35 protein-coding genes are annotated in these 45,033 nt (G+C 68.0%); 18 read left to right on the forward strand and 17 right to left on the reverse strand.

What is annotated here, in order from left to right; genetic code table 11:
• From X946_RS19885 to hpnI, 8 genes are all read right to left on the reverse strand, one after another.
• Positions 1 to 390: ATP-binding cassette domain-containing protein (locus X946_RS19885; RefSeq protein WP_038751076.1), on the reverse strand; the 390-nt coding region annotated here is incomplete at its 3' end.
• A 21-nt stretch (positions 391 to 411) separates the two neighbouring features.
• Positions 412 to 1,125 carry an ABC transporter permease gene (locus tag X946_RS19890; RefSeq protein WP_038751077.1) on the reverse strand — a complete coding sequence of 238 codons (714 nt, stop codon included), beginning with the start codon at positions 1,123 to 1,125 and terminating at the stop codon, positions 412 to 414.
• Positions 1,122 to 1,811: an ABC transporter permease gene (locus X946_RS19895; RefSeq protein ID WP_038751079.1), complete on the reverse strand. Its 690-nt coding sequence runs from the start codon at positions 1,809 to 1,811 to the stop codon at positions 1,122 to 1,124. The genes X946_RS19890 and X946_RS19895 overlap by 4 nt, the downstream gene beginning before the upstream one ends.
• Positions 1,812 to 2,679: 868 nt before the next feature.
• Positions 2,680 to 3,240, reverse strand: coding sequence for an outer membrane protein assembly factor BamE domain-containing protein (gene bamE, locus X946_RS19900; RefSeq protein ID WP_038751139.1), 561 nt, complete (start codon positions 3,238 to 3,240; stop codon positions 2,680 to 2,682).
• A gap of 496 nt (positions 3,241 to 3,736) precedes the next feature.
• Positions 3,737 to 4,783, reverse strand: a complete 1,047-nt coding sequence (locus tag X946_RS19905) for a lysylphosphatidylglycerol synthase domain-containing protein (RefSeq protein WP_038751081.1) — start codon at positions 4,781 to 4,783, stop codon at positions 3,737 to 3,739.
• Complete coding sequence (gene hpnK, locus X946_RS19910; protein WP_038751083.1) at positions 4,780 to 5,667, reverse strand: hopanoid biosynthesis-associated protein HpnK; 888 nt, start codon at positions 5,665 to 5,667, stop codon at positions 4,780 to 4,782. The genes X946_RS19905 and hpnK overlap by 4 nt, the downstream gene beginning before the upstream one ends.
• Positions 5,668 to 5,670: 3 nt before the next feature.
• Entirely contained in the window at positions 5,671 to 7,092 is a 1,422-nt protein-coding gene (gene hpnJ / locus X946_RS19915) for a hopanoid biosynthesis associated radical SAM protein HpnJ (RefSeq protein WP_038751085.1), read from the reverse strand.
• Between the two features lie 122 nt (positions 7,093 to 7,214).
• Entirely contained in the window at positions 7,215 to 8,393 is a 1,179-nt protein-coding gene (gene hpnI / locus X946_RS19920; RefSeq protein ID WP_038751087.1) for a bacteriohopanetetrol glucosamine biosynthesis glycosyltransferase HpnI, read from the reverse strand.
• 673 nt (positions 8,394 to 9,066) lie between these two features.
• Between hpnI and X946_RS19925 the strand changes: the two genes are divergently transcribed.
• A complete protein-coding gene (locus tag X946_RS19925) occupies positions 9,067 to 10,077 on the forward strand; it encodes an LLM class flavin-dependent oxidoreductase (RefSeq protein ID WP_038751089.1) in 1,011 nt (336 codons plus the stop codon).
• Positions 10,078 to 10,500: 423 nt separating this feature from the next.
• Here the strand turns inward: X946_RS19925 and X946_RS19930 are convergent, their stop codons facing one another.
• Complete coding sequence (locus X946_RS19930; protein WP_394335870.1) at positions 10,501 to 11,727, reverse strand: alpha/beta fold hydrolase; 1,227 nt, start codon at positions 11,725 to 11,727, stop codon at positions 10,501 to 10,503.
• A gap of 227 nt (positions 11,728 to 11,954) precedes the next feature.
• Between X946_RS19930 and pdxY the strand changes: the two genes are divergently transcribed.
• The 4 genes from pdxY (at position 11,955) to X946_RS19955 (ending at position 18,912) form a co-directional block, all read left to right on the forward strand.
• Positions 11,955 to 12,818, forward strand: coding sequence for a pyridoxal kinase PdxY (gene pdxY, locus X946_RS19935; RefSeq protein ID WP_038751093.1), 864 nt, complete (start codon positions 11,955 to 11,957; stop codon positions 12,816 to 12,818).
• A 657-nt stretch (positions 12,819 to 13,475) separates the two neighbouring features.
• Positions 13,476 to 15,578, forward strand: coding sequence for a phosphocholine-specific phospholipase C (locus X946_RS19945; RefSeq protein ID WP_038751097.1), 2,103 nt, complete (start codon positions 13,476 to 13,478; stop codon positions 15,576 to 15,578).
• Positions 15,579 to 16,492: 914 nt separating this feature from the next.
• Complete coding sequence (locus tag X946_RS19950) at positions 16,493 to 17,641, forward strand: branched-chain amino acid ABC transporter substrate-binding protein (RefSeq protein WP_038751099.1); 1,149 nt, start codon at positions 16,493 to 16,495, stop codon at positions 17,639 to 17,641.
• A 98-nt stretch (positions 17,642 to 17,739) separates the two neighbouring features.
• Positions 17,740 to 18,912 carry an NAD(P)/FAD-dependent oxidoreductase gene (locus tag X946_RS19955; protein WP_038751101.1) on the forward strand — a complete coding sequence of 391 codons (1,173 nt, stop codon included), beginning with the start codon at positions 17,740 to 17,742 and terminating at the stop codon, positions 18,910 to 18,912.
• A 144-nt stretch (positions 18,913 to 19,056) separates the two neighbouring features.
• Here X946_RS19955 and X946_RS19960 read toward each other — a convergent pair whose 3' ends face one another.
• The 3 genes from X946_RS19960 to X946_RS19970 all read right to left on the reverse strand — a co-directional run bounded on the left by X946_RS19960 (position 19,057) and on the right by X946_RS19970 (position 21,912).
• Complete coding sequence (locus X946_RS19960; protein WP_081989859.1) at positions 19,057 to 19,518, reverse strand: DUF2214 family protein; 462 nt, start codon at positions 19,516 to 19,518, stop codon at positions 19,057 to 19,059.
• A 55-nt stretch (positions 19,519 to 19,573) separates the two neighbouring features.
• Positions 19,574 to 20,548, reverse strand: a complete 975-nt coding sequence (locus tag X946_RS19965) for a hypothetical protein (protein ID WP_038751102.1) — start codon at positions 20,546 to 20,548, stop codon at positions 19,574 to 19,576.
• Between the two features lie 299 nt (positions 20,549 to 20,847).
• Positions 20,848 to 21,912 carry a glycosyltransferase family 4 protein gene (locus X946_RS19970; RefSeq protein WP_038751104.1) on the reverse strand — a complete coding sequence of 355 codons (1,065 nt, stop codon included), beginning with the start codon at positions 21,910 to 21,912 and terminating at the stop codon, positions 20,848 to 20,850.
• 561 nt (positions 21,913 to 22,473) lie between these two features.
• Between X946_RS19970 and X946_RS19975 the strand changes: the two genes are divergently transcribed.
• Positions 22,474 to 24,342: an ABC transporter ATP-binding protein gene (locus tag X946_RS19975; RefSeq protein WP_038751106.1), complete on the forward strand. Its 1,869-nt coding sequence runs from the start codon at positions 22,474 to 22,476 to the stop codon at positions 24,340 to 24,342.
• Between the two features lie 450 nt (positions 24,343 to 24,792).
• On the opposite strand, the gene otsA is transcribed toward X946_RS19975, so the two are convergent.
• Positions 24,793 to 26,169, reverse strand: a complete 1,377-nt coding sequence (gene otsA, locus X946_RS19980; protein ID WP_038751108.1) for an alpha,alpha-trehalose-phosphate synthase (UDP-forming) — start codon at positions 26,167 to 26,169, stop codon at positions 24,793 to 24,795.
• Complete coding sequence (gene otsB / locus X946_RS19985) at positions 26,166 to 26,975, reverse strand: trehalose-phosphatase (protein ID WP_081989861.1); 810 nt, start codon at positions 26,973 to 26,975, stop codon at positions 26,166 to 26,168. Before otsB ends, otsA begins: the two co-directional genes overlap by 4 nt.
• A gap of 402 nt (positions 26,976 to 27,377) precedes the next feature.
• Between otsB and X946_RS19990 the strand changes: the two genes are divergently transcribed.
• From X946_RS19990 to X946_RS20000, 3 genes are read left to right on the forward strand one after another with little or no spacing between them, the layout of a single operon-like run.
• Positions 27,378 to 28,034, forward strand: a complete 657-nt coding sequence (locus X946_RS19990; protein WP_038751110.1) for an SCO family protein — start codon at positions 27,378 to 27,380, stop codon at positions 28,032 to 28,034.
• Between the two features lie 26 nt (positions 28,035 to 28,060).
• Positions 28,061 to 28,504: a copper chaperone PCu(A)C gene (locus X946_RS19995; protein WP_038751112.1), complete on the forward strand. Its 444-nt coding sequence runs from the start codon at positions 28,061 to 28,063 to the stop codon at positions 28,502 to 28,504.
• Positions 28,505 to 28,514: 10 nt separating this feature from the next.
• Positions 28,515 to 29,387 (forward strand): cytochrome c oxidase assembly protein, encoded by an 873-nt coding sequence (locus tag X946_RS20000; protein WP_038751114.1) that lies wholly within the window; start codon positions 28,515 to 28,517, stop codon positions 29,385 to 29,387.
• A 144-nt stretch (positions 29,388 to 29,531) separates the two neighbouring features.
• Here the strand turns inward: X946_RS20000 and X946_RS20005 are convergent, their stop codons facing one another.
• Both X946_RS20005 and X946_RS20015 read right to left on the reverse strand, forming a co-directional pair.
• Entirely contained in the window at positions 29,532 to 30,035 is a 504-nt protein-coding gene (locus X946_RS20005; RefSeq protein WP_038751145.1) for a GNAT family N-acetyltransferase, read from the reverse strand.
• 227 nt (positions 30,036 to 30,262) lie between these two features.
• Positions 30,263 to 31,129 carry a pirin family protein gene (locus X946_RS20015; RefSeq protein ID WP_038751118.1) on the reverse strand — a complete coding sequence of 289 codons (867 nt, stop codon included), beginning with the start codon at positions 31,127 to 31,129 and terminating at the stop codon, positions 30,263 to 30,265.
• A gap of 126 nt (positions 31,130 to 31,255) precedes the next feature.
• Here X946_RS20015 and X946_RS20020 point away from each other — a divergent pair, with 126 nt between their 5' ends.
• Positions 31,256 to 32,161, forward strand: coding sequence for a LysR family transcriptional regulator (locus X946_RS20020; RefSeq protein ID WP_038751120.1), 906 nt, complete (start codon positions 31,256 to 31,258; stop codon positions 32,159 to 32,161).
• Positions 32,162 to 32,348: 187 nt separating this feature from the next.
• Positions 32,349 to 32,861, forward strand: a complete 513-nt coding sequence (locus X946_RS20025) for a GAF domain-containing protein (protein ID WP_038751122.1) — start codon at positions 32,349 to 32,351, stop codon at positions 32,859 to 32,861.
• Positions 32,862 to 33,408: 547 nt separating this feature from the next.
• Here X946_RS20025 and X946_RS20030 read toward each other — a convergent pair.
• Complete coding sequence (locus X946_RS20030; RefSeq protein ID WP_038751124.1) at positions 33,409 to 34,407, reverse strand: CPBP family intramembrane glutamic endopeptidase; 999 nt, start codon at positions 34,405 to 34,407, stop codon at positions 33,409 to 33,411.
• Positions 34,408 to 36,329: 1,922 nt separating this feature from the next.
• Here X946_RS20030 and X946_RS20035 point away from each other — a divergent pair.
• The 7 genes from X946_RS20035 (at position 36,330) to X946_RS20065 (ending at position 44,661) form a co-directional block, all read left to right on the forward strand.
• Positions 36,330 to 36,653, forward strand: a complete 324-nt coding sequence (locus X946_RS20035) for a DUF2946 domain-containing protein (RefSeq protein WP_231752101.1) — start codon at positions 36,330 to 36,332, stop codon at positions 36,651 to 36,653.
• Positions 36,654 to 36,760: 107 nt separating this feature from the next.
• A complete protein-coding gene (locus X946_RS20040) occupies positions 36,761 to 37,693 on the forward strand; it encodes a hypothetical protein (RefSeq protein ID WP_038751128.1) in 933 nt (310 codons plus the stop codon).
• 11 nt (positions 37,694 to 37,704) lie between these two features.
• A complete protein-coding gene (locus X946_RS20045) occupies positions 37,705 to 38,070 on the forward strand; it encodes a copper resistance protein CopC (RefSeq protein ID WP_442854592.1) in 366 nt (121 codons plus the stop codon).
• A gap of 605 nt (positions 38,071 to 38,675) precedes the next feature.
• Entirely contained in the window at positions 38,676 to 40,805 is a 2,130-nt protein-coding gene (locus X946_RS20050; protein WP_038751131.1) for a polysaccharide deacetylase family protein, read from the forward strand.
• Positions 40,806 to 40,901: 96 nt separating this feature from the next.
• Positions 40,902 to 42,155, forward strand: coding sequence for a S53 family peptidase (locus X946_RS20055; RefSeq protein ID WP_038751133.1), 1,254 nt, complete (start codon positions 40,902 to 40,904; stop codon positions 42,153 to 42,155).
• A gap of 97 nt (positions 42,156 to 42,252) precedes the next feature.
• Positions 42,253 to 43,920, forward strand: a complete 1,668-nt coding sequence (locus X946_RS20060; RefSeq protein WP_081989866.1) for a c-type cytochrome — start codon at positions 42,253 to 42,255, stop codon at positions 43,918 to 43,920.
• Between the two features lie 114 nt (positions 43,921 to 44,034).
• Positions 44,035 to 44,661 (forward strand): SCO family protein, encoded by a 627-nt coding sequence (locus tag X946_RS20065; RefSeq protein WP_038751135.1) that lies wholly within the window; start codon positions 44,035 to 44,037, stop codon positions 44,659 to 44,661.
• The last annotated feature ends 372 nt before the right edge of the window (positions 44,662 to 45,033 follow it).

The raw sequence follows: 45,033 nt of genomic DNA on the forward strand, positions 1-45,033 counted from the left end.
AAGGCCGAGCACGTGCACCGGCGCCTCCATCACGTTCTCGAGCACGTTCATGTGCGCCCACAGGTTGAAGTGCTGGAACACCATCGCGAGCTTCGTGCGAATCCGCTGCAGCTGCTTGTGATCGGCGACTTCGAGGCTGCCCGCGCGATCGGCCTTCGTGCGCACCGTCTCGCCGTCGACGACGATCTGACCCGCGTTCGGCCGCTCAAGAAAATTGATGCAGCGCAGGAACGTGCTCTTGCCGGAGCCGCTCGCGCCGATGATGCTGATGACGTCGCCCGCCTTCGCGTTCAGCGACACGCCCTTGAGCACCTCGTTGTCGCCGTAGCGCTTGTGGATGTCCCGCGCCTCGAGCTTGCACGCGGCGGTCGTGGTCGTGGTCTCTGCCAACTGGCTCTCCCTGGAGTGAAATCAATGACGGCCGGCCGCGAGATACGCGAGCCAGTGGCGCTCGGCCCGACGAAAGGCCGCGACGAGTGCGAACGATACCGCAAGATAGATCAGCGCGGCGATTCCGAACGACTGGAACGCCATGTACGTCGCCGAATTCGCGTCGCGCGCGACCTTCAGGATATCGGGCACGGTCGCCGTGAACGCAACCGTCGTCGCATGCAGCATCAGGATCACTTCGTTGCTGTAAAGCGGCAGCGCGCGGCGCAGCGACGACGGCAGGATCACCCGGCGGTACATCGTGAGCGGGCTCATCCCGTACGCGCGCGCCGCCTCGACCTCGCCGTGCGGGATCGCGCGGATCGCGCCCGCGAAGATCTCGGTCGTGTACGCACAGGTGTTGAGCGCGAACGCGAGGATCGCGCAGTTGAAGCCGCTTCTGAAGAACGCGTCGAGGAACGCATGATCGCGAACGAACGCGAGGCTGTACATCCCGGTGTAGATGAGGAGCAATTGCACGTAGAGCGGCGTGCCGCGAAACACGTACGTGTAGAAGCGCACGGGCGTCGACAGCCAGCGGTTCTTCGACACCCGCGCGACCGCGAGCGGCACCGCGCAGGCAAAGCCGATCGCGAGCGACGCGACGAGCAGCCACAGCGTGACGGCAAGCCCCGACATGCGCTGGCCGTCCCAGTAGAAGAACGCGCGCCCGAATTCCTGGAGAATCTCGATCATAGTTCCGCGTGCCTCACGCCGATGGAATAACGCTTCTCGAGCTGCCGGAGCACGAGATTGGAGACCGTCGTGATCGCGAGATACACGAGCGCCGCGACGAGGATGAAGAAGAACATGTTGAACGTGCTCTTGCCCGCGTCCTGCGCGGCTTTCACGACGTCGGCCAGGCCGATGATCGACACGAGCGCGGTCGCCTTCACGAGCACCTGCCAGTTGTTGCCGATGCCGGGCAGCGCGAAGCGCATCATCTGCGGAAACATGATCCTCACGAACACGCGCATGCCGCTCATCCCGTACGCGCTGCCCGCCTCGAGCTGGCCGCGCGGCACCGAGAGGAACGCGCCGCGAAACGTCTCGGTGAAGTACGCGCCGTAGATGAAGCCGAGCGTCAGCACGCCCGCGACGAACGGATCGATGTCGATCTGATCCCAGTTCATCAGATCGGTGAACTGGTTCAGCCAGATCTGAATGCTGTAGAACAGCAGCAGCATCAGCACGAGATCGGGCACCGAGCGGATGAGCGTCGTGTAGCCCGTCGCCATCGCGCGCAGCGCGCGATTGTGCGAGAGCTTCGCCACCGCGCCGACGAGGCCGAGCACGATTGCGGCTGCGAGCGACAGCACCGACAGCTCGATCGTCTGCACGGTGCCGGCCCAGATGAGCGGGCCAAAGCCGTATAGAAACACGCTTGTCTCCGTGATCGTGATGGGAGCGGCGCACGGACGGCTGCGCCGGTTTGACGCGGATAGTCGCAAGCGAAAAAAATCGGCTCAAATGGCGGTGGCGCGCAATGCTGCGCCGCAATATCACGGCGACGCCGGCGCGCGGCACGCGCACAGCACTGTTTTAGCGGGGTAAACGTCGGCGGCGGGCATTGCCGGCCGCGCGTCGTGCGCAGCTTTTTTGTAAGTTTCGAGTCGCTTTTGCGATAGGGACGACGGGCGCGGACGAGCGGCCGCAGCGGACGATTCGCGGCGACGCACGATGATCGGCAGCGGGTTCGCGGGCGTTCGAGCCGCTCGCAACCAGTCGGGCACTGTCGGCAGCGCCTCGAAGCGCGTCTGAGCGCCTGGAACGGCTCCGGATGGCCTCGAAAGGCGTGAATGACGCGCGCCGACAGCGCCAGTGGTCGTCGGCCGCGCTGCGCGGCATTGACCGGCACGCGCGGCGAAAGCCGCGAGATGACGAGATGGCTCGAGGAAGCGACGACGAAGCGAGGACGAAGCGACGACGAAGCGAGGACGCCGTGAGAAGCCGGCGTCAGCGAGTGCCTGCCGGCGCCGAGGAGAAATCCGACGGCCTGCGAGTCACCCCGAGCGCCGACAGATTTTGCGAGCGCGCTCGCGAGCGTCCGCGATCGGCCAAGCCGCTCATGACGACGAACCGGCCATTGCGCCGCAAAGAGCCGGCAAGGCGCGGCAGGCGCTCGGGCGCACGCGGCGCACATGCCTGCGTTCGCGTACGCGCAGGCGCGACGGACGAATACGAACCGATTTGGCCACGCGCCGACGCCCCACGGGGCCGGCCGCCCTCGACGCAGCCCCGCCTCGACGCTCAGTGCCCCTTCAGGATGTCCGAGCGCGACGTCGTATAGACGAGCCCGTCCGGCCCGAAATGAGCGTTGAAGAACGCATCCTGATTGACGCCGTCCTCGAGCCAGCGCCAGCTCCACACCGTCTCCGGCTTGAGCGGATAGCGCGCGACCTCGGTCGGCTTGCCGAGCAGCCGCCGCACCTCGTCCTCCGACATGCCCGGGCGAACCTTCGCGAAGTTCGCGGCCGTCAGCACCTGCGTCGCGGCGACGAAGCGGCCGTTCGCGTCGATGTCGACCATGTAGGTCTCGTTGCCCATCGGGCCGCGCGGATATTCGAGACGCTTCGAGCCGTCGGTATAGACGCGCTCGGTTTCGGGCCGGCCCATCTGGCCGCGGATCTCGGCCTCCGTCGTCACGCCGGGCGTGAGGCCCTTGAGGAACAGCGGCGCGGGCTTGACCGCGTTGAAGAAATCCTTGAATCGCTGCACGGTCTGCTCGCTTTGCTGGTCGTCGCAGCCGGCGAGCACGAGCGCCGCGCCGAGCATTGCCACGGGAAGGACACGGAATCGGAACATCGTCATCGGGAAATGGCGCGACTTGCGCGTGACATCGAACACGCGCGCAAGCATACCGCACCGCGATCATCGTGCGCGGAAAGCGCGACTCGATGAAGCGCTCGAAGTGTGGTCCGTTTCACCGCGACGCGTCGCTTCTCGCGGCTGCTCACGGCTTCTCGTGGCTTCTCATCGTGTCGCGCCGTGTCGAGACGGCACTCGGCGGCGAGCCGCGGTTGGCAATCGCCCCGGCTTCGCGACGCGAAAGGAGGAGAATCGCAACGCCCCTAGCCGCACGGCCGGACGATCGCCGGCGGAACCGCCGAGCGTGCGCGCGGTCGGCTCCCCTTTGAGCCTTTGAGCCTTTGAGCCTTTGAGCCTTTGAGCCTTTGAGCCTTTGAGCCTTTGAGCCTTTGAGCCTTTGAGCCTTCGTGCCTTCGTGCCTTCGTGCCTTCGGACGATCGATTCGGCAGCCCGGCGAGTCAACAGCCGAAAGGAAGCGCCGCGTCGCCCGACCACGCGCTCACAGCAGCGTCTCGACCTCGCGCTCGCGCCGCGCCTCGGCGGCCGCGACGCGGGCCGCGCGCCGCGCGTGGCTGCGAATCCGCCGTCGCGTGCGCGACAGCTCGACGAGCTGCCACGACCCGAGCGCCAGCGCGCCGAACAGCAGCTCGCGCACGCGCTTGACGAGCGCGAGCGACAGCGCCGCCTCGCGATCGACGCCGAACATCTGCGCGAGCAGCACGACGGTCGCCTCCTGGACGCCCAGCCCGCCCGGCACCATGAACGCCGCGTGGCGCACGGCCTGCGTCATCGCCTCGATCGCGATCGCGCCGCCGATCGACACCGGATGGCCGAGCAGCGCGAGCGCCCAGTAAATTTCGAGCGCGCCGACCACGTAGCCGGCGAGCTGCCAGAAGAATGCGCGAAACAAGAGGCCCGCGCGCGACATCAGCGCGTCGATGTCGGCGTCGAGGCGCTTGCCGTCGACGCCTTGCAGCAGCCTGTGCGAATCGCCGAGCAGCCGGCTCGCGAAGCGCTCGATCGCATGGAAGACACCGCCGCGCCGCATCAGCGCGAACGCGAGCACCGGCATCGGCAGCGACAGCACGAGCGCGACGCCGATCGTCTTCGCGCCGACGCTCTGCTGCGTCGCGGCGAGCAGCAGCACGAGGCCGAGCGCGGCGAACGCGTACTGAACGGCGATCGTCACCAGCACCTCGACGATCACCGACGCCGTCACGCGGCTCGCATCGGGCACGCGCCAGCGCGCGAGCCGGATGCCGACGATCTCGCCGCCGACGCCGACGACGGGCAGCAGGCGATTCACCGCCTCGCGCACGGTCGCGATCCACCAGAGGAACGGCAGCGACGCGCGCTTGTCGAGCAGCAAACGCCAGGCGTGCGCGTCGAGCAGCAGCGGCAGGCCGTGAAACGGCACGAGCCACAGCAGCGCGAAGCCGGCCTGGCCGATCACGCGGACGGCGTCGCCGACGCCCTCGTGCACGACGAGCGCGAGCAGGATCGCGATCCCGATCGGCCAGCCGAGCCATTTGATCCAGCGGATCATGACGGCTGCGCCCCGGTGATCCGCGCGCCGCGCGGCAGGCGCGCACGCGCGCGATCGCCGAACACGTCGGCGAAGCCGCCGCACGCGACGCCCGCCGCCTGCACCGCGGCCGCGACGCGCGGCGACAGGAGCGCGGCGAGCTCGTCGGCCGGCCGGTAATCGCGCATCGACGGCGTGATCGGGCCGTCGCCCGCCTCCGCCGGATGCGAGTAGATCTCGCCGACGCCCGGCGGCAGCTTCGCGAGCGCGTCGAGCAGCACGGCCTCGTCCATCGCGCCCGTGTGCTCGATGCCGACCACGTAGTCGTTGTGCGCGATGCCCGCGCGGTCGAGCCGCGCGCGCACGAGCCCGATCCACGGCTTCAGCCAGAACGGCGTCGACGGCTCGTACGGCAGCCGCATCGCGGAAAGCCCGAATTCGCGGCCGATCTCGACGAGCATCGACAGCACGGTCGGATGCAGATGGAAATGCTTGTGCGTGTTCACGTGATCGAGCGCGAGCCCGGTCGCCGCGAACGCCTCGAACTGCGCGCGGATCTCGCGGCGCAGTTGCGCTCGCACGTGCGGCAGGAAGAAAAAGCGGCAGCCGTCCTTCGCCATCGCGTCGCCGAAACGGCCGTCGGGGCCGACGAGCGCGGGAATCTCGCTTGCGGGCAGCGTCGCCGGCCCGTCGGCGAGCACGACGTGCAGGCCGACCGCGAGCGACGGCAGGCGCTTCGCGCGCTCGATCGCGTCGCGCGCGGCCGGCGCGCCGACCATCAGGCTCGCGGCCGCGAGCACGCCGTCGCGGTGCGCACGCTCGACGGCGGCATTGACCCGCTCATGCAGGCCGAAATCGTCCGCCGTGAAGATCAGCGCGCGCCGCGCCGCGTCGGAGGCAGCCACCGATTACGCCTCGTGCGCGCGCAGGAAGCGGAAGAATTCGACGCCCTCGCGCAGACGGCGCTTCATCATGTCCCAGCTCGTCAGCATTTCGCGCAGGATCTCCCAGATCTTCGACGGGCGGAAGTAGAACTCGCGGTAGAAATGCTCGAGCTCGTGGTAGATGTCTTCCTTCGACAGGTGCGGATAGCCGATCGCCGCGAGCTGCACGCCTTCCTTGCTGACGAGGTTGATCGTCTTGTTCTCCTCCATCCAGCCGTTCTCGATCGCCTGGTTGTACAGGCGCGTGCCCGGATACGGCGCGGCGAGCGACACCTGGATCGTGTGCGGATTGATTTCCTTCGCGTACTCGATCGTCTTCTTGATCGTTTCCTTCGTCTCGCCCGGCAGGCCGAGGATGAAGGTGCCGTGGATCTTGATGCCGAGCTTCTTGCAATCCTCGTTGAAGCGGCGCGCGATGTCGGTGCGCAAGCCCTTCTTGATGTTCAAGAGGATCTGGTCGTCGCCCGACTCGTAGCCGACGAGCAGCAGGCGCAGCCCGTTTTCCTTCATGATCTTCAGCGTCGAATACGGCACGTTCGCCTTCGCGTTGCACGACCACGTGACGCCGAGCTTGCCGAGCCCGCGCGCGATCTCCTCGACGCGCGGCTTGAAGTCGGTGAAGGTGTCGTCGTCGAACATGATTTCCTTCACTTCCGGCATGTTGTCGCGAATCCACTTCACTTCCGCGAGCACGCTCTCGACCGAGCGCACGCGGTAGCGGTGGCCGCCCACCGTCTGCGGCCACAGGCAGAACGTGCACTTCGAGCGGCAGCCGCGGCCCGTGTAGATCGACACGTACGGGTAGTTCAGATAGCCGATGAAATAGTTGTCGATCTTCAGGTCGCGCTTGTAGACGGGCGCGACGAACGGCAGCTCGTCCATGTTCTCGATCATCGGACGCGCTCCGTTGTGCTCGATCGAGCCGTCCTTCGCGCGGTAGCTCATGCCGAGAATCTCGGCGAAGGGCTTGCCTTCGGCGATATCCTTGCAGGTGTAGTCGAACTCCTCGCGGCACACGAAATCGATCGCTTCCGTCGCGGTGAGCGAGTTGTGCGGATCGACCGCGACCTTCGCGCCGACCATGCCGACGAGCATCGACGGCTTCATCTTCTTCAGGTCTTCCGCGAACATCGCGTCGGTCGGGAACGACGGCGTGCTCGTGTGGATGATCACGAGATCGTAGTCCTTCGCGATCTTGAGCGTGTCTTCGACCGACAGGCTGTCGGCCGGCGCGTCGAGCACGCGGCTGCCCGGCACGAGCGCGGCCGGCTGCGCGAGCCACGTCGGATACCAGAAGGACCGGATCTCGCGCTTTGCCTGATAGCGGGAGCCCGCGCCGCCGTCGAAGCCGTCGTACGACGGTGCCTGCAAGAACAGCGTTTTCATGAATGCTCCGGTAGCCTGCTGCATAGATATCAATTCGTTCCAGTACAAATGTTTCGAAAACCGCGGGCGGCCCGTGGCCGCCCGCGCATCCCGTATATGTGTCGCGCCGTGTCGCGCGCCCTTCAGCGCCCGTCGCCCGCTTCGACGACGGTCGCGCGCGCGTCGCCGCCGACGACCGTCATCCTGGCGCCCCGCCACACGACCTGCGTGCCGAACGCGGCGACGAGCCACTCGAGCGCGAGCAGCGCGTCGCGCACCGGCACGAGCGGCAAATCGTGCCAGAACGCACGCCAGCCGGCCGAGCCGCGCGCATGCAGCGCGAGCCGCGCGAGCGTGCCGATCGCGGCGGCCGCGCCGGCCGTGGCACCCGCCGCCGACGCCGGGCCGAGCCACGCCGCGAGCGCCGCGCCGGCCGCGAGCCACGGCGCGGTGAACGTGATGAACAGGAAAGCGAAACCCGCCGGATTCAGCGAGCGGATCGTGCGCAGCCAGCGCGTCTCGCGCAGCCAGAGCGGCGCGAACGACGGCTCCGCGACGTCGGTCGCCACGTTCACCTCGGAGAGCACCGTGCGCAGCCCGAGCCGACGCGGCAGCTCGGCGAGCCAGTAGTCGTCCGCGAGTTCGTCCTTCAGCGCCTTGAAGCCGCCGATCGCATCGAGCGTCGCGCGCGTCAACGCGAGCGTCGCGCCGAATCCGAAGCGGCTCGACCCGCCGAGGTGGGTGATCCGCACCGACGGCGCGAACCACGCATCGACGAATTGCGCGCCGATCCGCGTCCAGAAGCCGCCGACGCTGCGCGCATGATACAGGCAAGTGACGACGCCCACCGACGCATCGGCGAGCGGCGCGGTCACGCGCGTCAGATAATCGGGTTCGACCGCGATGTCGCTGTCGGCGATCACGATGCGGCCGTGGCGCGCGCGCTCGGCGAGATTGACGAGGTTGCTGACCTTCAGGTTCGAGCCGTACACGCGCGCGTCGATCACGAGCTCGATGTCGCAGTCGGGATAATCGGCCTGCAGCCGCCGCACGACGGCGATGGCCGGATCGGCCGCCGACGCGACGCCGAACAGCAACTGGTAGCGCGGATGCCGCTGCTCGCAGAAGGTCGCGAGATTTTCGTACAGATGCGGCTCCGCCCCGCACAGCGGCTTCAGCACGCTGACGGGCTCGAAGCCGTCGCGCACGGCCGTGCGCGGCGTGCGCGGTGCCGGCGCGAACGCCGCGAGCACCGCATAGCCGCACGATGCGCAGGTGAGCGCGAGCAGCACCCACCCGACGATGGAAAGCGATTCCGTCATGCCGCTCGCCTCCGAACGATCGGACGGCGGGCGAAACGGGGACACGATGCTTCGGCGGGGACGAATTCGAACACGATCCCAACTCCTCTTACTTGCACTTTCAACGACGCGCAACGCACCGGAACCGGCCGTACGGCCGCAATCCCGAGGCTCCTCGTGCGGCTTTTCGCGGCAAGCGCAGGGAGAATTGAACGGAATCCGTGAGCGCGATTGGTGTGTAGGCCGCGAATTTTAGCAGCGACGCGCGGGCAGCGCTTGCCGCGCGTACCGAAAAGCACTGTTTCTGAACGGCAAATCCACGCAGATGCAATCAATTTCCGCGCAATTGCCCTCCTCTTAGCGTAAGCGCTTTGCAGGAAGCACGCTGTCCAAAACGTAAGGGTTTCTGTGGATTTTTGTACCAGATGAAATATTCGAGCCAAATCGTCCCGGATTTCATCAAATTTCTTGCGATTACAGTCTATTACAGAACAATCTTTCGCGCCGCTCCGCGTCAAGTTGACGCCGCGGCTCGCCCCTGACGACGGCAGGGATATCTTTCGGCCGCCGACGCGATCCGGAGCGCTTTGGCACAATCAGCGGCAACTGTTGTGTGCACGCATCACCGGTGGGCCGCGCCGCACGCGCGTCGGCCCATGTTCCGTCCCCCTACGCCATCGGTTCCGCCGTCGCCATGATCCCGTTCTCCGTTCTCGACCTCGCGCCGATTCCCGCCGGCGCCGACGCCGCACAGGCGTTTCGCCATTCCGTCGACCTCGCCCGCCACGCCGAGCGCCTCGGCTATCGCCGCTACTGGCTCGCCGAGCACCACAACATGCCCGGCATCGCGAGCGCCGCGACCGCGGTCGTGATCGGCCACGTCGCGGGCGCGACGCAGACGATCCGCGTCGGCTCGGGCGGCGTGATGCTGCCGAACCACGCGCCGCTCGTGATCGCCGAGCAGTTCGGCACCCTCGCGTCGCTGTACCCCGGGCGCATCGATCTCGGCCTCGGGCGCGCGCCCGGCACCGATCAGACGACGGCCCGCGCGCTGCGGCGCGACCTCATCGGCAGCGCGGATGCGTTCCCGGACGACGTCGTCGAGCTGCAGCGCTACTTCGCCGCGCCCGCCCCGGGCCAGCGCGTGCGCGCAGTGCCGGGCGCCGGCCTGAACGTGCCGATCTGGCTGCTCGGCTCGAGCCTCTTCAGCGCGCAGCTCGCCGCGATGCTCGGCTTGCCGTTCGCGTTCGCGTCGCACTTCGCGCCCGACTACCTGATGCGCGCGCTCGACGTGTACCGCGCGCAGTTCCGGCCGTCCGCGGCGCTCGCGAAGCCGTATGCGATGGTCGGCGTGAACGTGTTCGCCGCCGACACCGACGACGACGCGCGGCGCCTGTTCACGTCTCTGCAGCAGCAGTTCCTGAAGCTGCGGCGCGGCACGCCCGGGCAGTTGCCGCCGCCCGTCGAGTCGCTCGATGCGCTCGGCGCGACCGAGCAGGAGCTCGCGAGCGTCGCGCAGGCGCTGTCGTTCGCGGCGGTCGGCTCGCGCGATACGGTGCGCGAGCGGCTGCGCCGGCTGATCGCGCAGACGGGCGCGGACGAGTTGATCGTCGCCGCGCAGATCTACGATCACGGCGCGCGGGTGCGCTCGTACGAGATCGCCGCGCAGGTGCGCGACGCGCTTCGCGACGAGGTCGCGGGTTGATGGGGAGGCGCGGCGGCGCGATGTCGATGTCGATGTCGATGTCGATGTCGATGTCGATGTCGATGGCGATGTCGATGGCGATGGCAGCGGTGGCGGTGGCGGTGGCGGTGGCGGTATAGATCTAGATGCGATATCAGCGCCGGCGTCGGCGTCGTCATCGGTAACGTCGCCGCTGACGCAGATGCCGCTATTGCTGCGGATCTTGCTCCGGCTACGCCCACGGATGCGGATGCGGATGCGGATGCGGATGCGGCAACGACGATACATCTGTCGGCAACGCGCGTATCTTCGTGCACGAAAGTGCCAACAAAGCGGCCGACGAACGACCGCCGAATCCGCCGCGAACGCGAACAGGACGAGCCACGCGCGCCCCCCGGTCCGCCGTCCGCCCCGCCCTGCCACGCCGCCTTCCGGCGGTCGCGCCTATTCGCTTGGCGCGCGCGCCGCGTGCGCGGGCCTCGCGTCCGCGAGCCCGTCGAGCAGCGCCTTGTGGAAAGTCGCCGGGTCCTGGATCTGCGGCGCGTGGCCGAGCGCCGGAAATTCGTAGAGCACCGCGCCCGGAATCGCCGCCTGCGCGCGCTTCGCGAGCGCCGGATAATGGCCGAGCCTCGCGTGCACGTCGGGCGGCGCGACGTCCTTGCCGATCGCGGTCGTGTCCTTGTCGCCGATGAGGAGCAGCGTCGGCACCGTGATCGCGCCGAATTCGTAGACGACCGGCTGCGTGAGGATCATGTCGTAGACGAGCGCCGAGTTCCACGCGACGGCGTCGCGCCCCGGCCCGCGATACATGCCAGCAAGCATCTGTACCCAGCGCTCGTAGGCGGGCGACCACCCGCCCGCGTAGTACGTGCGCTGCTCGTAGCGGCGAATGCCGTCCGCGGTCGTTTTCAGCTCGCGCGCGTACCAGTAGTCGACTGACAGCGGCGGCACGCCGAGCGCCTTCCAGTCCTCGAGGCCGATCGGGTTGACGAGCACGAGCTGCTGCGTGTCCTTCGGGTACATCAGCGCGTAGCGCACCGCGAGCATGCCGCCCGTCGAGTGACCGACGATCGTCGCCTCCTTCACGCCGATCGATTCGAGCAACGCGTGCGTGTTGTGCGCGAGCTGCTGGAAGCTGTACTGATAGCGCGCGGGTTTCGTCGACTTGCAAAAGCCGATCTGGTCGGGCGCGACGACGCGGTAGCCCGCCTTCGCGAGCACGTCGATCGTCTGCTCCCAGGTGCCCGCGCAGAAGTTCTTCCCGTGCAGCAGCACGACGGTGCGGCCGTTCGGGCGCCTGGGGAGCACGTCGAGGTACGCCATCTGCAGCGTTTCGCGCTGCGACGTGAACGCGTAGCGATGCACCGGATACGCATACGCGAAGCCCTCGAGCTCCGCGCCGTACGCCGGGCCGTCGCCCTTCGCGCGCGCGGCGGCGCTCGCCGGCGCGGCGACGGCGGACGCCGCGCCGGCTTGCGGCGTAGCCGAGGTCGCGGCCGAGGTCGTGGCCGATGCGGCGCCCGAAGCCGTGGCCAAAGCAGCGCCCGGGACGACGCCCGCAACGGCCGCCGACGGCGCGGATGCGCGTGCCGACGGCGCGCCCGCGACGACCGGCGTGCTTGCGCACGCCGGCGCTTGCGGCATCGCCGTCACCGCGGCGGCCGCGGACATCGCGGCGAGCCGCGCGAACCGCATTATGCGAATCTGGAACATCATCGAAGCCGAGAAGAGAGAAGGAAACGGCCGGCCGGACATTCGCGCGGGCCGCACGCAATTTTACTTTCGACGGGTTGACGACACCCTCGTTACTGTATTACCAGATGTTTCCGCGAATGCGGAAAAGTCATGTATCGTTCGACGTAGTCCGACGAGCCCGCCGCGCGCAGGCACACTCGATCATGAAAAACGTCCTCAGCATTCAGTCGCACGTCATCTACGGCCATGCGGGCAACAGCGCCGCGGTGTTTCCGATGCAACGGCTCGGCGTCAACGTCTGGCCGCTCAACACCGTGCAGTTGTCGAACCACATGCAGTACGGTCATTGGGCGGGCAGCGCGATCGACGCGGCGAAGATGGAGCAGCTCGTCGACGGCATCGCGGCGATCGGCGCGCTCAAGCGCTGCGACGCGGTCCTCTCGGGCTTCCTCGGCTCGCCCGCGCAGGCGCGCGCGGCCGTCGAGATCGTGCGCACCGTGAAGGCGACGAACCCGAATGCGTGGTACTTCTGCGATCCCGCGATGGGCCAGACGGGCGGCATCCGCCCGGAGCCCGGCGTCGAGGAGTTCATCGTCGCCGAGTTGCCCGAGCTCGCGGACGGCATGGCGCCCAATCACGGCGAACTGCAGAAGCTCGCCGGAAAGCGCGTCGAGACGGTCGCGGAGGCGGTCGACGCGTGCCGCTCGATCATTCGCCGCGGCCCGCAGGTGATCCTCGTCAAGCATCTGCACGACCGCAACAGCCCTGCCGACCGTTTCAACATGCTCGTCGTCACCGAAACCGAAGCGTGGATCGGCCAGCGCCCGCTGTATGCGTTTCCGCGGCATCCGGTCGGCGTCGGCGACCTGACGAGCGCGGTCTTCGTCGCGCGGCGGCTGCGCGGCGACAGCGTGCGCGCCGCGTTCGAGCACACGCTCGCCGCCGTGCATGCGGTCGTGAAGGCGACCTACGACGCGCGGCGCTACGAGCTCGAGCTCGTCGCCGCGCAGGACGAAATCGCGCAGCCGAGCGAGTGGTTCGGCGCCTGGGTCACGGGCGCGGATTGATGCGGCGCGCGCACCCGTCCGCGTGTTGACCCGCACGCTCCGTCGCGCGCTTTTGCACCGGACGCCGCCGCGTGGGGGGTTCTCGCCGCTCTCGCCGCTCTCGCCGCTCTCTCCGCTCTCGCTGTCCTCGCTGTCCTCGCTGTCCTCGCTGTCCTCGCTGTCCTCGCTGTCTCTGCCGTCTCCGCCGTCTCCGCTGTCTCCGCTGTCTCCGCTGTTTCCGCTGTTTCCGCTGTTTCCGCTGTTTCCGCTGTTTCCGCTGTTTCCGCTGTTTCCGCTGTCGCAGTTGCCGTCGCCTTCACCCTCAACCTCACCGCAACCACCTTCCTCGCGGCCACCGCTGCAATCGGCGCGCGCGCCTTCGTCGAGACGTCGGCCGCGCGCGTCGCGGGCCCGCTCGCGCCACACGACGAAATCTCGCCGGCCCCCCTGCGCCCGTCTCGCCGCGCCGGCGAGCGCCGTCGCGCTCGCGCGCGCGACACGGCATCCGCATGCGCACCGGCGCACGTTCATCCGGATGACACCGTTTCCCCGATATCCTCCCGGCGGCGTTGCGCGGCGGCGCTGCCGCGCAAGACGGCATCACGCATCGCGACCAACTCCCCTTCGGCCGCTGCCGCTCCGGCGGTCTCGCCCCACTCCAGACAAGGAAGCGACAACATGACCAATCAGAATCGCCGCGACTTTCTGCGCCTCGCCGCCGGCACGGCGGGCGCCGCCGCCTTGCAGCTCTTTCCGCCCGTGATCCGCGAAGCGCTCGCGATTCCCGCGAACCGCCGCACCGGCACGATCCGCGACATCGAGCACATCGTGATCCTGATGCAGGAAAACCGCTCGTTCGACCATTACTTCGGCAAGCTGCGCGGCGTGCGCGGCTTCGGCGATCCGCGCCCGCTCGTGATGCAGAACGGCAAGTCGGTGTTCCATCAACCGATGCTCCTCGGCCCGGCCGAGCTGCCGCCGTTCCATCCGGACGCGTCGAATCTCGGCATGCAGTTCCTGCAGGATCTGCCGCACGGCTGGCAGGACATGCACGGCGCCTGGAACAAGGGCCGCTACGACCGCTGGATCGCGAACAAGGGGACGACGACGATGGCGTACCTCGAGCGCGACGACATTCCGTTCCACTACCAGCTCGCCGACGCGTTCACGATCTGCGACGCGTACCACTGCTCGATCCCGAGCTCGACCGATCCGAACCGCTACTACATGTGGACCGGCTACGTCGGCAACGACGGCGCGGGCGGCGGCCCCGTGCTCGGCAACGAGGAGAAAGGCTACGGCTGGAGCACGTATCCGGAGACGCTCGAGCAGGCGGGCGTGTCGTGGAAAATCTATCAGGACGTCGGCACGGGCCTCGACGCGGCGGGCTCGTGGGGCTGGACGCAGAATCCGTACATCGGCAACTACGGCGACAACTCGCTCCTCTACTTCAACCAGTACCGCAACGCGCAGCCGGGCACGCCGCTGTACGACAAGGCCCGCACGGGCACCAACGTCAGCGCGGGCGGCACCCTCTTCGACGTGCTGCAGCAGGACGTGAAGAACGGCACGCTGCCGCAGGTGTCGTGGATCTGCGCGCCGGAAGCGTATTCCGAACACCCGAACTGGCCGGCGAACTACGGCGCATGGTACGTCGAGCAGGTGCTGAAGGCGCTGACGTCGAATCCGGACGTGTGGAGCAAGACCGCGCTCTTCATCACGTACGACGAAAACGACGGCTTCTTCGATCACGTCGCGCCGCCGTTCGCGCCGCAATCGCGCGACAACGGGCTGTCGACGGTGTCGGCGGCGGGCGAGATCTTCCCGGGCGACGCGACGCACATGGCCGGGCCGTACGGGCTCGGGCCGCGCGTGCCGATGCTCGTCGTGTCGCCGTGGACGAAGGGCGGCTGGGTCTGCTCGCAGACGTTCGATCACACGTCGCTGCTGCAATTCGTCGAGGCGCGCTTCAACGATCGCTATTCGGTGCGCGCGCCGAACGTGACGCCGTGGCGCCGCACGGTGTGCGGCGACCTCACGTCCGCGTTCAACTTCGCGAGCCCCGACGACAGCTGGCCGCAGTTGCCCGACACGAGCGCCTACGCGCCGCCCGATCGCAATCGCCATCCGAGCTACGTGCCGGTGCCGCCCGTCGCGCAATCGATGCCGAAACAGGAAGCGGGCCTGCGCGCCGCGCGCGCGCTGCCGTACGAGCTCTTCGTGCTCGGCCGCATCGACAAGTCGACCGGCAAGTTCAAGCTGACCTTCGCGAACACGGGCCGCGCGGGCGCGTCGTTCCAGGTGACGGCCGGCAATCGCCCCGACGGCCCGTGGGCGTACACGGTCGACGCGCACAAGCGCCTGTCCGATGAGTGGAGCACGGCGCTCACGCTGAGCATCTACGACCTGACCGTCTACGGCCCGAACGGCTTCCTGTGCCAGTTCCGCGGCTCGACCGCCGCGGCGCTCGGCCTCGCCGCGAACCCGGAAGTGATCTACGGCTACGACGTCGCGAACGGCAACGTCACGCTGCGCCTGTCGAACCGCGGCCGCGCGACGGTGCGGCTCACGGTGACGAACGCGTACGGCAACGACAGCCCGCGCGTCTACGAGCTCAAGCCCGGCCAGCGGATCAACGACTACTGGGATCTGCGCGACAGCCACAGCTGGTACGACCTCACCGTCTCCGACGGCGCGCCGAACGGCTTCCTGCGCCGCTTCGCGGGGCACGTCGAGACGGGCCGGCCGAGCACGAGCGATCCGCTGATCGCGACGGTCTGAGCGTCGACGCGCACGCTCGCGCGCGCCGCTTCGGCGGTGCGCGCGGCGAGCGCAACGCGCGCCGGCGATCGCGCCGTTGCGCGACGGGCGCTCGCACGGCGGCGTGATCGCGCGGCGGCGGCCGAACGGTTACGAGAAACACGGGGCGCGACGCGCGCGGCACGGCGCGTCGCACCTGATTGCGTTGCGTTGCGTTGCGTCGCGTCGCGTTGGGTTGCGTTGCGTGACGACCGATCGGTTGCGCGCAGGCGAACCGTCGCACGAAATCGGAATCGCATCGAGCGGCGAGAACGGTGGGCCGTACCTTCTTCGTCGACGGCGCGCACTCGCTGCATCCGCGATCACATCGGTTTCCGCTTGCCGCGCTTCCGCTCCCGTCTTTCTGTTTCTCCCGCCTTCCGTTTTCCGCTCTCTGCGTGCTGCTCATCGTTCGCCGTTCGCCGTTCGCCGTTCGCCGTTTGCCGTTCGCCGTTCGCCGTTCGCCGTTCGCCGTTCGCCGTTCGCCGTTCGCCGGCATCGAGCATCGCCCCGTTTGCGCGAAGCGCAACCTGCGAGCGGCCCATCCGCCGTTCTTTCGATCACCCTCCCCTCCGCCCGCTCACGGCCGCCGGGCGCCGCCTCGCCGCCTTCTGCCGCAATGCGCCGCTCACCCGCACGCACGCAAGCGCGGCGCCAGTCGCCAACAGTCTGCGGAATCGAGGCTTCCCCGCCATTTCCCGCCCGCGCCCGCCGTCGCGCGGCTATGCGCAAATCCGCATCCGATGCGCCGCAAATCGACAAGACTCGCCCAATTTGGCCTTCTATAAATCGGAAAGCCAGCTTCGCCGCGCCGAGCCGACCCGCCGGCCGCGACGCGGGCTTCGTGCATCCGCGCCACTCGCGTCCCGTTCGCGCATCGCCTACAAGGAAAGAACATGAGACTCCGCTCGCCCCTGTCCTCCCTCGCCCTCGCCGCCGCGCTCGCGTGCGGCGCAACCGGCGCCGCGCGCGCCGCCGACGACACGCCCGTCAAGATCGGTTTCGCCGCGCCGCTCACGGGCGTCAACGCGGGCTACGGCAAGGATCTGCAAAACGGCGTGCAGCTCGCGATCGACGACGCCCGCGCGCAGAAGATCAAGATCGCCGGCAAGCCCGCGCGCTTCGAGCTCGTCGTCGAGGACGATCAGGCCGATCCGCGGATCGGCGTGCAGGCCGCGCAGAGCCTCGTCGACAAGAAGGTGTCGGTCGTCGTCGGCCACTTCAATTCGGGCACGACGATTCCCGCATCGGTCGTCTACGACAAGGCGGGCGTCCCCGTCATCGATCCGGCCGCGACGAATCCCGTCATCACGTCGCGCGGGCTCGCGAACGTGTTCATGGTGATCGCGACCGACGGCCAGAACGCGGGCAACGCGGGCCGCTACGCGATCGACGTGTCGAAGGCCAAGCGGATCGCGATCGTCGACGACCGCACCGCGTTCGGCCAGGGCGAAGCCGACGAATTCGACAAGGCGGTGAAGGCCGCAGGCGGCGCGATCGTCGCGCGCGAATACACGAGCAACCAGGCAGTCGACTTCCGCGCGCAGATCACCAGCCTCAAGAGCAAGAACGTCGATCTGATCTTCTTCGGCGGCCTCGATTCGCTCGCGGCGAATTTCATCAAGCAGATGAAGCAGCTCGGCCTCGCCGCGCAATTCGTCGGCGGCGGCGGCGTGAAGGACGCCGAATTCATCAAGATCGCGGGCCCGGCGGCCGAAGGCGCGATGGCGTGGGAATACGGCCGGCCGCTCGACCAGCTGCCGCAGGGCAAGGATTTCGAGGCGCGCTTCAAGAAGCGCTTCGGCGTCGACGTGCTGTCGTACGCGCAATTCGGCTACGACGCGACGTGGGCCGCGATCAGGGCGATGCAGGCGGCGGGCTCGACCGAGCCGGGCGCGTATCAGCCCGCGCTGAAGAAGATCGACTTCGAGGGCATCACCGGGCGCATCGCGTTCGGCGGCGACGGATCGCTCAAGAGCGGGATGTCGACGCTCTATCAGGTGAAAAACGGCGCATGGCAGACGATCGTCACGAAGGGGGGCTGATCGGCCGCCCCTGAATTCGGCGGGCCGCACGCGACGCGCTGCACGCGCGCGGCCTTTTTCCCGACCGGCGCGCATCGCGCCTTTGCCTTGGAGTTTCGATGCATTCGAATGTCGTCATCGTCGGCGGCGGCGTCATCGGCAGCGCGACCGCCTATTTCCTGCGCACGCTCGATCCGGGCATCTCCGTGACCGTGATCGAGCGCGATCCAACGTATGCGCGCGCGTCGTCCGCGCTGTCCGCGGCGTCGATCCGCCAGCAGTTCTCGACGCCGCTGTCGATCCGGATGTCGCTCTTCGGAATCGAATTCCTGCGCTCGCTCGGCGAGCGGCTCGCGGTGGACGGCGAGCGCCCATCGATCGATCTGCACGAAGGCGGCTACCTGTTTCTCGCGACGCCCGCGGGCGACGCGACGCTGCGCGAGAACCACGCGCTGCAGACGTCGCTCGGCGCGCAAATCCGCTATCTGCCGCGCGACGCGCTCGCCGCGACGTTTCCATGGCTGCACGCCGACGATCTCGCCGCCGGCTGCTACGGCGAGCGCGGCGAAGGATGGTTCGACGGCTACGGGCTCGTGCAGGCGCTGCGCCGGAAGGCGCGCGCGCTCGGCGCGCAATACGTGAGCGCCGACGTGACGGGCGCGCGCGTCGACGGGCGGCGCGTCACGCAATTGCTGACGGCCGACGGCCGCGCGTTCGACTGCGACGCGATGGTCAACGCGGCCGGCCCGTGGGCGCGCTCGATCGCGGCGCTCGTCGGCGTCGACCTGCCCGTTCACGCGCGCCGCCGCAGCATCTTCAACGTGACGTCGCCCGCCGTGCTGCCGCGCTGCCCGCTCGTCATCGATCCGAGCGGCGTCTATTTCCGGCCGGAAGGCGCGTCGTTCATCTGCGGCGCGGCGCCGCCGCCCGAGCGCGACTTCGACGATCTGCCGCTCGACGACGTCGACCACGCGCTCTTCGACGAGCTGATCTGGCCGACCCTCGCGCACCGCGTGCCGCAGTTCGAGGCGCTGCGGGTCGCGCGCAGCTGGTCCGGCTATTACGAGTACAACGTGCTCGACCAGAACGCGATCATCGGGCCGCATCCGGACGTCGACAACTGCATCTTCGCGAACGGCTTCTCGGGGCACGGGCTGCAGCAGGGGCCGGCGACGGGGCGCGGCGTCGCGGAGCTGATCGCGCTCGGACGGTACGATTCGCTCGATTTGTCGCCGCTCGGCTTCGAGCGCGTGCTGGAAGGCCGGCCGATCGTCGAGAAGAACGTCGTTTGACGGAAGACGCGCCCGAGGCGCCGCGAGCGCGACGCATGCGCAAGCCGCGAACGAGCTCGGCGGCGACGCGTGCCGCGATGCAGCGGCGCCCGCCCCCTCATTCGCGCAGGCGCGCACACACCCCCATGCGTCGCCTGCGGCGCGTCAGAATCCGACGCCGCGCGCCATCCCGGCCGCCGCGAACACGATCGCGACGACAAGCATCGCCTGCACGTGGCCGATCCGCGCGTACGCGGGCGCGCGCGCGAGATCCGGCAGCATCCCGCGCCGCGCGGTCACGCGCCAGCGGATGAGGCCCGTCATCGGAATCAGTTCGAGCACGAGGATCAGCGCGAGCGCGCCCATTTTCAGATGAAAGAGCGGCGCGTGCAGATAGTATTCGCCGCCCTTCTCGAAGCCGCCGAACGCGCGGACGATGCCCGTCGTGATCAGCACGAGCGCGGACACGCCCCAGATCGCGTCGGCTCTGAACACGTCGGGCAGATCGGCGGACTGCCGCGACGCGGCGACGCGCTTGAGCGCACGGTTGCGCGCGGCGATCGACGCGAGCGCGAAACCGAATGCGAGCAAATGGACGGCGGCGAGCAACCATCGAACGGTCAGCATCGGTCCTCCTTGTGTCGGCCAGGCGGACGCGGCGGCGCGAGCCGGCCCGCCGGCGTCACGCGACCTGCTTGAGCGATGCGTCAAGCGCACGCGCCGCGACGCGGTCTCCTTCCGTCGCGAGCGGCGTGCGCATCACGATCTGGCGGTTATGGCCGACTGCGGCGGGCGAATCCCACAGCAGCTCGAGCTTCGGCCGCGCGAACCGTCCGCCCGTGGGCGGCGCGGGCCGCGCCGACGACGGCGTTTTCGTCGACGCAGGCGGCGCGGCGGGCGCGGCCGGCGCGGCGGCCCCCGGCTGCGCGGCGAGATCCGGTTGCGCGGCGGCGACCGGGGCGTCACTGCCCGAAACGGCGGCCGGTGCATCGATCACCGGCACATCGGCGCCCGGCGCATCGGCGCCCGCCACGGCGGAACAAGACGCAGCGGACGGCTGCGGCTCGGCCCCGTTCGGCCAGCGGACCGACAGCTCGCGCGCGTCGTATTGCCCGACCTTGCGGCTTTCCATCCAGACGACGACGGTGCGCGTGAGCGTATCGAGCGAGATCGCGTAGCGGCCGATCGCATAGCGGCGCGCGGCGACGTTGGTGCGCCACAGCGCGCGCGGCCGGCACATCCAGACGACGGCCGCATAGAGCGCGGGCGCGGCGAGCAGCCAGCCGTTGCTGAGCGTCAGCGCATGCAGCGCGCGGCGCCAGCCGGCCGCCCACGTGAACACGCCGACCGACCACACGGCAAACAGGAAGCCGAGCAGCGCGAAGAAGCGCAGCGCCTGGCGCAGCCACTGCGGAAGCGGATGGAACGGGCGCTCGGCGCGCGCCTGCGCGCCCGGGAGCACCAGCAGCAGGAACATGAGGACGACGTTGATGCACGCCCACGGCGACGACGCCATCGCCGACAGCGACGCGCGATAGCCCATCAGCGACATCGAGAAGAGCCAGCGGGCGAGCAACACGAGACCGATGGCTCGCAACGCGAAAATGACGCCCGAGCCGGGAGCCGGATTCGCACGCGTGGGTTTCGTTCTCGCCAAAACGCTCTCCTCTTGACGGCCTTGCCGGGGCCCGATTTTACGGCACGGCCATTATAGGGACATTACTAGGTCGACTGATGCCCGTGCGCCGCAAATCGCCGGATTGCGTCGTTTCCGGACACAGTGGCGCGGCGTGAATACAACAGATGGCGCGCGCGGTGCGCCCCCCGGGCCGGCCGGAAAACCGGCCCCGAATGCAAAATGCCCCGCCCGGTCGACCCGGGCGGGGCATCGATCAAACTTCCGGCGCTCGACGGCGCTGCGCCGCGCAACGTCGCGCGCGGCGCACATGAAGCGCGTCAGCCCGCGTTGACTTCGCGCAGCACCGTGCGGCGCTTCTGGCGCAGCAACTCTTCGTAGCCCTTCACGTAGTTCCGCGCCATCACCTTCGACGTGAAGCGCGCGTCGAACGCGGCGCGCACGCGCTCGCGCGGCAGCGTGGCCAGGCGCTTGACGGCGGCGACGGCCGACAGCTCGTCTTCGACGACGAAGCCGGACACGCCGTTTTCGATCACTTCGGGCACCGAGCCGCGCTTGAACGCGATGACCGGCGTGCCGCACGCCATCGCTTCGATCATCACGAGGCCGAACGGCTCCGGCCAGTCGATCGGGAACAGCAGCGCGTGCGCGTTGCCGAGGAACTCGGCCTTCTCCGCCTCGCTGATCTCGCCGATGTATTCGACGTGCGGCAGCGAGAAGAGCGGCTTGATCTTTTCCTCGTAGTACGCGCGGTCTGCCTTGTCGAGCTTCGCCGCGATCTTGATCGGCATGCCGGCCTGCTCGGCGATGCGGATCGCCGTGTCGACGCGCTTCTCGGGCGAGATGCGGCCGAGGAACGCGAGGTAGCCCGGCTTCACGTCCGGGATCGGCTTCAGCAGGTTCTCGGGCAGGCCGTGGTAGGTCGTCTGCAGCCAGTTCGCCTGCGAAAGCGGAATGCGCTGGTTGTCGGAGATCGACACGACGGGCACGTCGCTGAACGTGTTGAAGATCGGCTGCAGTTCCGGCAGGTCGAGGCGGCCGTGCAGCGTCGTCAGATGCGGCACCGGCTGGCGCGAGAACAGCGGGAACGGGTAGTAGTCGATGTGGAAGTGCAGCACGTCGAACTCGTCCGCGCGGCGGCGCACTTCCTCGAGCAGCAGCATGTGCGGCGCCATCACGTCGCGAATCGTCGGATCGAGGCGCAGCGCCTGCGGCCACACGGCCTCGAGCTTCGCGGAGGTCTGCGAATCGCCGCTCGCGAAGAGCGTGACGTCATGCCCCATCTCGACGAGCGCCTCGGTCAGATAGGACACCACCCGTTCGGTACCGCCGTACAGTTTCGGGGGAACCGCTTCGTGCAACGGAGCGATTTGAGCGATTCGCATGCGTAACTCCTAAAAAATCGGCAAACAATAAGACAGCGGGACGATCGCCCGCCTGCCGAACGCCGCCGCGACGTCGGTTGGACGCTAGGCGAGCCGGCTCGCGACACTGAGGCTGCGTCGCCTCGCAGGCCGCACCGCACGGGCAGTTAACGTTTCAGCGGGAAATCCGTTGACAGGTTCCAGTAAAACACCTAAGGACAAACCCGAAGTCGATTATCGGGGGTCGCGATCAGTGCGGCGCACAACATTTCAAAGTCTTTACGTTGTTACAAAGACGCAACACTTTGCCAATCTTCTGACAGGAAGACCGTTTTAGAGTAGTCGCGTCTGCCCCGCTCCCCGCGGCGACAGGCCGTGCGCGCGACGGTTTTTCGTCGATCGGTGAGCGGAACACGCCACGAAGCGCAAAATTTTATCCCAAAATGAGTCGCATACCCCGGCGTTACGCAACTCGGCGGCAGCGCGACACACCGGCTTGATTACAATGCCGGCTTTCGCCTGCTTCTCGGCGCGACGTTCGGACGCGGCGTTCAACCCTCGTTTCACCCACACGCACTGATTTTGGAAGCTCTCACCCCTGCCCAGCGCAACGTCTACAACGCGAAGCTCGCGAGCTATGCCGACCGGCCGCTCGCGTTCCTGTTCCGCTACATCCGGATGCACCCTGTCGCGCACGTCATCGTGCTCGCCAGCGTGCTCGCGGCGGTCGGCTGCGCGCTCGGCTCGCAATACGCGATCAAGCATCTGATCGACGTGCTCGCGGCCGGCCGCCATCATCCGGGCCCGCTCTGGGGCGCGTTCGCGCTCCTCGTCGGCCTCATCGCCGCGGACAACCTGCTATGGCGCGTCGGCGGCTGGGTCGCCGCGCACACGTTCGTCGCGGTGACGGGCGACCTGCGCCGCGACCTGTTTCAATATCTGAGCGGCCATTCGCAGACCTACTACGCGGAGAAGCAGCCCGGCACGCTCGCGAGCCGGATCACCGCGACGTCGAACGCGATCTACACGGCCGAGAACACGATGGCGTGGAACGTGCTGCCGCCGTGCATCGCGGTGATGGGCGCGATCCTGATGATCATCGTCGTCAATCCGCTGATGGCGCTCGGCCTGCTGTCGTGCTCGGGCGTGCTCGCGATCGTGCTGTTCAAGCTCGCCAAGCGCGGCTCGGTACGCCATCACCGCTTCGCCGCGAGGGCGGCGGCCGTCGACGGCGAGCTCGTCGACGTGATCGGCAACATGGGGCTCGTGCGCGCATTCGGGATGACGCTGCGCGAGCAGAAGCGCTTCGGCGCGACCGTCAAGGCCGAAATGGACGCGCGGCAGCAGAGCCTGCTCTATCTCGAGAAGCTGCGCCTGCTGCACGCGGTGATCACCGCGATGCTGTCCGCGGGCCTCCTCGGCTGGGCGCTGTGGCTGTGGGACCAGGGCCGCGCGACATCGGGCGACATCGTGCTCGTCAGCTCGCTCGGCTTCACGATCCTGCACGGCACGCGCGACCTCGCCGTCGCGCTCGTCGACGTCACGCAGCACGTCGCGCGCCTCGCCGAAGCGGTGAAGACGCTTCTCGAGCCGCACGGCATGCCCGACCGCTCGGACGCGATTGCGCTCGCGCCGCGCGGCGGCCGCGTCGACTTCGAGCGCGTGACGTTCGCGTATCCGCACCGCCGGCCGATCCTCGACCACTTCGACCTGCACATCGAGCCCGGCCAGCGCGTCGGGCTGATCGGCAAGTCGGGCGCGGGCAAATCGACCGTGCTCGCGCTGCTGCAGCGCTTCTACGACATTCAGCAAGGCTCGATCCGGATCGACGGCCAGGACCTCGGCTCGATCACGCAGGAAAGCCTGCGCCAGTCGATCGCGCTCGTGCCGCAGGACATCTCGCTCTTTCACCGTTCGATCTACGAGAACATCGCGTACGGCCGCCCCGAGGCGACGCACGAGGAAGTGCTCGCCGCCGCGCGCGAGGCGCGCTGCACCGAGTTCATCGAGGCGATGCCGGAGGGCTTCGAGACGATCGTCGGCGATCGCGGCGTGAAGCTGTCGGGCGGCCAGCGGCAGCGGATCGCGATCGCGCGCGCGATCCTGAAGGACGCGCCGATCCTGCTGCTCGACGAGGCGACGTCGGCGCTCGACAGCGCGTCCGAGGAAGCGATCCAGGCGGCGCTCGACCGGCTGATGACGGGCCGCACGGTGATCGCGATCGCGCACCGGCTGTCGACGCTGCGCAACTTCGACCGGATCATCGTGATGAGCGCGGGCAAGGTGATCGACGACGGCAGCCCCGACGCGTTGCGCGAGCGCCCGGGCCTCTATCGCGACCTGCTCGCGAAGCAGCACGGCCGGCATCTGCCCGCGCCCGCGCCGGCGCCCGCGGACGGCAACGGCGACGACGATTCGTCCGCGTCCGACGACGACGAGCGCGTCGCCTAGCGGGGTGCTCCGCGTGTGCGGCGTGTACCGCGGCGCGCGCCGCGCGGTGGGCGGTGGGCGGTGGGCGGTGGGCGGCGGGCGGCGGGCGGCGGGCGGCGGGCGGCGGGCGGCGGTGTCGAGCCGATCGTCGCCCGGCTGCCGCCTGTACGCAATCCTCGCCCCGCCAGAAAAAAGGCCCGGCCGGCATATGCCGGCCGGGCCTTTTCGTTGCGCTCGTCGGCGACGATCGGGAAGGCGTTCGGTCGATGCGGCCTCCAAGCATTCGCGACTTTCGACTTTCGACTTTCGACTTTCGACTTTCGACTTTCGACGCTCGCGTCGCGAATCTCGCCGATTCCACACGATTCGGCTCCGCGCGATTCGGCATTCGGCACGCGTCGCCCGCATGACCGGCACGAACGCGCCGCGCCCAACCCGCGAACCCTCAGCCGCTCCCGCGAGCGCGGCGCGCTATTTCCCGAGATCGCGCAAGAAGTTGTCGCGCCACACCGACACGTTGTTCTCGCGCAGCCGCGCGAGCATGTCGGCGTGGCGCGCGCGCCGCTCGGCGAGCGGCATCGACAGCGCGCGTGACAACGCGTCGGCCATTCCGCCGATGTCGATCGGGTTGACGATCAGCGCGCCCGTGAGCTCGCACGCGGCGCCCGCGAAGCGCGACAGCACGAGCACGCCCGGATCGTCCGGGTTCTGCGCGGACACGTACTCCTTCGCGACAAGGTTCATCCCGTCGCGCAGCGGCGTCACGTAGCCCACGCGCGCGAGCCGGTACAGCGCGGCGAGCACCGGCCGCTCGTATTGCCGGTGGATGTAGAGGATCGGCGCCCAGTCGAGCTCCGCGAAGCGCCCGTTGATGCGCCCCGACTCGCCTTCGAGCTGCCGGCGGATGTCCTGGTACGCGCGCAGGTCGGCGCGCGTCGACGGCGCGATCTGCAGGAACGACACGTGGTTGCGGAACGACGTCTCGTGCTCGAGCAGCTTCTCGAACGCGCGAAAGCGCTCGACGAGCCCCTTCGAGTAATCGAGCCGGTCGACGCTCATCACGAGCTGCCGCCCGCGCAGCGACGCCGCGAGCGATTTCACCGCGCGGCCGTTCTCGCCCGCCTTCGCGAGCGCGGCGATCTCGTCCGGATAGACGCCGATCGGATAGGCGGCCGCGCGCAGCGAGCGCCCGAACGCGTCGACGCGCGCCGGATGCGCGGTGCGGTCGACCGCGCCGCCCGCCTCGTATTCGACGTATTCGAAGAACGCGCGCAGATCGGTGTCGGTCTGGAAGCCGAGCAGGTCGAACGCGCACAGCGCGTCGACGAGCTCGCGATGCGGCGGCACGTTCACGAGCACCTGCGCGGCCGGAAACGGAATGTGCAGGAAGAAGCCGATCCGGTTCTTCACGCCCGCCGCGCGCAGCGCCTTCGCGAACGGGATCAGGTGATAGTCGTGCACCCAGATCACGTCGTCGTCGCGCAAGAGCGGCACGAGCTGCTGCGCGAGCCACACGTTCACGCGCGAGTAGCCTTCGAACTCGTGGCGGTCGAACTGGATCAGGTCCGCGCGGTAATGGAACGCGGGCCACAGCGTCGCGTTCGAGAAGCCCCGGTAGTACTGATCGTAATCGCGCCGCGACAGACCGATCGTCGCGAACGTGACGGGGCCGTGCTCCTCGACGCGAATCTGCGGCGCGCCCGACGCGACGACATCGCCGCTCCAGCCGAACCACATGCCGCCCGTTTCCTTCAACGCGTCGTAGACGCCGATCGCGAGGCCGCCCGCAGCCGGCTCCCCTTCCGAGATCGGCGCGACCCGGTTCGAGACGATGATGAGACGACTCATGCGAGCGCGCGCCCCGCGTCGATCCAGCGCGCGAGCTGCTCGCGGAACGCGGCGACCGATTCGACGCGCGCGCGCGCCGACGTGTCGCCCGCGCCGACCTTGATCGACAGCCCGCCGTTCGCGTTGACGACGGCGAAGCCCAGCTCGTCGGTCAGATCGTCGCCGGCGAACACCGGCATGCGGCCGGCGAACGGCGGCTCGTTCAGGAACGCGGCGACCGCGCGCCCCTTGTCGACGCCCTTCGGCTTGATCTCGAACACCATCTTGCCCGGCTGCAGCACGTACGCGTCCGGATAGTCGGCGACGAGCCGCTCGGCCGCCGCGCGCGCGACGCCCTCGCGCTCGGGCGCGTTGCGAAAGTGCAGCGCGAGCGCCGCGCCCTTGATCTCGAGCAGCATGCCGGGATGCCGCTCGACGACCGCCGCGAGCTCGCGCTCGATGCGCAAGAGGCGCGGATCGTCGAAGCCGATCCGCTGCGTGTCGCCGTTCGCGTCGCGCCGCTCGGCGCCGTGCAGGCCCGCCACCGGCAGATCGGGCAGGTTCAGGTACGCGTCGATGCTGCCGATGCCGCGCCCCGACACGATCGCGACCGCGCCGTGCGAGAGCCGCCGCAGCTCGTCGACGAGCGCGGGCACGTCGGGCGGCACCTGGATCGCGTCGGGCGTCGGCGCGAGGTCGACGAGCGTGCCGTCGAAGTCGAGAAAGAACGCGGTGCGGGCAAGGGGAAGGGAAAGCGGGACGGATTGCATCGATTCGCTGATGAGAATGGCTGCCGGCGGGCGCGCCCGCCGGGCGAATGTGCGCATCTTACCGCGCCTCGTGCACGATGAACAAAAGCGCGGGCCTGCGACGCGCGGCCGGCATGCGCATCGCTGCGACATTTTGCCCCGGTTCGATGCGCGGTGCGCGTTTCGAAAAGACGATCCCGATCAAATTGCGCTACAGTCGCAACCGCCGATAGAAACAGCGAGACGCCGATGCGCCGCGATCCTCGATCCTCGATCCTCGATCCTCGAGCCGAGGAGCCGAGATCCGAGGCCCTCGCGGCCGGGCCCGACGCACGAGCCGGGACGCGGCCGCGCGCCAGAGGCGCGGCATGATCGATGCGTCCGCCATCGCGGACGACGCCATCGCGGACGACGCCTCGATCGCCCCCGAAACCGCCGCGCTTCGCCGTCGCGCAAGATTGCTTCGAACCGAATTCGCCGATGCCGCTTCCCCTTTTCGCGGCGCGCGCGCGTGCCGCCTCGCCCGCTTGCGCCCGCACAACGCGCGTGATCCGCTTCGCCGCCGCCTGCGCGGCGGCGGCCGCGCTCGCCGGCTGCTCGCCGCGCGGCGAGCCGTGGCGGCTCACGAACGTGACGAGCCATCTGCCCGACCTGACGTTCTCGCTCACGGGCGAGGACGGCAAGCCGATCGACGCGTCCGCGTTCCGCGGCCGCATCGCGCTCGTCTACTTCGGCTACACGCATTGCCCGGACGTGTGCCCCGAGACGATGGCGCGCCTGATGCAGGTGCTCGCGCTGCTCGGCCCCGACGCGCGCGGCGGCGTGCGCATCCTGTTCGTGTCGGTCGATCCGGCGCGCGACACGCCGGCCGCGATGCGCGACTATGTCGGCGCGTTCGACGCCGAGCACGCATACGGGCTCACGGGCAGCGAGCGGCAGATCGAATCGCTCGCGAAGCGCTACCGCGTCGCGTATCAGATGGAAAAGCGCGATCCGAACGGCAACTACGAAGTCACGCACAGCTCCGCCGTCTACGTGTTCGACGCGCAAGGCCGCGCGCGCCTGCTCGCCACCGACCAGGATTCCCCCGACGCGATCGCCGCCGATCTGCGCCGGATCATCGCCAACCGTTCCTGAACCGGAACTCACTTACCGACAAGCCGATGACGCTCAAACCGAAATCCCTCGCCGCGCTCGCCGCCCTCTCGCTCAGCCTGCACGCGTACGCCGCCGGCGCCGCTTCGATCAGCGCGCAGAACGCGTGGGTGCGCTGGCTGCCGAACAAGCTGCCCGCCGCCGGCTACGTGACGCTCGTCAACGCGAGCGACAAGCCGATCGATCTCGTCGACGTCGACAGCCCCGAATACGGGATGACGATGCTGCACCAGACCGTGTCGAACGGCTCGACGCAAAAGATGGAGATGGTCGACAAGCTGACGATCCCCGCGCGCGGCAAGGTCGACATCGCGCCGGGCGGCTATCACTTCATGCTCGAGGAGCCGAAGCGCGCGATCAAGCCGGGCGACACCGTGCATCTGCGCATGCAGTTCTCCGACGGCGAGAAGCTCGACGCGCCGTTCGTCGTGAAGTCGCCCGCCGCCAAGTAAGCGTCGCGCGATGAACCTGCTGTACTGGCTCGAGCCGTGGGAGCCGTCGCCCACCGTCGTGATCGCGGTGCTCGCGGCCGGCGTGCTGTTCGCGCGCGGCGCGCGCAAGGCGAAGGTGTCGACGTCGCGGCGCGTCGCGTTCTGGTTCGGACTCGCCGCGCTGTACGTCGCGCTGCACACGCGCCTCGACTACTTCTTCGAGCACGAGTTCTTCATGCACCGCGCGCAGCATCTGGTGCTGCATCACCTCGGGCCGTTCTTCATCGCGCTGTCGTATCCGGGCGCGGCGATCCGCGCCGGCGTCCCGTTCTCGTGGCGGCAGCGCTACGTGCGCCCAGCGCTCGCGCAGCCGTTCGTGCGCGCAACGCTCGACGTGCTGTTCAATCCGGTCGTCGCGGTCGTGCTGTTCGTCGGCCTGATCTATTTCTGGCTGCTCTCGCCGATCCACTTCGTCGCGATGCTCGACTGGCGGCTCTATCGCGTGATGAACTGGAGCATGGTGATCGACGGGCTGCTGTTCTGGTGGCTCGTCGTCGATCCGCGGCCCGCGCCGCCCGCGCGGCTCGCGCCGGGGCGGCGCATCCTGATGGTCGTCGCGGCGATCCCGCCGCAGATCGTGCTCGGCGCGCTGATCTTCTTCACGCCGCACGAGCTCTATCCGATCTATTCGATCTGCGGGCGCGCGTTCACGTGGCTGAGCCCGCTGCGCGACCAGCAGATCGGCGGGCTGCTGCTGTGGATTCCCGGCTCGATGATGAGCGTGATCGGCGCGCTGATCGCGCTGCGACACTGGATGCGCCTGTCCGCGCGCGGCCGGCTGTCCGACGAGCGCGCGGCGCGCGCCGAGCTCGCGCGCATCCGCGCCGCCCGCGCGACGCCCTGACGATCGCGCGGCGCGCGCCGAACCCATGCAGATCCCGCGCTTAGTCGGCGCTTAGTCGGTTCTCGATCGGTTCTCGATCGACGCTCGATCGGCACTTAATCTGCGCTTAGTCGGCGAGTTCGGCGCGGCCGCTCGCGGCGGGCCTCACGCGATCGAGCGCATCCAGACGTGCGCAATGCCGTCTTCGTCGTGCACGTCCGAGCTCGGCGCGAAGCCGAACGCGCCGTAGAACTTCTGCAAATGCGCCTGCGCGTGCAGGCTGACCGGCGTGCCGGGCCACTGCACGCGCACGCGCTCGAGCGCGGCTGCGAGCATCGCGTTGCCGAGGCCCATGCCGCGAAACGGCTGCGTCGTCAGCACGCGTCCGATCCGCACGTCCGGCTCCGCCGCGTCGGGCGGCAGCACCCGCAGGTAGCATGCGAGACGGCCCTGCGCGTCGTATGCGCCGAGGTGCCACGCGTCGAAATCCGCGTGATCGATGTCGCGGTACACGCAGTTCTGCTCGACGACGAACACGTCGCTGCGCGCGGAGAGGATCGCGTAGATTTCCCGCGGCGTCAGCGCGTCGAACGGCTTCCAGCGCCAGTCGAGCGCGACGGGCGGCGGCGCGGCGGTGGCGGACGAAGCCGCCGTCGTGGATGTGGACATGATCGATATTCCGAATGATTGGCGGCGCTGCTGCAAAGCGCGGAACGATCGATTATGCCTCGAACGGGCGCGCGGCCGCTTCGCGAATGCAAGGCCGACGCGCGCGCCGCACGGCAGCGGCCGCGCGCCCACGAGCTCGACGCAGGCCGGCCATTCGCGTCCGCACGCGGCCCCGCACGCACGACGCACGAAAGCAGCCCCGCTCGTCGCGGGGCCGTCTTCCTTCGCTAAGCGCTCATCTTGCCGAAGCGGCCGGCGTTGAAATCGTCGACCGCCTGACGGATCTGCGCTTCGCTGTTCATCACGAACGGACCGTAGCCGACGATCGGCTCGTCGATCGGTTCGCCGCTCAGCCACAGCAGCGTCACGTCGTTGTTCGCTTCGATTTCGACGTCGCTCCCGTCCCGCGCGAACTGCACGAACTGCGCCTCGCGCACGACTTCCTCGCCGTTCACGAGCGCCGTGCCGCGCAGCACGACGAGCGCGAGCGTGCGGCCCGCCTCGGCGCGAAACCGCGCACGGCCGCCCTGCTCGAGGCGCACGTCCCACACGTCGAGCGGCGTGTGCGTGCGCGCCGGCCCGCGGCGGCCGTCGAACTCGCCCGCGATCACCCGCACGCGCCCCGCGCCGTCGGGCAACTCGACGCTCGGGATGCTGTCGCTCAGCAGCGTCTGGTAGCCGGGCTCGGACAGCTTGTCCTTCGCGGGCAGGTTCACCCAGAGCTGCACCATCTCGAGCGTGCCGCCATTGCGCGCGAACTGCTCCGAATGGAACTCCTCGTGCAGGATGCCGCCCGCCGCCGTCATCCACTGGACGTCGCCCGGGCCGATATGGCCGCCCGCGCCCGTCGAGTCGCGATGGTCGACTTCGCCCTGATAGACGATCGTCACCGTCTCGAACCCGCGGTGCGGATGCTGGCCGACGCCGCGCCGGCGGGCCGTCGGCTCGAAGCGCGCGGGGCCGGCGTAGTCGAGCAGCAAGAACGGGCTCAGATGCGCGCCGTGGCTGTCGTAGCTGAACAGGGACCGCGCCGGAAAGCCGTCGCCGACCCAATGCGAGCGAGGCGCGCTGTACACCCCGACGATTTGCTTCATGTTCCTCTCCTTTCGTTCCTGGCCGAAGCGATCGCTTCGATCAATGGATAGAAGATAGAATCTGAACGATACCTTCGGTAGTGCGCGAAAATCGCACTCAGCGTTCCATATGGAGAACGATGAATCATGCGGGATCTGAACGATCTCTATTACTTCGTCCAGGTCGTCGATCACGGCGGCTTCGCACCCGCCGGGCGCGCGCTCAACATGCCGAAGTCGAAGCTGAGCCGCCGGATCGCGCTGCTCGAGGAGCGGCTCGGCATGCGCCTCATCCAGCGCTCGACGCGGCGCTTCGCGGTCACGGACACCGGCCAGACCTATTACGCGCATTGCCGCGCGATGCTCGTCGAGGCGGATGCGGCCGACGAGGCGGTCGCGCTGATGCGCGCGGAGCCGCGCGGCATCGTCCGGGTGACCTGCCCCGTCGTGCTCCTCGATGCGCTCGTCGGCGACATGGTCGCGGCGTTCATGGCCGAATGTCCGCTCGTCGAGATTCATCTCGAGGAAACGAACCGGCGCGTCGATGTCGTCGGCGAAGGCATCGACGTCGCGCTGCGCGTGCGGCCGCCGCCGCTCGAGGACAGCGATCTCGTGCTGCGCGTGCTCGCGGAGCGCGGGCAATGCCTCGTCGCGAGCCCGCGGCTGCTAGAGCGCGCCGGCGCGCCGCGCGTGCCCGCCGATCTCGCCGCGCTGCCGAGCCTCGCGCTCGGCCTGCCGCAAGACGAGCACGTGTGGAATCTGCACGGTCCCGACGGCGCGCACGCGGCGATCCGTCACCGGCCGCGGCTCGTCACGCGCGGCATGCCCGCGCTGCGCGCGGCGGCCGTCGCGGGCGTCGGCGTCGTCCAGTTGCCGACGATGATGGTCCGCGACCAGCTCGCCCGCGGCGAGCTGCGGCAACTGCTGCCCGGCTGGGCGCCGCGGCGCGAGATCGTGCACGCGGTGTTCGCGTCGCGCCGCTGGCTGCTGCCGTCCGTGCGCGCGCTGCTCGACTTTCTCGCGCAGCGCTTCGCCGCGCTCGAGCCCGACTAGACGTGCGCCCGGACGCTCGGCGCGCCGCTCGATGGGCGTCCAAGCGTGCGTTCGTTCGAGCGCCTGTTCGAGCGCCCGATCGCCCCCCGTCGACGGCACGGCCACGCCGCGCGTCACGCCGAATTCCCGTAGACTGCGCAAGCCACGGCCGCGCGCGGCCGCCGTTCAATCGTCACGTCAATCGCTCATGTTCGCGCTCTCCGAAACCCTTCCGTCGTCGAAGCCCGCGCTCTACGAAACGCTCGCCGCGCAGGCGCGTGCGCTCGTCGAGACGGAAACCGACGTCGTCGCCAACGCGGCGAATTTCTCGTCGCTCGTCTACCACTCGCTCGACGGCCTCAACTGGGCTGGCTTCTATTTCTACGATGGCCGCGAGCTCGTCGTCGGGCCGTTCCAGGGCAAGCCCGCGTGCGTGCGCATCGCGCTCGGCAAAGGCGTATGCGGCACGGCCGCGCAGACGCGCAGCACGCAGGTCGTGCGCGACGTGCACGCGTTTGCCGGCCACATCGCGTGCGATTCGGCGTCGCAATCGGAGATCGTCGTGCCGCTCGTCGCGCGCGACGGCACACTGATCGGCGTATGGGACGTGGACAGCCCGCTGATCGGCCGCTTCGACGACGACGATGCGAAAGGGATGGAGGCGCTGTGCCGGGTGTTCGTCGAGCTCGCGTGGGAAAACGCGGTGCGGCGCGGCGAATAACACGGGTACCCCGGCGATGCCGACGCGCACGGCGGACACCATCGCCGGTGAACCGTTCGGCCCGTCTTTCGACTGCGCGCGCGGCGTCGACCGATGCATGCTGCGCCGCGCCGGCCGCATACAACGACAACGACGCGACTCATTGGCTACGGGCATGGCCTTCGCACGCGGACGCCGCGGCGGCGAACTTGCCTTGCGCGAAGCTATCCGCAACGTCACGCGCGATGCGTCAGCGTGCGGCGAAGGCCGCTGCCATGTCATGCGCTTCCCGGCATCGACATGGCCTTCGTCACGGAGGATGCGGCCAATGCGTTCCTCGCGCCGCCCGAGCCTAACCGAGACTTTTTTGCATGCGCGGTATGAACCGTCTGCTGGCGGACCGCCATGCCGCGCACGCGCGTCGGCATAGCCCTCCTCACGCAGAAGGCGCGACCGACACACCCACGTCGCCCCGATCGCGGTGGCCGCGCACCGGTTGCCCAGCCGCCCTTTCATCGAACCGGCCGAAAGCGGCCGGCTTCGCGCCACGCGTTTCGGTCGTCCGCGCCTATCGCACGATTCCGCCGCCTTGGCCGCGCAGCGCAACCCGCGACGCGCGTGCGCCGCGCCCCCACCAGCCCCACATCGCGAGCGCGATGATCGCAAGCAACGGTAAAACCAGCACGCTGCCCTCGGGCCCGGCCGCGCCGCCGCTCAGCAGCGCATGGCCGACGGGGTGCGCGGTCAGCCGCACGCCTTCGACGAGCCGGCCGCTGTCCGGCGCGCCGTAAAAGTACGATTCGCCCCAGTCCCACGCCGCATGAAAGCCGATCGCCCACCAGAGCGATCCCGTGTACCAAAGCGACAGACAGAAGACGAGCCCGAACAGCATCGCCGACGCGAGCCCCATGATCGATTCGTCCGGGCTCATCGCGTGCAGCACGCCGAACAGCGCCGACAGCAGCACCGCGCCCCACCAGAAGCCGAGCCAGCGCGCGAGCTTGTGGAGCAGGTAGCCGCGCAGCAGCGATTCCTCGAAAATCCCGGTCATCACGAACATCGCGGCCCAGACGGCCGCGTATTCCCATGCGCGCGCGCCGTGGATCGCCGGCGCGTCGAAGCGCAGCAGCCCCGCTTGCCATAACGCGAATACCAGCGCTGATATCGCCGCGAAGCCGCACACCACGCCGCCCGCGAAGCGCGACGCGCGTGCGCTGCCTTGCAGTCCGTACGAAAACGGCGAGCGACGCTCGATCCACGCGAGCAAAAAGGTGGCGAGCGCAACCGATGCGAGCTGCATCGCTTCCATGGCGGCGCCGTTCGCGACGGGCAGCGCCTCGTCGCCCACGGGCATCGGCACCAACCGGTGCGAGACGAACGCGAATGCCGCGATCGCGCCGGCGAAGATCGCGACGAACAACGCGGCGCCCCACGGCGCGCGCAAGCCGTCGCGGCCGAAGAAGAATCGACGCAGGCGGCCGCCGCGCGGTTCCGTTTGCGTCGACATCGACGCCGACGTCGACACGCGGCCCGACGGCGCGGGCGAATTCGAATGAATCGGTTCCAAGAGCGCTCCCGGTCGAACGTCAAACGGACGGCCGCTCGCGCGATCGAAGCAGATCGTCGCGCGCGGCGTGCCGCGAATGCAAACCGAACGCGATTGTCACACCGGAAGGCGAGAAAACGAACAGGAAAACAAAAAAAGAAAAGCGCCGCGCATCGGGGGCTTGGTGTGGAGGCGCGAGCCGGAGTCACGCCGATCTGCGCGACTTTGCCGGGCGGCATGAATCCGCATGCGTCAAAAGCGGCTGCACGATTGCAATTCACTCGCACCACCGAATCGATATCCGCTCCCGACCGCCGCTTGCCCGCCTTCTAGTCTTGCCGCTGCCTGCAACGTCCGCCTCGACGCAGCCCCTCGTCACGGAGACCGAAACCATTTGTGCTCATGCGCACGCGACGCTCGACGCTCCGCCGCATCGGCGCACGTTCGCTTCCGCCTCTATCGACCGCTCCGAGCATCGTCATCCTTCACCGAGCGCAACGTCGACATCCGACATTCAATACGCAGCCGCATTTCGCCCATTTACCGAAAACAATCACGCTCGAGGTTTTTAAAATCAAAACCATCCGGCGCGCTCTATCGAAAATCAACAATGATAAATTAATACCATTTGAACTACCCAGGTGCGAATCATAATCTCCATTCTGCGCCGCAGCACCACCCATAAACCACGCTTAACGCCGATAAATAATTACAACTCATTCCATCAATATCTCAGAACCAGACATTAAAAAAGATTGCCAATCCGGACGTCGATCACTCCCTGCCCGGAGGCAATGCAGTGCCGCCCAGCAGCTCCTTTTTCCACGCCATCAACGCGCTCAACGAGAGGAAGACCATGAAAATATTCTCGACCATCCTTTTTTCAGTCATGATGCTTTTTTCCTCCTATGCCTCCGCAGACATCGTTTGCAAATCAGGAAAAATCAACAAAATCGAAACCGACTCGAACGGCAATCTCGTGGCCACGATTCTCGACGCCTCGTACTCATTTAGCGAAAGAGAAGTCTTCCCGCTCATATACTCGGCGTTCTCCGAAAATAGGGATTTCTACATCTACGGAAATGCGTGCTACAACGGAGCGCCGGCAAGCCACTTCGCCATTCGATAGCCCAGCAGCAGCGTTCACATCGTCAATCAGATCGTGGCCGATCGGCGATCACCGGTCGGCCGTACTTCTTGCCGTACCGCCACAAGACGCTCTCGCGTCGAACGCCACGCATACGGCCCGCCGTCGCGCATACGGCAAGCGGCTGCCGGCGCCCCATTGCTGCTGCGCCGGCGCGTGAACGCCGGAAAAATCCCCGACCGGCACAGGCAGCCGGGCATCCCAACGTCGATTCGCGCGACGATATCCAACGAATCTGCAGCGGCCGACCTTGCACGTGGTCGTCATGCGGGCACGCACGCGAAGCGGCCGCGTTATCCACGGTTCATCGGCGCGCACATCCGCCTCGGCAACCATCGCGCTCGACAAGCCGTCAACCAGTCAAGATCGAGCGCCGACGCAACCCGCGCACGACGCCTCTACTTACCGCCAATCACGAGCGCGTCCATGCGCGTGCCCCGCCTTGGCCGAAACACGCGAGGAAAACGCGCCCGCGCTTGAAAGCTCGGCAACCGGAGAGAAAGCGGCTCGGCGCCAAGCGCCCAGGCATCCGACGACGAACGGGCAAAGGCGGCAACGACAACCCACCGCTGAAAGCTCATGGAAAGACAAACTCACGCATCACCGCTCCGATATACGCTCGAAGCGATCCGTCTTGATCTCGCCCTGCCTTTTAAAGAGATGTTCCTATCGGAAGGATCATCGTTGCATGCCATAATTCGCCGCAGCATTCGGGCTCGTTCGTCATCCTTTCAAGGCCATGCGTCGCCTTCTCCACCGCAAGATCGGCAGCCTTCTCGGATTGTTCGCAATCCTGATGGCGACGCTCGCGCCGACGGTCTCGCACTCGCTGTCGAACAGCCGTCATTCCGGCACGCTGCCGGGCGCCGTCTGCTCGGCGCGGGACGGCTCAAACGCGACGCCGTCCGACACATCCTCGTCGTCCGAAAAGGCGATTCACGAGCAAGCGTGCGCATATTGCGGATTGCTCGCCCACGTGCCCGTGGTACCGAGCGCGACCGCCGAATTCGCCCCCGAGAACGGGGCGCGCCATACGTCATCGGCCGCACCGGTTCAGCCGATACGTCGCCGCGTCCCGTTCACCACGGCGCAGCCGCGCGCGCCGCCCGCCCTGTCCTGACTGAAGCAGTCTTGCCGCGACGAACGCGTCATTGCGTCGCCGCGGTGTCGCGCGTCCGCCAACGGACGCGCGATCGCCCCCATGCAACCCTTCGACACGGATAAGTCATGCGCACCATTACCCCTCGCGGCGGTTTGCCCGCGCTCTCGACGCTCGTCGCCCCGGCTGCCGTAGCCGCGACGCTTTTCGCGCCCTGCGTTGCCGCCGCCCATGCGATTGCGGGCAATCGCGTGTTCCCGGCGACGATGGCGGTCGACGATCCCGGCGTCGGCGACGAACTCAATCTCGAGTTTGGCCACCTCAAATCGCAAACGGACGACGGCGACGCCCAAGGCACCAATACGACGTCGCTCGAATGGGACAAGCTGATCACGCCGAGCTTCGCGCTGTCCCTGACCGGCACCTACGTGAACGTGAACGCGCCGAACGGCGGCTCGGCGCGCGGGTTCGACAACTTCGCGCTCGGCGCCAAGTATCGTTTCTACGTGAGCGCCGCACACGAATTCATGGCGTCCGTCGGCGTGATCGCCGAGCTTGGCGGAACCGGCTCAAAAGCGATCGCCGACCCGCATTCGGCGCTGACTCCGACGCTGTACGTCGGCAAGGGTTTCGGCGATTTGCCCGACGCCCTGAAATACTTGCGCCCGTTCGCGGTCACGGCCACCGTCGGGCCGCGGCTGACGACGAGCAGCGCCGATCCCGACTCGCTGAACTGGGGCGTGACGTTGCAGTACAGCTTGCCGTACCTGCAGAACTTCGTGCAGGACGTCGGGCTCAAAGCCCCGTTCAGCAACCTGATTCCGATCGTCGAATTTCCGATGAACACCTGCACCGGCGGACCGTGCGCCGGCCATACGACCGGCACCGTCAACCCCGGCCTGCTCTGGCTGAATCGCTGGGGGCAATTCGGCGTCGAGGCGCAGATTCCCGTCAATCGCGCCAGCGGAAAAGGCGTCGGAGTCTTGCTGCAAGCCCATCTCTATCTGGACGACGTGCTCCCCAACTCGCTCGGCAAGCCGCTCTTCGGCAAAGGAGAATGAACGTGACCGTAATTCGCCCAATTCACCCCGCGTGCGCCGCGGCGGCGATCGTCGCGGGCATCGTCGCTTCGCCGGCGGCGTTCGCGCATGCCTTCCCGCAATCGCAAACTCCGTCGGCGGGCGCCGAAGTGCCGCCGCCCGCGAACGTGACGATCGTGTTCGACGGACGGCTCGAGCCCGCGTTCAGCGCGCTGACGGTCAGCGACGCGACCGGCAAGCCGGTGAGCCGCGCGAAGGCGACCGTCGCGCCGAACGACGCGAAGACGATCAGCGTCGCGTTGCCCGCGCTGGCGCCCGGCAAATACGTCGTCCACTGGGTGGCCGTGGCCTCCGACGGCCACCGGACACAGGGTGACTATTCGTTCAAGGTGAAATGACGCGAACCGACGTTGCACATCCGCCGCATTTTCGTCACTTTCACCGCGCTGCGCGCGGCCTCAATGTAGTCGCCCGATCCTCCGGTTAGCGCGGACGCATTCGTCACACGATGCCGGCGTCCGTCGCCGCACCGGCGGCACGCCGGCATCGCGTCGCGCCGCCGCGCCGCATCGGCTCGCCGTTGGCCCGCTGGGCCGCGTCGTCCACCCGATCCGGCACGCCTCGCGCCGGACGCGCCATGTATCAATGCTGCGACGTTTCTCGTCGATTTCCCTATGGAGCAGCCGCCCGCTTGCGCCCCGCGCCCCGATACGTCCGGCGCCCGACCGGCTTGGCACGCCGCTAGCTTGTCTCCTCACGCTGCCAACGGCGGGCTCGACGCGCATTCAAGAACGACGTGTCATCCGGCGCTTCCTCACGGAAGCCCTGCCGGGGCATGTCCGATTCGTCTCGACGCCACGGGCTGACAGTGCGCCGGTTGTCCGAACATTCAAAATCCTCCTCCCCGTCGATGCTTCGCACGCGTCGCGGACGAGCTCATCAGGACGAGGCGCGTACTCGGAATGTTGGAAATCACCAATCGTCCATCCCGACGGAGAGCACCATGTTGGTCAAGTCATTTCGGTTCTTCAGGACGTGCCTGATCCTACTTTCGCTATGCTTCGCGATTCTTCCCGGACGGGCCCATGCAGTTTCGAATCAGTTGCTGCTGCTGTTGCCGGACAATTTCACGCTGCCCGATCCGCGCGTGTCGGCGTGGCTCGACGCGGCTTCCGAGGAAGGCCTGCAGATCTCGATCATCTACGACAGCCAGTTCGAACAGGCCGGCGCGTCGTTGCAACAGTATCAAGGCCTCATCCTTCCCGATCAGGTTCACACCGTCGCGGCCGATGCGCTCGTGACGGCGATCCAGAACTACGCGCTCAACGGCGGGCGCGTGATGATGGTCTACGATTTCGGCGCGCTCACGTCGACCGGCTTCTATCCCGTTCCTCAGTCGAGATTCAGCTCGATGGTGGGCGTGAGCTACGTGCTGTACGACTCGCTCGGCGGCAACATGATCGGGCTCGGCCCCGTGACCGGCATGGGAAGCACGCTGCGCGCGCTGCAGATTCCGCCCGGAAAGTCGATGGCGTGGTCGACGAGCGGCTCCACCCCGACGACCGCCGTCAAGACGTCGGCGCTGGTGTCCGTGTCCGCGTCGCCCGGCCAGGTTCTGTACCTGCAACCGAGCCCGTCCAACCCCGGCGGATTGTCCGGCTACAACCACAACGCATACTTCAACTACAAGACTGAGAACGGGCTCGCGTCGAATATCAGTCTGGATCTCGGCCGGATTTCCAAGGGCCAGCAAGTCAAGGCGGGCACGTACACGGCAACGTCGACCAAGAGCACGTCTTCGTCGACGAAGAAGACGACGGGCGCGACCGCGCTCGCCACGACGTCGCCCGCCGCGACCACCGACACGCTCGAAGGCATCTCGGGCTACGTGTACGGCTTCCTCACTTACCCGAGCTTCGTCACGCAGGGCACGTACAGCGGCACGGCCCTGCTGACCTCGCCGAACTTCGGCCTCGTCGCCGGCTATAACCCGTACGGCAGCGGCGGCGTGCTGTTCGTGAACATGCCGCTCAGCTACCTCGAAGGGCAGACCGACGGCATGCCGCTGCACGGCTTCCTGCACTACTTCACGACGAACGTGCTGTCGATGCCGCACCTGTCGCTCGAACCGAGGGCGCAAGCGGGCATGGTGCTCAACTGGCATTTCTGCGCGGAAGAGATGATTCAGCCGGCCCAGTATCTGAAGTCGCTCGGCATCTGGAACAACGGGCCGTTCTCGATCGTCGTGACGGCCGGCCCGGACGACGCGGCGATCGGCGACGGGCTCGGCATCAATCTGACCAACAACACGCAGGCGAAGCAGCTGATGACGTACCTGTTGAGCAAGGGGCACAACATCGGCAGCCACGGCGGCTGGGATCACGATTACTGGGGCGCCAATGCCAGCGAGACCGATCAGAGCACGTTCCAGCAATACCTCGTGCTGAATCACCAGGCGGTGCAGACGGTGACCGGCAAGCCGGATGTGGAATGGGCCGCGCCCGAAGGCAATACGCCGACCTGGGCCGTCACCTGGCTCGAAAGCAACGGCTATTCGGGCTACTACTTCACCGGCCACACCGGCATGGCGCAAACGCGCGCCTACCGGAACGGCGCGCTGTTGAACCCCGGCATCTGGGCATTCCCGGTGATGCCGTTCGGCAAGTACGCGACTTTCGAGGAATTCCAGGAGTTCGGCGTGTCGACGACGGACGTCACGAACTGGTACGAAGCGCTGATGAACTTCGTCGTGGCCAACCGCACGACCCGGCTCATCTACATGCATCCGCTCGGCGCGTCGTGGTATCCGGGCGTGCTCTCGACGATCTTCACCTATGCGAACACGTTGATCGCGACGGGGCAATACAAGTGGTACACGATGGATCAGCTGACCCAGTTCGACAGAAAGCGCTTGCTCGTCACGTGGACGGCGACGGACACGGGCAGCAGCTGGTCGTTCGCCGCTTCCCAGCCGACGAGCCTGCAGGACGTGACGTGGCTGCTGCCGAAGAACGCCTTCCAGCTGCCGGTCGTGACCGGGGGAAGCGCCACCGTCGTGACGACCGATCCGACCAACTGGCTGGTGATCGCGGGCGCGGGAACGGCCCTGGCGTTCACGAGCGCCAAGCTGTAATGGCGCGACCGCGACGCAGGATAGGCGCGGCCGATTCCCGATCGGGCGATCGGAAGTCGGCCGCGCCATCCGGATCGCTCACGTCGGAGGGACGACATGAAACGACACACGTTGCGACACACGTTGCGACACGCGTTGTGCATTCTCGCCGGATCGGCCGCGCTCGCGCTCTCGCCGGCGGCGCCATTCGCGCAGCAAGCCGGCCGGCCGCTTCAGGGCTTCGTTCGCCCGCCGTTCCATCTGCACGCGCAAGGACGCGCGGCTGCGGCCCCGGCCGGCATGTCGCCGGCGCAGATCCGGCACTTCTACGGCTTCGATCAGTTGCCGAGTGATTTTCGGGGCGGCAAGCAGATCATCGCGATCATCGACGCATTCGACAACCCTTCCGCCGAGGCCGATCTCGACGTGTTCAGCCGTCGATTCGCCCTTCCCCCCTGCAACGCCGCGAACAGATGCTTCGCCAAGGTCTACGCGAGCGCCGACCGCAGCCGCCCGCCGGCGGATGCGGGTTGGGCGCTGGAAAGCTCGCTCGACGTGCAGTGGGCGCACGCCATCGCGCCCGACGCAAAAATCGTGCTGATCGAAGCCGCATCCGACGCATTCGGCGACATGATGGGCGCCGTGGCGCTCGCGGTCGCCGCGCCGCCCAAAGGCGTCGGCGCGAAGGTCGTGTCGATGAGCTGGGGCGGCAGCGAATTCCTGTCGGAAACGCAGTACGACGGGCTGTTCATGAGCGCGAACGGCGTGTCGTTCGTCGCCGCGTCGGGCGACGGCGGCAACGCCGTTGACTATCCCGCCGCGTCGCCGTACGTACTCGGTGTCGGCGCGACGACGATCGCCACCGACGCGAGCGGACGCTACGTCGGCGAAACCGCATGGCCGGGAAGCGGCGGCGGCCAGAGCGCGATCGAATCGGAGCCGCCTTATCAGACGCGCTTCGGGATACCGTTCGACGCGCCCGGCGCACGCGGCGTGCCGGACGTCGCCTACGACGGCGATCCCGCGTCCGGCTTCGCGATATACGATTCGTACGGATACGGCGGTCAGCGCGGCTGGTTCGTGGTCGGCGGAACGAGCGCGGGCGCGCCGCAATGGTCGGCGTTGCTGGCGATCGCGAACAGCGTGCGCGTCGAACGAGGCAAATCCACGCTGAGTGCGCTCAGCGCCGTCGAAGCGCTCCTGTACGGCATCGCGTCGGCTTCGTACCAGACGGCCTTTTACGACGTCACGAGCGGCTCGAACGGCACTTGCGGCTCGCTGTGCGATGCGATGCGCGGCTACGACTACGTAACCGGACTCGGACGCCCGATCGCCGGCAGTCTGGTTCAAGCGCTGATCGATGCGCCGTAACGACGATTTGCCCGTGCGGGCGTCGACGACGCACGGCGGCGGCTCGCCTCCGCCGCCCCCGGCGCGCGCGCGCTCAGACGCTCGCCCGCGCGCTTCGATGCAGACGGCCGAGCCGTGCGCCGCCGGCTCGCCTGCCGTTGCGGCGCGCGCGCTGGAGCGGCTCGCCTCGCTGCTCGTGCTGACGTTCGCGCTGTCGGCCATCGCGACGCTACGGGCCGCCGCATCGCCCGACGACGTCCCCGGCGAAGCCATCTACCGCCACGGCGTGCTCGCTTCCGGCGCCCCGCTGCGCGCGCTGCGCGAAGGCGGCCTGCGCATGGAAGGCGCCGCGGCCGCATGCGTCAATTGCCATCGGCGCAGCGGGCTCGGCGCCAAGTCGGGACGCACGACGATCCCGCCGATCGCCGGAACCTACCTGCTCCACGCAAGCACGCTCGGCGGCGAGAATCCCGGCATGCCGTACGTCGAAAGCATGCGAAGCGAGCGGGCCGCCTATTCCGACGAGACTCTCGCCCGCGCGATTCGAAGCGGAATCGACGCGCAAGGCAGGCAGCTCGGTTACCTGATGCCGCACTTCGTGATGGCCGACGACGACATGGCCGCATTGATCCGCTATCTGAAACAGCTCGATCCGCTACCCGCGCCGGGCGTCACCGACACCGCGTTGCATTTCGCGACGATCGTCACCCCGGACGCCGATCCCGTGAAGCGCCGCGCAACGCTCGACGTCTTGCGGCACTACTTCGCCGACAAGGAAGCGTTTCCGACGAGCGCGGCCCCGCAGGGATTGCAGACGGCGGACCCGGGCTCCGCTGCACGCCGCTGGCGGCTGCACGTCTGGGAGCTGAACGGCGCGGCGTCGACATGGGAAGCGCAACTCGCGCGCCACCTGGCCGCCGAACCGGTGTTCGCGGTGATATCCGGAATGGGCGGGCGAAACTGGGCGCCCGTTCGCGCGTTCTGCGAGCACGCGCGGATTCCGTGTCTGTTTCCGAACGTCGACGTGCCGGACGTCCGCGACGGCGACTTTTATTCGATCTACTTCTCGAAAGGCGTGCTGCTCGAGGCCGCGCTGATCGCCGCGGAAATCGAGAGCGGCGATCGCGAACGCGCCCCGCGCGCGATTCGCGAAGTGTACCGGGTCGGCGACAGCGGCGAAGCGGGCGCGCTAGCGCTCGCCGCTGCGTTGCGCGCACGCGGGCTCGACGTGTCGCGCGATGCGCTGATGCCGGGCGATCGCGTCGAGCAGGCGTTGAGCGGCCTCTCCGGCGACGATGCGCTCGTGTTGTGGCTGCGCCCCGCCGATATCGCGTCGCTGGGCCGCGACGCGCGTGCGCGAACCGTCTACATGTCCGGACTGATGGGCGGCCTCGATCATGCGCCGCTGCCCGAGCGCTGGCGCGCGATCACGCACATCGCGTATCCGTTCGATCTGCCCGATCGCGTCCGGCGTCGCGTCGACTACATGCTGGACTGGGCCGCGGCGCGGCACGTCGCCATCGTCGACCAGCAGGTGCAGGCGGACACGTTCCTCGCTTGCGTGCTGCTCGAGGAAGCGCTGGGCCATGTCACGGGCGCCTACGTGCGCGACTATCTCGTCGAGCGCATCGAAGACACGCTCGAGCAGCGCGTGATCACGGGCTACTACCCGCGCCTGACGCTCGCGCCGGGGCAGCGCCTCGCATCGAAAGGCGGCTACATGGTCCACTTTGCCGATATGAGCGGTACGCGCATCGTGGCCGACGGGGCCTGGACCGTTCCGTAGACGTAGACGCCGACGCCGCCCTGCCGCATTCGCAGGACGACGGCTCTGCCGCGCCGCAAGCGGGCTTCCCGCCCCGGGGACGCGCCATGCGGCCCACACCATGAGGAGACGAAAATGAACACGTTCCCGAAGCTTCCCCTGCTCGCCGATCTCGTGATCGCGGGCGCCTTGTTCGCCGGACACACCGCGCGGGCGCAGGAACCGATGGAGATGGATCACCACGCGCAGCATCACATGATGATGGCCGGGATGAAAACGTCCACGGCCGCCTATGCCGTGCCGGCCGTCATGCTGGTGCGCGACGACGGCAAGACCGTCGCGCTGAAAGACGAACTGGACGACGGACGTCCGGTCGTGCTGACGTTCATCTATACCACCTGCACGTCGATCTGCCCCGTCATCAGCCAGACGCTGTCGCAGCTTCAACAGGCGCTCGGCGCCGATCGCGACAAGGTACATATCGTGTCGATCTCGATCGATCCGGAAAACGACACGCCGGCGCGCCTGCGCGAATATGCCGCGAAATTCGGCGCGGGGCCGCAGTGGCAGCATTACACGGGTACGACGGCCGCAAGCGTGGCCGCGCAGAAGGCATTCAACGTTTACCGGCAGGACAAGATGGACCACAACCCGGTTCTGCTGCTGCGCGCCGCGCCGGGAAAATCCTGGCTCCGAATCGACGGATTCGCGACTAGCGGTGATCTGCTGCATTTGTACCGTTCGCTCACGGCGTCCAATTGACGGAGCCGCCGAACGGCGAAAACGCGCTCGATTCGCAAGCACTCGTCGCCGCCGCTCACGCGCCGACGGCAAGCGCGATGCGATACGCGAACTCAAACGGACGCCGGCCCGGCGAAGACGCCACGACGGTTCGAATGAACGAACGATCGAAAGCGCGCATCCGGCGGCCGGGCGCAACGCGCCAGCAATCGGCGCGATCGACCTCGACGCCGCGCCACTGTCGAACCTGACAGGTGTCGTGGCTGCACAACCGTAACAACCGCGTCTGCCGCACTCGATGGTAAATTTGCACGCAAATTGACACGAGAGGGCCAAGTGGCAAAGCGCGCGATCATCCGCGTCGGCGACACGACGACGCACGGCGGCAAGGTA

The organism is Burkholderia sp. ABCPW 111, from assembly GCF_000773065.1.
GTDB lineage: Bacteria > Pseudomonadota > Gammaproteobacteria > Burkholderiales > Burkholderiaceae > Burkholderia > Burkholderia savannae.

Excerpts from the sequence above, each read along its gene's own strand:
- X946_RS19890 (WP_038751077.1), bottom strand. The coding sequence starts at position 1,125 with ATGATCGAGATTCTCCAGGAATTCGGGCGCGCGTTCTTCTACTGGGAC.
- bamE (WP_038751139.1), bottom strand. The coding sequence starts at position 3,240 with ATGACGATGTTCCGATTCCGTGTCCTTCCCGTGGCAATGCTCGGCGCG.
- X946_RS19905 (WP_038751081.1), bottom strand. The coding sequence starts at position 4,783 with ATGATCCGCTGGATCAAATGGCTCGGCTGGCCGATCGGGATCGCGATC.
- hpnJ (WP_038751085.1), bottom strand. The coding sequence starts at position 7,092 with ATGAAAACGCTGTTCTTGCAGGCACCGTCGTACGACGGCTTCGACGGC.
- hpnI (WP_038751087.1), bottom strand. The coding sequence starts at position 8,393 with ATGACGGAATCGCTTTCCATCGTCGGGTGGGTGCTGCTCGCGCTCACC.
- X946_RS19925 (WP_038751089.1), top strand. The coding sequence starts at position 9,067 with ATGATCCCGTTCTCCGTTCTCGACCTCGCGCCGATTCCCGCCGGCGCC.
- X946_RS19930 (WP_394335870.1), bottom strand. The coding sequence starts at position 11,727 with ATGTCCGCGGCCGCCGCGGTGACGGCGATGCCGCAAGCGCCGGCGTGC.
- pdxY (WP_038751093.1), top strand. The coding sequence starts at position 11,955 with ATGAAAAACGTCCTCAGCATTCAGTCGCACGTCATCTACGGCCATGCG.
- X946_RS19945 (WP_038751097.1), top strand. The coding sequence starts at position 13,476 with ATGACCAATCAGAATCGCCGCGACTTTCTGCGCCTCGCCGCCGGCACG.
- X946_RS19950 (WP_038751099.1), top strand. The coding sequence starts at position 16,493 with ATGAGACTCCGCTCGCCCCTGTCCTCCCTCGCCCTCGCCGCCGCGCTC.
- X946_RS19955 (WP_038751101.1), top strand. The coding sequence starts at position 17,740 with ATGCATTCGAATGTCGTCATCGTCGGCGGCGGCGTCATCGGCAGCGCG.
- X946_RS19960 (WP_081989859.1), bottom strand. The coding sequence starts at position 19,518 with ATGCTGACCGTTCGATGGTTGCTCGCCGCCGTCCATTTGCTCGCATTC.
- X946_RS19970 (WP_038751104.1), bottom strand. The coding sequence starts at position 21,912 with ATGCGAATCGCTCAAATCGCTCCGTTGCACGAAGCGGTTCCCCCGAAA.
- otsA (WP_038751108.1), bottom strand. The coding sequence starts at position 26,169 with ATGAGTCGTCTCATCATCGTCTCGAACCGGGTCGCGCCGATCTCGGAA.
- otsB (WP_081989861.1), bottom strand. The coding sequence starts at position 26,975 with ATGCGCACATTCGCCCGGCGGGCGCGCCCGCCGGCAGCCATTCTCATC.
- X946_RS19990 (WP_038751110.1), top strand. The coding sequence starts at position 27,378 with ATGCCGCTTCCCCTTTTCGCGGCGCGCGCGCGTGCCGCCTCGCCCGCT.
- X946_RS19995 (WP_038751112.1), top strand. The coding sequence starts at position 28,061 with ATGACGCTCAAACCGAAATCCCTCGCCGCGCTCGCCGCCCTCTCGCTC.
- X946_RS20000 (WP_038751114.1), top strand. The coding sequence starts at position 28,515 with ATGAACCTGCTGTACTGGCTCGAGCCGTGGGAGCCGTCGCCCACCGTC.
- X946_RS20005 (WP_038751145.1), bottom strand. The coding sequence starts at position 30,035 with ATGTCCACATCCACGACGGCGGCTTCGTCCGCCACCGCCGCGCCGCCG.
- X946_RS20015 (WP_038751118.1), bottom strand. The coding sequence starts at position 31,129 with ATGAAGCAAATCGTCGGGGTGTACAGCGCGCCTCGCTCGCATTGGGTC.
- X946_RS20020 (WP_038751120.1), top strand. The coding sequence starts at position 31,256 with ATGCGGGATCTGAACGATCTCTATTACTTCGTCCAGGTCGTCGATCAC.
- X946_RS20025 (WP_038751122.1), top strand. The coding sequence starts at position 32,349 with ATGTTCGCGCTCTCCGAAACCCTTCCGTCGTCGAAGCCCGCGCTCTAC.
- X946_RS20035 (WP_231752101.1), top strand. The coding sequence starts at position 36,330 with ATGGCGACGCTCGCGCCGACGGTCTCGCACTCGCTGTCGAACAGCCGT.
- X946_RS20040 (WP_038751128.1), top strand. The coding sequence starts at position 36,761 with ATGCGCACCATTACCCCTCGCGGCGGTTTGCCCGCGCTCTCGACGCTC.
- X946_RS20050 (WP_038751131.1), top strand. The coding sequence starts at position 38,676 with ATGTTGGTCAAGTCATTTCGGTTCTTCAGGACGTGCCTGATCCTACTT.
- X946_RS20055 (WP_038751133.1), top strand. The coding sequence starts at position 40,902 with ATGAAACGACACACGTTGCGACACACGTTGCGACACGCGTTGTGCATT.
- X946_RS20060 (WP_081989866.1), top strand. The coding sequence starts at position 42,253 with ATGCAGACGGCCGAGCCGTGCGCCGCCGGCTCGCCTGCCGTTGCGGCG.
- X946_RS20065 (WP_038751135.1), top strand. The coding sequence starts at position 44,035 with ATGAACACGTTCCCGAAGCTTCCCCTGCTCGCCGATCTCGTGATCGCG.